This is a genomic window from Maribacter litopenaei (genome assembly GCF_025244665.1).
In the GTDB taxonomy this organism is placed as follows: Bacteria; Bacteroidota; Bacteroidia; order Flavobacteriales; family Flavobacteriaceae; genus Maribacter; species Maribacter litopenaei.
Genome location: NZ_CP104205.1, coordinates 1 through 57671 on the forward strand (window position 1 = coordinate 1; position 57671 = coordinate 57671).

Consider the following 57671-nt stretch of genomic DNA (forward strand, 5'->3'; position numbering starts at 1 on the left):
AAATTTTGCGCTCACAATCGCAAGAACTCAAGTCTTTAATTAAGGAGGAATATGATTTTTCAAAAATTGGTTCCATGCAAGTGGACTTGGAATTTGATTACGAAAAAAATAGGGCCAAGACCTTGGCAGTTGCCAAAGCAAATAATCTAAAATTAAAGGAGGTCCTACCGAACGGTAAAAAAGTCGAGTTACAGGAAATTGGTCAGGATGGTAGCCCTATTTATTATGAGACCTATGCAGACAATGCAAGTCAGACTTCTAGAGCCTCTGCCCTGCATAGCAATGGTCTATTAAATTTGGACTTGGACGGTCTCGGCATGCAAGTGGGTGTTTGGGATGCCGGGGTAGCACTTACCACACACCAAGAATATGATGTAAGGGCAATGATAGGTGATGGTAGTACAGAGGTAGACGCACATGCCACCTTGGTTACTGGGAGTTTAATTTCTTCCGGAATAAAAAGGGACGCCCAAGGGGTTGCCTACAGGGCCAACGTTCTTTCCCATGATTGGACACGGGATAAAATAGAAGTTGCCGATGCCGCAGCAAACGGTCTATTGCTTTCCAATCATTCTTATGGTATCATGCCCGACCGGGTGCCGGATTGGTATTTCGGCTCCTATATAAAGGTAGCTCAAGACTGGGACAATATCATGTACAATGCTCCCTATTATCTTATGGTAACTGCAGCGGGAAACGCTAGGCATAGTGGAGATAATGAATCCCCAATTTTTGGTGCCAATATGGATGGGTTCGATTTACTTTTGGGGTTCACCATTGCGAAAAATGGACTGACCGTTGCAGGTTCCAATTCTAAAATTGATAGATATGGCAACCTAAAAGAAGCTTCTGTATCTGCTTATAGTAGTTACGATCCGGTGGACGATGGTAGAATTAAACCCGACTTGGCTGGAGATGGATCCTCTATTTTATCCACGGACGCCAACAGTGATACCAGTTATGACGTTTCCGCTGGAACCTCTATGGCCACTCCCGGTGTAACAGGGGCCTTATTGCTATTGCAACAGTATAACGAACAACTATATGGGTCTTATTTAAAGGCAGCGACCTTAAAAGGCCTTGCCTTACATACAGCCGATGATGTGGATGCCCCTGGACCGGACTATAAGATGGGTTGGGGGGTCATGAACGCAAAAAGGGCTGCCGAGGTGTTGTATCAAAAGGATTTTAACAGTCATATTGGGGAGTCTTCCATTTCCTCAGGAGAGACCTTTGAATTTTCGGTGAAGGCAAAAGAGGGGGAAACCTTGGTAGCCTCCATATCTTGGACAGATCCTGCATCGGAATATATTAATAGAGGTGAGTTGAACAATAGTACTCCCGCACTCGTGAACGATTTGGACATTAGAATTACCCAAGATGGAAAAACATTCCTCCCATGGAAGTTAAATCCTAAAAATCCAAATGCTGCAGCGGAGAAAGGCGATAATCTAGTGGATCCTTTTGAAAAGATTGAAATTCCTAATGCCCAAGGCAATTATACAATTATTGTATCCCACAAAGGAAACTTGTTGCAGGATACACAAGACTATTCTTTGATAGTTTCGGGAGCTTCCTTTACGGAATGTAGACTGAATGCTCCTAGCGGTTTGGCATTTGCAAATGCATTTGTAAGCGGAATTTCGTTGGAATGGGATGAGATTACGGATGGGCTCTACGAGGTACAGTACAAAAATGAAAAGGAAGAAACATGGATTTCCAATTTTACCGCAAATGGTTCCGCAACCTTATCAGATTTAGTTCTAAGTGAGAACTACATCGTTCGTGTAAGAACATTTTGTTCCCAAAATATGGCTTCCGAGTTTAGTATGGAATACAAGTTCACCTTCGAGGGTATCAATACTGAAGTTGGGGTTTTGGATATATTTCAAACTTTAGGCGTGGATAACAGCATTAACTTTTCAGTATATCCTAATCCCGCCGCAAACCAAATAAGTCTGCTGACCGAAGTAGGAGAATCTGCCATGTACCGTATTATTTCTGCTTCCGGGATAGAGTTAAAAGTAGGTCAGGTAGGAACGGAACCTATCCAGGTAGCTGATTTGGCTACCGGAATGTACATTCTTCAAGTCAAGGATGGGGATTCCTATAGAAGCACCAAATTCTATAAAAATTAAAACGTAATTCGCCCTTATTCCCCCGGAACCTTTTTATTTCTCCTTTCATAGGATCTGACTTGTTTAAAGCGAGTCGGGTCTTTTTGATTTCCTTTTTGAAGATAGCTATTCATAGACAAAATCGATATAATAATAAGTCAAAACAAGACAAAAACTATTCATTTCAGCGTCTAATTTGGTACATTTACATTTACTGGAACTTAAAAACTTAGACACAATGGATACTAGCAAAAATCCCCATGGCGAAGCATGGGACGTAAACGATTCAGAAGCAGCGGGCTGCCCATTTTTAAACGGGCAAATGACCCAAACCGCGGGTGGAGGAACCACTAACCGCGATTGGTGGCCTAATATGTTGAACCTTAATATTTTAAGGTTGCATTCGTCTAAATCTGATCCGATGAATTGCGATTTCAATTATGCTGAGGAATTCAAAAAATTGGATTTGGCAGCCATCAAAAAAGATTTAACAGAACTAATGACCGATAGTCAAGATTGGTGGCCGGCGGATTATGGGCACTATGGGCCATTTTTCATTAGAATGGCGTGGCATGCGGCAGGTACCTACAGAATTTCAGATGGACGAGGTGGAGGAAGTACCGGAAACCAACGTTTTGCTCCATTGAACAGTTGGCCGAGATAACGCCAACTTGGACAAGGCTCGGTTATTGTTATGGCCTATCAAACAGAAATATGGGAAGCAAATATCTTGGGCAGACTTATTGATCTTGGCTGGTAATGTGGCCCATGAATCAATGGGATTGAAAATGTTCGGCTTTGGCGGTGGCCGTGAAGATATCCGGCAGCCGAAGAGGATGTGTACTGGGGTTCCGAAACGGAATGGCTTGGAAACAAAGAACGATATGATTCCGAAGGAAATAAACTGGAAAATCCATTAGGGGCCGCTCACATGGGATTGATTTATGTAAATCCTGAAGGGCATAATGCCAATCCGGATCCAGCGGAAGCGGCACATTATATTCGTGAAACCTTTGGTAGAATGGCGATGGACGATTATGAGACGGTAGCCTTGATTGCCGGAGGACACACATTTGGAAAAACGCACGGTGCGGCCAAGGATACTGAGTATTTGGAGCCTGAACCAGCCGGCGCGGACATCACCATGCAGAGTATGGGATGGAAAAACAATTTTAATAGCGGCGTAGGTGCCGATACCATTACGAGTGGTTTAGAAGGGGCATGGAGCCAAACCCCAACGAAGTGGAGCCATAATTACTTTAAAAACTTGTTTGGTTTCGAGTGGGAATTAACAAAAAGTCCCGCTGGAGCATGGCAGTATAAGCCTGTAGGTGATGCAGGTGCAGGAACTGTACCGAGATGCACACATTGAAGGGAAAGCACATCAACCTTTCATGCTGGTCACTGACATGTCTTTACGTGTAGATCCAGCGTACGAAAAGATATCCGGACATTTCTTGGAAAACCCTGATGAATTTGCCGATGCTTATGCAAGGGCCTGGTTTAAATTGACGCATAGGGATATGGGACCTGTAGATAGATACCTTGGACCTGAAGTTCCTGAGGAAGTATTGTTATGGCAAGATCCAGTTCCTGCAGTAGACCATGAGTTGATAAACGACTCCGATATCGCTGAATTGAAAAAGAACATTTTGGCTTCCGGACTTTCTTTACCAAGTATGGTATCTGCAGCATGGGGTGCAGCTTCCATCTACAGGGATTCTGATAAACGAGGTGGTGCCAACGGCGGACGTATTCGTTTGGCTCCACAAAAGAACTGGAAAGCGAACAATCCAAAACAATTGGCAGAAGTCATTGATACCCTCGAGCGTATCCAAAAAGAATTCAACGATGCCCAATCCGGAAACAAAAAGGTTTCCTTTGCGGATCTGGTAGTCTTGGCAGGAACCGTTGCAGTAGAAAAAGCGGCGCATAATGCAGGTCATGAAGTAACGGTGCCATTCTCGCCAGGAAGAACCGATGCCACACAAGAAAACACCGATGTAGAGGCATTTGAGGCCTTGGAGCCTTTGGCAGATGGCTTTAGAAACTTTACCAAGGACAAGTACTCCGTTAAAGGAGAAGAGTTGTTGGTGGACAGAGCCAATTTATTGACCTTGACGCCACCCGAAATGACGGTTTTGGTAGGGGGTATGCGTTCATTAGGAGCAAATGCCGATGGTTCCAATCACGGTATTTTTACCGATAAGAAGGATCAGTTGACCAATGATTTCTTTGTAAACCTTTTGAATATGGGAACTACTTGGAAGTCGATTTCGGATGATGACACCCTTTTTGAAGGAACAGACCGTAAGACCGGTGAAAAGAAATGGACCGGAACCCGTGTGGACTTGATTTTTGGTTCTAACTCTGAATTAAGGGCCCTGGCTGAGGTATATGCTACCTCCGATGCCAAGGAAAAGTTTGTAAAGGACTTTGTAAAGGCGTGGATCAAAGTAATGAACTTGGACAGGTTTGATTTGAAATAGTAACCAGACTAACTATATGCTTTTAGGCAAAAGGGCAGCTCATTGAGCTGCCCTTTTTACTTTATCAAGATAATATGTTACACCTTTTTTATTTGATGGTCCTCCAATAAAGGTTCATTACGTAATCGTAGAAAGGCCTGTGCGGTGGTGACCACATCCAATTCGCAATAATCAATAATACGATCTAGGTTCTGTTCTTCGTAATACACGTCCCGTACCATGCTGCCGTCAATGTCTTCCTTAGGGGAGGGAATTCCCAAAATATTAGCCATTAGTTTTAAAGATGTGTAATGTTTGTAATCCCCGAATTTCCATAGGTCCATCGTATCCAAATGGGGAACTTCCCATGGTTTTTTTCCGAAAAGGTCCAGTTTCCAAGGCAGGGAGATTCGATTAATGATCATCCGGCGGGCGATATAGGGAAAATCGAACTCCTTTCCATTGTGGGCACAAAGGAGGTGTTTGGCTTCACTGAAATGTCCGTTCAATAGGTTTTTAAAGTCCTTTAAAAGTTTGGGTTCATCCCCGTGAAAACTCGTAACCCTAAAATGGAGGGTTTCTCCCTGCATTTTAAAGTACCCTACAGAAATACAGATAATTTTACCAAACTCTGCCCAAATCCCGGCTCGATCATAAAATTCCTCGGCGGTAAAATCCTCTTTTCTTTGGTATTTGGATTTTTGTTCCCAAAGTTCCTGTTTCACATCGTCCAGTTCCTGAAACTGTTCTTTTTCCGGAACGGTTTCAATATCCAAAAATAGGATGTGTTCCAAATTTAGTTTGTGTAACATACCCAATTGTTATGGTTAGCCCTTTCAATTTAGGATAATATTTTAATTCCAATGGGATTAATCTCTCTGAATAGGTCAAATTCAGGGAACCGACCAAGCAGTCTTTTTTAGGTCTTGAAAAAATTCAATCGATATGATAATGATAGACCTGCATCCATTTCAATCGATATATTACGTAAAATAGCACCTATTAATTAAATGAAAGCAATTTTTAGACTGGTTGGTCTGTACCATTTAGAAAAGAGTCTGCTGTTTTACTGGATTTTCATGATCCGGAAGCCATTTTTTCCGGTGCAGCCCGCCGGCGTAGCCCGTAAGGGAACCATCACTACCGATTACCCTGTGGCAGGGCACCACAATCCACAAAGGATTTTTACCATTGGCGGAGGCCACGGCCCTAATGGCTTTTACGTCACCCAAAGTTTTGCTCAGATCAAGATAAGAAACTGTTTTTCCATAGGGAATGTCCTGCAGGGCTGCCCATACCGATTTTTGAAAATCGATTCCCGACGGATTTAGCAGTAAATCGAAATACGTTCCGGTACCTTCAAAGTATTCTTTCAATTGGTAGGCCGCCTCCTCTAGTTCAGAAGGCAGTATATCGGTAGGTGTTTCATCGGAATCCAAAACGGTTATGGAGGCTAGACCATTTTCGTCACCTTCCAACTTAGCCATTCCTAAGGGTGTTTGGACAAAGGCTGTTTCCATTGAAGTTACTCTTCTTCTTTTTCTTTTGTTTTCTCCTCCTCCACAGGATTCTTCTCAATGACACCGCTCTTTTTGGCCCTATTTTCCCAATTTCTACGGGCCAAAAGTTGCAAGTCCGCTACATTATCACTCTCGTCCATGATTTCGAGCCCTAGAAGCGTCTCTATGACATCCTCCATGGTTACAAGGCCACTTACAGACCCATATTCGTCCATCACCAAGGCAATATGCTCTCTTTTGTTGACAAACGTATCGAAAAGTTTCGGAATGGGGGTATCCCGTTTCGTCAATAAAATCTCGCGTCTAATTTCTTCCAAAGGTAAGTCCCCATTTTCATTGATGATTTCCTCATAAACGTTATCCTTTAGCACAAATCCGGTGATATTGTCCACTTTGTCATCGAAAATTGGTATTCTAGAAAATCGCAACTTTGGGTTGTCCTCGAAAAATGCTTGTATCGTTTTGTCGGAAGAGGCGATTTTCATGACCGCCCTGGGCGTCATGATGTCCTTTACCAAGACCTCATCAAACCGCAGAAGATTTTTAATAATGGTAGATTCCGATTTTTGAAATACCCCCTCTTCATGCGCCATATCTGTCATGGCTGTAAAATCTTCACGGCTTAATACGCTTCCATGATGTCCCTTACCTCCTACCAATTTGGTAAAGAGCTGTAACAACCACAACAATCCGGTATATTTCAAGGCTAATACCATTGCCTTTAGGGCTTTGGCTGTGAAATTAGCCAATTGCTTCCAATAGGTGGCCCCAATAGTTTTAGGTATTATTTCTGATGCGACTAAAATCAGGATGGTCATAATGGTGGAAACTAGGCCCACCATCAGGTCTTCGGTAAATTCCATTCCTAAGATGGAACGTTGCGTACTTCCATAAAGCTCCGCATAGGCTGCCTTTGCCTGTACCCCCACCAAAATGGCACCAACGGTGTGGGCGATGGTATTTAACGTGAGTATAGCAATGAGTGGTTTGTCCACATCCTGTTTTAACTCCTCAAGGGTTAATGCATAGGCCTTCCCTTCCCTCTTTTTTACGTTCACAAAGGTTGGGGTAATACTCAACAGTACCGCCTCTAAAATGGAACATAGGAAAGAAAAAAAAATGGAAATAAGGGCGTAAAAAATGAGTAATCCCATAAAAGTGTTTTGGGTGCCTAAGATACCAATTAAATCGTTTTACGCCATAAGCATCTAGTCTTAGGGGCACAGAATTTTTTATGGGGTCAAAAAAGAAATAATATAGATGTATATGGGGTGGACACTACTTTTACTCTGTAACCAAAGCCTTATAAAATACTTGTTGGACGGCGGAACGAATATGTAGGTCGTACAGTGCCCTATGTTCCCTGCTGGGATAGACCCTATTTGAAAGAAAAATATATACCAGTTGGTTTTTAGGGTCCGCCCAAACAAAAGTCCCTGTAAAACCGCTATGTCCAAAGCTTTCAGGACTCACCTCCGGGGCGGGATAGGCATCCTTTAACGCCAGTGAATCATTACCTAGTAAGGGTTTGTCAAACCCTAAACCTCTGCGGTTTTTGTTTTCAGGATACTGTACCTTGATAAATTCTTTGACTGCGGCTTCGGGCAAAATCGGGTTCCTTTAAATTCGCCCAAGTTCATATAAAGCTGCATTATTTTGGCCAAGTCCATGGCCGTTCCAAACAACCCGGCATTTCCGGAAATACCACCAAGGAGGGAGGCATTTTCATCATGTACCCATCCTTGGGTCAATGTATGTCTGTATAAAGTATCCATCTCGGTAGGAACAATACGATTTGGAAGATTTTTGGAGGAAGGCAAAAATCCCAATGTGTTAGCACCGATGGGACGATAGAAGTTTTGTGCTACGTATTTCTCATAGGGGTCCCTGTAATATCTGTAATTATTTTTGGAAATAATAGGAATGTGAGACCAGAATACCGATAGGTCTTATCTTCTGACACCTTGGAGCGGTTGATCATGCGATACATTTTTCGATTGAACCTACTTTTAACATAGATGTTCTCAAAGGCTTGTTTTTCAAAACGATTGCTTTTAGATTTTCGCAAAAATCTATTTTTAAACCGACCGTTCTTTTTCAAGGTTTCGTTTAAAAAAACGATGTAGGGTTGCAATCCCGCTTGATGGGCCAATATTTCCCTAAGGGTGATATCCTTCTTATCTTTTCGTCGCTTCCAGGGTTTCCAATACGTGCTAAAAGGTTCATCCAAATTCAATTTTCCTTCCCCTACCAATTTCATAATGGCCGGAAGTGGGCCGGTTATTTTGGTAACCGAGGCCAGATCGTACAAATCGTCCAAAGCCACAGGTTGAAGACTGTCATAAGTGTGAAATCCATAGGCTTCATGAAATAGGATGGAGTCATTTTTGGCGACCAACACCTGTGCACCCGGGAAAGCGTTATTTTTTATACCATTTGTTATTATCGAATCGACTTGGTCATATACTATTTGATAATCGGAAGTAACGGAATCTTCTTTGCTGGTGTCATCATGCTGTTTCTGTCCCAAAACCAGCTGTGAACAAAGTCCCATAAAAAGATAGAAGATGGTTTTAGACATCACAGTTTTTTGCTGTTTCAAATTCAAATATAAACTTTGGAGTCCATAGGATACATGTAGGTAGGAATTTATTTTAGGCCTTCCTGTGTTTGCAACAAAATCTCCGAGACTCTTTTTTTCAAGGATTCCGGTTCCAATATTTGTGCATAGTCTCCAAAGGACAGAAACCATCTAGAAAAATAGTTCTGAACATCGTCCACCATAAAAGTCATCTCCACTTGATTTCCTTTGATTGTTTCCGAGACAAAACCTTGATGTCTTTTACTACCACCCAAGTATTTACTTATTTTTCTATCGACCAATATCCGCACCTTGGTTTTGTCCCTGACCTCATTTTGTTTTCGCAACTCATCCAGCGTTTTATGGTCTTGTACAAAGGGATTTTGAGTTCCGGTGATTTTTAGAATCCTATCGGTTCTAAACTGCCTGTAGTCTTTTCGAAGATGACAATAGCCCATAACATACCAATAAGTATTTTCATTGAAGACACCTATTGGTTCTATGGTGCGCTCCGACGGCATGTCAGCTTCCAAGGCTGTATATTTTAAAAAGACTTGTTTCTTTTCGGCGATACTTTCAAAAAGAATTTCAAGGGCATCCGGTATGTTAGCATTGAACAAGGGTTGATTCGGAAATATGGACACTTGCGATTCCAAGGCTTCCACCCACTTTTTTTCTCGCCCCCGAAGGACTGATTTTACCTTGAACATGGCAGATTCGTAATAGGCGCCCAGGGATTTATCGGTAAACTGTTGCATCAACTTTTCCGCAGCCACAAAACTACCAGCCTCCTCTCGTGTAAACATAACAGGGGGCAAGCTATAGCCTTCCATGATGGAATAGCCTACACCTGCTTCGCTTGAAATAGGCACTCCTGAAGCTTCCAAGGTACGGATGTCCCTGTAGATGATCCGTTGGCTTACTTGAAATCGGTCTGCAAGATCCTGTGCCCTTACAATGCGTTTGGATTGCAGCTGAATAAATATCGCCACAATTCTATCAAATCGTTTTACGGTGTCCATTCCCATTAGTAAGGGGCCTTTCCTCCAAATATAGGACAAGATTTTATTGTCAAAAGCCATTTATTGTCCATTTTCAGCATTCTTTGGAATCGAAGTTAGGATCAAGGAGTGACAGCGGATTGTCAGCAGTAAAATAATTTTCCCTTTTCGAAATTACTACTGACAAAGGGTTGTCATACCCCCATTTACATTTGTTGTCAATATCAATAATTATTAAAAATCAACTAGTATGGAAAACATTATGGAAAAAACATCGCAAGTTATTACTCCAGATCAATTGTTGGAACATTGGCAAGGACACAGAAGACTTACTCGCAAGGTAATCGAAGCCTTTCCGGAAAATGAATTCTTTAATCATAGTATAGGTGGGATGCGCCCTTTTGCCGATATGGTCATGGAGCTTTTGGGTATTGCAGAACCAGGCTTACGAGAAATGGTCACGGGCGTACCTGCACAACTAAATGAGCATTTTGAGCATAATAACAGCAAGGAAAGATTATTGGAAGCGTGGGACAAGGCCACAGATGACATCAATACATTGTGGGCCAAAATGAAAGAAATGGACTTTCAAAAGGAAATTGTTTCTTTTGGACAATACCCGGGAACCGTGCAATCCTCTTTGTTCTATTTTATTGATAACGAAATGCACCACAGGGGTCAAGGGTACGTGTATTTGCGTTCCTTAGGTATTGAACCACCTATGTTTTATGATAGAAGTTAGGAATGAGAACAGTTTTAGTTTTTAAGACTTCGGTACGGAAGAGGGGCAAGGTTCGTTACCTTGCTCCTTACCTGAACAATTTGATTAATGGGCACGGACGATGGAACTTTGATTTGGAGGATTGCGATAATATCCTTCGGGTCGAGACCAAAAATACTAATGCCATGGATGTATCCGGTTTATTGCAAAAGCACGGATTCTTATGCGAGGAACTGCATTAGTGTATTTAGGTAGCTATATCTCATATTTGTGGACCTTTCGACTAGCATAGGGCAAAAGGTAATTATTTATTTAATAGCCTTACCGCATCTTTCGCGAAATAACTGGCAATGATGTTGGCACCGGCACGTTTAATGGCGGTCAATTGTTCCATCATCACGGCATCGTGGTCAAGCCACCCTTTTTCAGAGGCAGCCTTTACCATGGCATATTCGCCTGAGACCTGATATACGGCGACGGGTACCTCCACTTCGTTTTTTATTTCACGTACAATGTCCAAATAGCAAAGCCCAGGCTTTACCATAACGATATCTGCACCTTCATCAATATCCTGCTGTGTTTCCTTGATGGCTTCAAACCGATTGGCAAAGTCCATCTGATAGGTTTTTTTGTCCTTGGGCACATTTTTGATGTCCACAGGTGCCGAATCCAAGGCATCCCTAAAAGGACCGTAAAAAGCACTGGCGTATTTGGCGCTATAGCTCATGATGCCCGTGTTGATATACCCTTCGTCGTCCAAAGCTTCCCGGATGCTCAAAATCCTTCCATCCATCATATCGCTAGGAGCTACAAAATCGGCACCGGCCTTGGCGTGTGAAACGCTCATTTCTGCTAGCACTTCCACGGTTTCGTCGTTCAAAATCTTCCCTTCCGCAACAACACCATCGTGTCCAAAGACGGAGTATGGATCCAAGGCCACATCGGTCATGACCAACATATCCGGACAGGCATTTTTGACAGTTTTAATGGCCAATTGCATGAGGCCATTGTCATTTACCGCTTCAGACCCGGCATTATCCTTGAGATTATCAGGAACCTTTACAAACAATAACACGGAACAAAGTCCTAGATTCCAAAGTTCCTTCACCTCTTTTTCAAGGTTATCCAAACTCAACCGATAGTAATTGGGCATCGATGGAATTTCCTCTTTAATCCCGTTTCCTTCCACTACAAATAGCGGGATCAAAAAATCATCCGGACTAATAATGGTCTCCCTGACCAATCTTCGGATAGCTTCATTCGTGCGTAATCTTCTGTTTCTGATGAGTGGGTACATGCTCTATTTTTTGTTGTGATAAATATAAATTAAATGGTGATTTCACCGATTAGATAGCATACCGCCTGACCTGAAATTTTAACCCTGTCGCCCAAGAATTCACAGGTCAAATTCCCACCGCGGGCAGAAAGCTGTTTTGCCGTCATCGATGTTTTTCCTAATCGTGGCGACCAATAGGGTGTAAGAGTTGTATGCGCCGATCCTGTGACGGGATCTTCAGGTATACCGCATTGCGGAAAAAAGGCGCGTGACACAAAATCTACCGAATCACCTTTGGCCGACGCAATGACTCCCCGGCAATCCAATTGGTCCAATAAATGGAAGTTGGGTTTTAAGTCCTCGATGTCTTTCCGGGTTTCATAAATCAATAAATAGTCCGTCTTACCTTTAAAGGTTTCCAAGGGTACTCTTCCAATCGCTTCATTTATAGCGGGAATGTTAGATACTGAATCTAGGTCATCCGTTGGAAAGTCCATCGTCATCCAACCATCAACGCCTTTGACCACGGTTAGTTCGCCACTTCTAGGAGATACAAACCGAATGGTATTTTCATTATGATCATAAAAATTAAAAAGCACAAAAGCAGTTGCCAATGTGGCGTGCCCGCAAAGGTCTACTTCCAATTCGGGGGTAAACCAACGTAATTCATATCCTTTTTCTATGGGAACAGCAAAAGCGGTTTCGGCGAGATTGTTTTCTGCAGCAATATTTTGCATGGTTTCATCGGGCAACCATTTTTCCAAAATGCATACGGCCGCAGGATTTCCCCCAAACAGTTTATTGGTAAAGGCATCTATCTGATAGATTTTCTGTCTCATCTTTCTAAACCCAATCTTTTGGTTGTTGCAAAACTTTGATCAATTTTTCTTCTTCACTCTCCGCTTCGGGATGATGGTCGTACCGCCATTGCACATATGGCGGGAGGCTCATCAGAATACTTTCAATACGCCCATTGGTGCGTAATCCAAACAGGGTTCCTTTATCATGGATCAAATTGAATTCCACATATCGACCTCTTCTAATTTCCTGCCAATCCCTTTGTTCTTGGGTGTAGGGTAGGTCTTTACGTTTTGTAACAATCGGTATATAACCGTTCAGAAAACTATTTCCAACTTCAGTAACAAAATTGTACCAGTCTTCCATGAATCTATTTTCGGTCTTCTTACAATAGTCAAAAAACAACCCCCCTACACCACGTGCCTCATTTCTATGGGTGTTCCAAAAATATTCGTCGCATTTCTTTTTATAGGTTGGGTAGAAAGTGGCATCGTGCCTGTCACACGCCATTTTGCAGACCCTATGAAAATGTACCACATCCTCTTCGAACACATAATAGGGAGTTAAATCCTGACCGCCGCCAAACCATTGATCTACGATCTCCCCTTTTTTGTCGTACATCTCAAAGTAGCGCCAATTGGCATGAACTGTTGGTACCATGGGATTTTTAGGATGTAATACGAGACTAAGTCCGCAGGCGAAAAAATCGGCATCGTTGACACCAAAATACGTTTGCATGCTTTTAGGCAAATCGCCATGAACACCCGAAATATTGACTCCACCTTTTTCAAACACATGGCCATTTTCAATAACACGGGTCCTACCACCACCTCCTTCGCCTTTCCCAGTTATCCTCATGAAACCGTGCCTTCCCATCAATGGATTCCAAGGCATCGGTTATGGTATCTTGTAGTTGGTGTATATAGTCGAAAAATTTATCCTTCATAAGTTTTCACATATAATTCCATATCCATAGGCGGCATTTACGGCGGTTGATGCTCTTTGGGTAAGGTTTCCTTCCAGCTGTATCCACATTTCTCTGCGATACGTATACTCGCCGGATTTGTTTTGTGTACGATGATCCGTAAGCTTTTTAGGCCTTGTTCCCTAAATGACCAATCCGTTATCTCTTTAACTGCCATGGTGGTGATGCCAATACCTTCATGTTGATACCCGATGCAATAGGCAAGCTCCGCTTCCTTTTTGGAATAATCGAGGTTTTTGACAAAGACCAATCCTGCCACGGTTCTATCGATGGTGTTTTTTATGACAAACACAAATTCTGTCTTGCTATTAAAATCTTTAATTTTCCGATCAACAAAAAGTGTGGAAAGGTCCGGGGTCAAATTTTCGGTCAGGGTTTTGGGGAAATAGGTTTTAAGTCTTGAGGTATTAACGGTTACAAAATCACAAATTCTCCATGCGTATTTTTCATGGATGGGCGCAATTTCAAAAGTACCGTTAGCTATGGGAATCATTCCCTAAAAGTACGAAGTCTTTGGCCCTTTGAAAAGGTAAAGCGCAACGTTTGGAAAAATTATTTAGTTCAGTGTTACTATTTGTATTCCTTCACCGCATCAATGAATGCCTTTGCATTTTCCACCGGAACGTTTGGTAGAATTCCGTGTCCCAAATTCACCACATACCTATCCTTACCAAATTCATTGATCATTTGAGTGACCATTTTTTTGATTTCCGAAGGTGGGGATAACAACCTCGCAGGGTCGAAATTACCCTGAAGGGTAATTTTTCCACCAGTCAGATACCGGGCATTCTGCGCGGAACAGATCCAGTCCACCCCAAGTGCGGATGCACCCGATTGCGACATTTCCTTAAGTGCAAACCAACATCCCTTTCCAAATACGATTACCGGAGCCTCTTCTTTAAGCGCATCGACAATTTGTTGAATGTACTTCCATGAAAACTCCTGATAGTCCGTTGGGGAAAGCATACCTCCCCATGAATCGAATACCTGTACGGCATTTACACCGGCCTTCACTTTGGCCTTTAAATAGGCAATGGTGGTATCCGTTATCTTTTGAAGCAACTCATGGGCGGCTATTGGTTGGGTAAAACAGAACTCCTTTGCTTTATCAAAGGTTTTGCTGCCTTGGCCCTGAACACAATAACAGAGAATGATTCATGGAGAACCCGCAAAACCGATCAAAGGTACCTCATTGTTCAACTTCTCCTTTGTAGCCGTAATGGCTTGCATTACATAATCCAATGCCTCTTCCACATCGGGTACAATAACGTTATTAACATCCTTTTGACTTCTGATAGGATTAGGCAGATAAGGTCCAAAATTGGGCTTCATCTGAACTTCGATGTTCATTGCCTGCGGAATGACCAATATATCGCTGAAAAGAATAGCGGCATCCATCCCAAAACGTCTAATAGGTTGTACGGTAATTTCGGAAGCCAGTTCCGGGGTTTGGCATCGGGTGAAAAAATCGTATTTTTCCTTGATTTCCATAAATTCCGGTAAGTATCTTCCTGCTTGGCGCATCATCCAAACAGGCGGTCTTTCTACCGTTTCTCCCTTTAGGCCCCTAAGAAATAGGTCGTTTTTTAAGCTCATTCTTTATTTATAAGATTCATTCACCAAATCAATGACACTTTCCATATCCGGGATGTTAGCCACTTTAACTTCCTTAAAATGTTTTCTAGCCTCTTTTGCCGTGGTTTCCCCGATACAATATGCAACTTGATTTGGTTTGTTTTTTAATAAATAACTTTCTATGGTGGAGGGGCTATAAAATAGAATTCCTTCTACGGTCTCAGGCACAGATTTTCCGAGAGAGCTTGGTTCTATAGGCTTCCACCTTGGTCACCGTGATATTGTTTTCTTCTAAAATAGTAGGCAGGTCCTCCAAGCTAAGGTTCCCATGAAAATAGGTCACTTGGGTGCCTTCCATATATTCAACAAGGTAGTTGCCCAAGTCGGTTGCACTGTTCTCAAAATGGGTTACGGGTCCGATTTTTTTCTGAATCAACCTTTTGGTCTTTCTTCCTACGCAGTAAATGGAATCAAACTGAAGTTCAGCCGGACTGCAATTTGTGAGTAGGCTCTCAACAGCATTCTTACTGGTAAATACGATATTTCCAAGATTCTTTTTTAGAACAATCGGCGATATTCTGTTAGGACTTATTTTAATGAAATCTTCGGAATCCACTCGAATACCTATATTGAATTTCTGCAATTGTGCATCCGTCAATTTCTTGGTAGAGAACACGTTTGTTTTAAGGTCGGTACCCTGCAATTCGTTCATTAAACGCTTCCCTCCGCGGCTCAAAATACTTTTGGCGGCATCCAAACCCAAACTTTCATGCTTTCCTAGCGGTGCCGTTAAGGCAGCTTCCAGTTTTTGGGAGCCGTCAACGGTCAAAAGAACCCCTTTTAGGTTTACTTTTTCCTCTTTATCGATATAGGCCAAAGCGCCAATTGGTGCGGAACAGCCACCTTCCAATTCCCGAAGGAAATCCCGTTCCAATTTGGTACAGATTTCTGTCTCCCTATGATTGAGCTCGGCACATATTTCCCTTGTTTCGGTATCGTTTTCCGTGGCTACGACCATAATGGCCCCCTGTGCGGGGGCCGGTACCATCCATGTAAGGCCAATGGTGTTTTCAGGTTCCAATCCGATGCGTTCCGGACCGGCAGCTGCAAAAATCGCTCCGTTCCAATCGTTCTTCTTTAGCTTTTCCAAACGGCTGTTTACATTCCCCCTTAGGTCACTACGGTATGGGTTGGATAACGGTTCAACCATTGTGCTTTTCTTCTCAGACTTCCGGTTGCGATAATGCCCTCTCGGAGCGCCTAAAAATTCTTCATTGTTTTTAAAGGCCAAAATGTCCATAAAGTTGGCCCTTTTGAGAACGGCAGCCTGTACTATTCCTTTTGGAAGCTTGGTGGGTACATCCTTCATGGAATGTACCGCAATGTCAATATCGCCATTCAACATGGCAACATCCAAAGTCTTGGTAAAGATCCCTGTGATGCCCAATTCATATAGAGGCTTATCCAGTACGAGGTCACCTGTGGATTTTACGGGATCAATTTCACGGAATGTCCCAATTCCTCCAATTGTTTTTTGACGGTGTTGGCCTGCCATAGTGCCAATTCACTATCGCGTGTACCTATGCGAATCATTTTACTCATTTAGTCTCTAGCTCTAATTGAAACACTTTTTGGATAAGCTCTAGGCTAGAATCGGAATCAATAGTATCGTCTTTAAGGTGATTGGCGAACTGCTTGGTGATTTTCTGAATTATCCTATTGGAGATTATATCTGCCTGTTTGGCATCAAAATTAAGTGTCTTTTTGGATTGGTAGTCAAGCTCTTCATCCTTCATCGTCTTCAATTTCATTTTGAGCGCCTTTATGACCGGGGCAAATTTACGGGTCTCCAACCATTGGATGAAATCGTCCTTTACATCTTCGATGATGGCTTCGGCCTGTGGAATGAACTGTTTACGCTTCTCCAAGGTCTCGTCGGTCATTTGTGAAAGATGATCTAAATGCACCAAGGATACGTTTTCCAATTCCAACACATTGTCGTCCACGTTTTTGGGAACGGATAAATCAAGTATTAACAGAGAATTTTTGGTGTAGATAAGCTCCTTACAAACCGTGGGTTTTTGAGCGCCCGTGGCAACGACCAAGACATCGGTATTTCTAATTTCGGCCTGCAGATCTCCATAATCCTTGACGGTAAGGTTGAACTTGCCACCCACTTTGTCCGCTTTTTCCTTGGTCCTGTTGATTAAGGTGATATGTGGGTTTTTGGTGTGCTTAATAAGATTTTCACAAGTGTTACGTCCAATTTTACCCGTACCAAAAAGCAAGATGTTCTTTTCGGAAATGTTCTCTACATTATTAAGAATGTATTGTACCGATGCGAAAGCCACGGATGTGGCCCCTGTGGAAATTTCCGTTTCATTTTTGATGCGTTTGCTGGCTTGAATAACCGCATTCACCAAGCGCTCTATAAACGGATTGGCAATTTCCTCCTTTTTGGATCTAAAAAAACTTTGCTTTAATTGGCTTATAATCTCAAAATCCCCCAAAATCTGACTATCCAATCCAGTCCTACCCTGAACAAATGAGAGATAGCTTCCTTGTTTTTGTATACATAGGCCACTTCCTGGAACTCCTCCACGCTACCTTGGGAAAAGTCACATAATAATTTGATCAATTGGAAAGGGTGCTGGGCAAATCCATGAAGTTCCGTTCTGTTGCAGGTAGAAGTTGCTAACAGACCATCAATACCTTCCTGTTTGGCTTTATTCAATAACGCAGTCATGGACGCCTCGTCCAAACTGAATTTTCCCCTTACTTCGGCATCGGCCTTTTTATAGTTAAGACCGATAGTATAGAAGGAGCTATGTTTAGAAATATGATATGCCTTCATAGTTGCGGCGACAAAAATAGAACCATCGATGCAATAAAAATAACGCTAGAGGAACTATAAGCAACGGAAGAAGTGATTTTAGACAAAATATAGTATAAATCTGCTCAAAACCCTTATTTTTACAATGTTTAACGCAAATCTTCCAACGACATTGTTTAGATAGATTCTAAATAAAGAAATTTAAAAAAGGATAGTATGGAGAGTAAAAACATCGCCAAAGGTTCATTTGAGGAGCTATTGATAGAAAATGGCTTTTATGTGCTTAAGATTCAAAACAATACCTCTGATATCAAGAATGTTACACGGGAGATCAATCGCAGCTACATTCAATTCCATTTCTGTTTGAAAGGTGGCGGGAAGTTTATTTTTAATCAGGGGAACTATGCTTTGGAAGTTTCCGAAGAAAACTCGCTTTTGTTATATAATACACAATTGGATTTACCTTTAAATCTTATGTTATCACCAAATTCTTGGATGGTTTCCGTGGTGATGAGTATCCGTAAATTTCACTCCCTGTTTTCCAATGAGGCAAGCTATATCCCCTTCCTTAGCGAGGAAAACAAAGAAAAGAAGTATTATGCCCAAGAACCGGTATCCCCTGCCATAGCGGTAGTACTGAGCCAAATAATCAACTATAACCTACACCCCACCATAAAAGGTCTTTATTTAAAGGGGAAGATTTATGAATTGATTGCGCTTTATTTCAACAAAAATACGGATGCCGATGTGGAGCAGTGTCCATTTTTAGTGGATGAGGACAACGTAAAGCGCATTCGAAGGGCAAAGGAAATCATCATTTCAAACATGGCCGAACCTCCTACCTTGAATGAACTTTCCAAGGAAATAGGGTTGAGCCTAAAAAGGTTAAAGGAAGGATTTAAACAAATATATGGGGATTCCGTATACAGTTTTCTATTTGATTATAAAATGGAACATGCCCGAAAACTACTGGAATCCGGTCAGTACAATGTAAACGAAATAGGGTTAAAAATAGGGTACAGTACCTCCAGCCATTTTATCGCTGCATTTAAGAAAAAGTATGGAATCACACCAAAAAAATATGTGATGGCGTTGGCAACTAGTTAGCAGTTTTTAGACTACCTGGTTTGATTTTTAAAAGAAGGGACAGAAATGTATAGACTTTGGCGTTGTTTATCGATATTAATACTATCGACTTCGAAAAATAAAGGAGTTTAATTGTTTTCTTTCAAACTAAGACCAGCTCATTAGTTGGTTTTAGCTTCTAGTACTTAATTGGGTCTCGCCACCATAATGCCAGTATTCCCCTTAATTTTTTTTAGGTATTCCGCCAGCGGTTTTTCCGAAACTTCTACTTCCATAGAACCCGTTGAGGCATGCAGTAGATGAATCCTGCCATCGGCTTCCCGAGTGGCTATTCCAGTATGGGTCACATCGAGCCCATTGATTGACGTGGCTAAGGCAATGATATCTCCTGATTGAATCAAATGTTCGTTTTTTGCGATATTACCCTGAGCCAATACACAAATGGGTTGACTGTTCAAGTATTTTTCTGAGGCCTTTATCTTTTCAAAGTTGGTATCATCTGCCAAAAAGGGATACAGATCTCTGTGTTCGCTCATAAAATTGATGTCCTTGGTGATTTCGGCGCCTCCAACTTCCCCAGTGATATCCTGTAGCAAACCTTTTTCGGCATTGTTGGCAATCCACTCGGAAAAGTAGTGTAATCGTGAAGCGTAGCCATCTAAATCTCCATCTTTATACCGAATGGTTTCTAGATTTGAAGTAAAATCATCAAAGGAAGTTTTATCCTCCTTAAGCATCAAGGAAAATGCAAGCACATTTTCCACAAAAGTGGTGCAATCCAGCCCCTGTAAGTTGACTACCAAGGTTTCCGTTTCCCCAATTTCAAGGGTTTTGGCTACGTAGGGTGTTTTAAGAAATGTTTTGCCCACAGCTACCATAGTCTGTCCAAAATCGGGTTTTTCCAAATCTTGAACCTGTCCAATTTTGGAAACCACGGCTTCTTTGTCCAATGGCGAGCAGGTAATGGTTTGTGCCTCCATATAATGGCATAACAATAGAAGGCCCAACATCAAGTACTGTTTCATTGTTAATCTTTTTCAATTGAAGCGTCCCCATCACCATTGTCCATCAAAATTCTATGATGCACAATACTCTTGGGATAATTCTCCTGAAGGAAAGATATTAATTTTTCCCGTACATGTACTCTCAAATCCCATGCCGTAGGTGAATCCTTGGCACTCATCAACGCTCTTATTTCTACGTAGTTTGCCTTGCTATCGGTCACTTGTAGCACATTTACTTCCTTGTCCCACAAATCTGTATTTTCCAAAATCCGGGTAAGCTCAGCTCGTAATTCATCAAAAGGAACATTATAATCGGTGTATAAAAATACGGTTCCCAAAATATCTGATGAGGTTTTGGTCCAGTTTTGGAAGGGCTTTTCAATAAAATACGGAGTTGGAACGATCAATCTTCTTTTGTCCCGCATTTTTACTACTACGTAGGTTAAAGTAATCTCTTCAATACGTCCCCATTCTCCTTCTACAATGACCACATCGTCCAATTTTATTGGTTGCGCTATGGCTATCTGAATCCCTGCCAGGACGGTACCTATCAATTTTTGGGCGGAAAATCCAATGATGATACCGGCCACCCCAGCTGAGGCAAATATGCTAACGCCCAATTCCCTTATTTCCTGAAAACTCATTAGCGCCGCCCCAATGGCCGAATTACCACAATAAAGATGATGATTCGCTCGAGAATATTAAACTGGGTATAAATTTTTCGTGCCTTAAGGTTGTTGGTGGTATTTACATCACAATTGTGTATGATCAGTTGCTTGATCACCTTCAAAATCCCTATGATCAACCAGGTCATCGCAAAGATGAACAACAAGGTGCTAGCCTTCTTGAACCAATATTCCTGATCTGACAGGCCTAATAATTGGCGAAGGGATTGCATCCGTATCACGATAGAAATAAATATGAGGAAAATTGGAAGGGCCACACGTTTCATGACACCTTCAGGCAAAAGATACTTAGGGTCTTTTCCCAATCTTCTCAAAACAAAAAGGGTAATCCAGTAAAGGACTAAAAAGATGGCAACTGAAACGCCCAAGTAAATGACCGCCTCCCTAGGAATATCCTTAAAAAGTGTATCCATGTGTTCTTAGTTTGGGTACAACATACTAAAATTTAATGGCCCAAAGAATTTATAGGCTACAAATTGATTGGCTTTATGGTAGTATAGAAAACTAATGCCAAAAATTAAAATATCATCGGTTATCAAGTCTTATTTTTGCAATTCAAAAATCAACTTTACAGAATGAAAGGAGTTTTATTGGTCAACCTAGGTTCCCCTGATAGTCCAACCCCTAAAGACGTAAAACCGTATTTGGATGAGTTTCTTATGGATGAACGTGTTATAGACGTTCCCAAATGGTTGCGAAACATCATAGTGCGAGGTATCATTTTGCAAACAAGGCCTAAAAAATCAGCCGAGGCCTATTCCAAAATTTGGTGGGAAGAGGGTTCTCCCTTGATTATTCTTTCGGAAAGGTTCACGGAAAAGGTTCGTAAGCAAAGTGAAATTCCGGTAGCCCTGGGCATGCGATATGGAAGTATGACGATTAAAAAGGCCCTTGAAGAGCTTAAGGGAAAAGGAGTGGATGAGGTGCTCTTAGTACCCCTGTATCCACATTACGCCATGTCTTCCTATGAAACTGTGGTGGTTAAGACCTTGGAAGTTAAGGACGAATTCTTTCCTGAAATAAAAGTCACCACTTTGCCCGCTTTTTATAAGAACAACGATTACATAAGAGTGTTGTCAGATTCCATTAAGGCTGGCTTGAAGGATTTTGAGTACGATCATATTCTATTTTCTTATCATGGGATACCAGAGCGGCATATTCGAAAATCTGATCCGACCAAGTTTCATTGTAAAATTGACGGTTCCTGTTGTAGCACAAACTCGGTAGCCCATCATACATGCTACAGACATCAGTGTTATAAAATGACAGAGCTGGTTCGAACGCACATGAATCTTACGGAAGATACCGTAAGCGTATCTTTTCAATCGCGCTTGCCCAATGATCCCTGGTTAAAACCCTATACGGATTTTGAGTTTGAACGATTTCCCAAGGAAGGAAAGAAGAAATTGGCTGTGGTCACCCCTGCTTTTATAGCGGATTGCCTGGAAACCTTGGAAGAAATTGCAATGGAAGGCAAACATCAATTTATGGAAGCAGGTGGGGAAAGCTATAAGCACATCCCCTGTTTAAATGATGATGAGGCTTGGGTTTCCTTAATGGCTCAATGGATAGACACTTGGGAAAAGGAAGGGGCGCTGCCACATCATTAAAAAAAAGGTATGAGCAAAGAGAATATTGAAAATATTGAAAAGGCCTTAGCTCCCCTAAGGTCCCAATTAAAAAATCATCAGTTATATAACCAATTGTCTTCCATAGAGGATGTACGTCTATTTATGGAAGGACATGTATACGCGGTTTGGGATTTTATGTCACTTTTAAAAGCCCTGCAATTACAGCTTACGTGCGTCACCACCCCCTGGATACCTTCACAAAATACCAATACTGCACGTTTTATCAATGAAATTGTTTTGGAGGAGGAGACAGATCGGGACGAGGCAGGTAACTTTATGAGTCATTTTCAAATGTACCTCAATGCCATGGAAGAAGTGGGCGCGGATGTAGACACAGTGCAACACTTCATTGGTTCAGTGATAGCCAAGGCAAATGTTCAAGAAAGTATTGAGGAGTCGCTACTTCCGGATGCCATCAAGAAATTTATGCAATTTACCTTCGAGGTAATTGAGGGGGGCAAACCCCATGAAGTTGCGGCAGCTTTTACCTTTGGAAGGGAAGAGCTGATTCCGGATATGTTCCTGAGGATAATCGATAATGAGGGAAAGGCTCCATTATATCCCAAGTTGGATTATTATTTGCGAAGACATATAGAGTTGGATGGAGATGAGCATGGCCCACTATCCTTAAAAATGATAACGGAACTTTGTGGGGATGATGAGGATAGATGGAACGAGGTTCTGAATATTTCAAAAAGGGCACTTCAACATAGAATTCATTTATGGGATTATATAACGGAGGTAATAATAAGGCAAAAACAAACCACTCCCATCTTGGTATAATCCTAATTAAAGAAATTTCAAAGTAGGCCTATGGCCAAATTCACATCGGAGGAATTGGGTAAACAACCCATCGGAAAATTATTGGTAGGACAGGCGGTACCGGCCAGTATTGGAATTCTTGTGATGTCCTTGAATGTGCTGGTCGATTCCATATTTGTTGGAAATTGGATCGGATCCATTGCCATTGCGGCCATTAATGTTGTACTTCCGGTTTCATTTTTTATCGGTGCACTGGGAATGTCCATTGGAGTAGGTGGGTCCAGTATTATTTCCAGGGCACTTGGCGCCAACAATAAACAGAAGGCTTTTATCACCTTTGGGAACCAGATTACCCTAACACTGATTATAACGATATCCATGGTTATAGTCGGGCTCACTTTTATAGAATCGATCATACCGGCCTTTGGCGGGAAAGGGGCCATATATGATCCCGCAAGGATTTATTATACCATTGTACTTTATGGAGTTCCTTTTTTGGCACTCTGTATGATGGGGAACACGGTTATACGGGCAGAAGGGAAACCTAAATTTGCGATGATAGCCATGATTATTCCCTCTGTGGGTAACCTATTAATGGATTACCTATTTATTTATGTTTTTGATTGGGGAATGACAGGTGCCGCCTGGGCCACCACGATTGGCTATGTATTGTGTTTCTCCTACGTAAGCTACTTTTTCTTTTCCCAGCATTCCGAAATGAAGATCCAATGGAAGCATTTGGGACTTGATATTCCCGTGGTAAGGGAAATGGGATCTTTAGGTTTTGTGACACTGGCAAGACAGGCCGTTGTCAGTGTTATTTACTTAATTATGAATAATATCCTATTCACCTTGGGGGGAGAGGCCATGGTGGCGGTATATGCAATCATAGGTAGAATGTTAATGTTTGCCTTGTTTCCAGTTTTTGGTGTAACCCAAGCCTTTTTGCCCATTGCCGGATTTAATTATGGAGCCAAAAAATACCAAAGGGTACGAAAAACGATTAACACGGCAATATCCTATGCATCCCTTCGGCTACCTTGGTATTTATTGGATTGATGATATTTCCGGAGGCTATTACGGCTCTTTTCTTAAGTGACAAACCTGGTATGTCCGCACATGATTTGGAAACAAATGCCTTTGTATTGGAAAATGCACCGAATGCAATGCGTTGGGTTTTTGCAGCGACCCCAATTATTGCATTACAACTTATAGGCGCTGCCTATTTCCAGGCCATAGGGAAGGCTGTTCCGGCATTGTTGCTAACCCTTTCCGAGACAGGGTTTTTTCTTTATCCCTCTCATTTTGATTTTGCCAAATTTGTATGGGGAACTGGGTGTGTGGATTTCTTTTCCCATCGCCGATGTTTTGGCAACCGTAGTGACCGGGCTTTTCTTGAGAAAGGAAATTAAACGGACCTTGGTGTAAGTATTCAATACATTGTGAGAAAAAGAAGATCATAGAATATCTTCAGACAAGAAGTGACTTTTATCAAATTATGGTTTCTAAAGATAAAAGTCCCTCCATGATGTATTTTTTATTGGCTGTGGTTTCCTTTGTATTATTGATAGTTTTGATCATTACCATTATCGACTTGAAAAAAACATCTCGCGAATACCGTAACTACAAAGACCGGAAACAGGATTCCGAAATTGATTCTTAAAAAGAGCAGACTATCCTATTTCGAAAGAAGTGATTACATTTAGGGAAATTAAGCAAACTAGTGAAAAGTAGGATAGCCACTTCAGTATGCCTTGGCATATTATTATTAATGGGATGTAATTCGAATGTAGAACACGAAATGTACGATTTATATGTAGGAACCTATACAGATGGGGACAGTAATGGAATTTATCAACTTAAATTCAATGCGAATACTGGAGCCCTGACCGACAAGCAATTGGCGGCTACCATTGAAAACCCTTCCTACATAAAATTCTCTCCGGATAATTCTATGCTCTATTCGGTACTGGAGACAGATTCCTTTGAGGATACTTCGGGTGGCGTAATGGCCTATGAACTTTTGGATGGTAAGCTTATTGAAAAAGGGGCTATGGCTACGGTAGGGGCCCATCCTTGCCATATCGCTGTTTCTGATGATGGACAGTACTTGGCTGCTTCAAGCTATACAGGTGGCAATGCCACCATTTTCAGCTTAGACGATTCTCGGTGGGTTGACGAATGATCCCCAGGTCATAGATCTTCAAGGCTTGGATACCGTAAAGACTTCTCACGCGCACTCCGCGGCCTTTACCAAGGATGGTTTGTTTATCGCAGATTTAGGTTTGGACGCAGTAAAACGTTTTTCTTTAATGGATGGCAAAATTGAACCAAATGAACAACCTTCCCTTGATTTACCTGAAGGTGCAGGCCCAAGACATTTTACATTTGGCCAGGACGGTAAATTTCTGTATACCATAAACGAATTGAATTCAACCATTTCGGTGTTTGAAAGAAAGGGTTCAAACTACATCAATAAGGAAGCCCATTCTACATTGGAAGAGGGTTTTTCCGGTGAAAGCTATTGTGCCGACATCCATTTATCATCCGATGGACGATTCTTATACGGATCCAATAGAGGGGAGCAGACCATTGTAATTTTTGAAGTAGATACAACGTCAGGCTCCTTGAATTTGGTTGGCAGGGAATCCGTACGTGGGGATTGGCCCCGTAATTTTACTATAGACCCTAGCGGTAAGTACTTATTGGTGGCGAACCAAAAAAGCAGCAACATTGTGGTGTTTAAAAGGAACCAAGAACAAGGCACTCTTGAGTTTTTAGAGGAAATGGCCTTGCCTAACCCTGTTTGCTTGGAGTTTTTGGAGTAATTTTTTGGTACTGGTAAATCAAGTACTAAACTTTATGCTGATAAGTCTGTATAAAACTGAAATTCTTTGACTGCTTTTTCCTATTTTTAAAGGGACTAATTCAAAGAATACAAAATGAAATCCAATTACTCTTTTATGGGCCTTGTGGCCCTTTTCCTATTATTGTTGCCTAACGGACTAGAAGGACAACGAAGAAACAAATCAAATAGCACAACTGTCTCCTATCCGGAGGAATTGTACTCCAGCCTAGATTATCGTAGTATTGGTCCTTACAGAGGTGGCCGTTCTGCTGCCGTGACTGGGGTGCCTGGTGAACCCAATCTATTTTATTTTGGAGCTACAGGTGGTGGTGTGTGGAAGACCTTGGATGGAGGTCGTACCTGGGAAAATATCTCAGACGGATACTTCGGAGGAAGTATCGGTGCCGTAGAAGTAGCAAAAAGCGATCCTAATGTGATTTATGTTGGAGGAGGGGAAAAAACTTTAAGAGGCAACGTTTCTTCCGGCTATGGTATTTGGAAAACCGTGGATGCGGGAAAGACTTGGGAAAGGGCCGGTTTGGATAAGAGCAGACATGTGCCAAGAATCAGGGTGCATCCCACGGATTACAATACGGTGTATGCAGCGGTTTTGGGAGATATATATAAACCAACCAAAGAACGGGGTATCTATAAAAGTACCGATGGAGGAAAGTCTTGGAATCAGGTTCTTTTCGTAAACGAACAGGCGGGGGCCGTGGATTTGACCTTTGACCCAAACAATCCAAGGATTTTGTATGCTTCCACCTGGCGTGCTCAAAGAACTCCTTATAGTTTAAGTAGCGGTGGAGAAGGCTCTGCATTGTGGAAAAGTACAGATAGTGGAGAAACGTGGATGGAAATTTCCAAAAATGAAGGTTTTCCAAAGGATACCTTAGGAATCATCGGAGTGGCTGTCTCACCAAAAAACTCCGAAAGGGTTTGGGCCATTGTAGAAAACAAGGAAAAGGGAGGTCTATATCGTTCTGAAGATGGAGGTAAAAAATGGACGCTGGTAAATAGTGACAGGAGTTTAAGACAACGTGCCTGGTATTATACCCGAGTGTATGCCGACACCCAAGATGAGGATGTGGTATATGTGTTAAACGTTAGCTACCACAAATCTATGGATGGTGGAAAGACCTTTAAATCCTTTAACGCACCACATGGAGATCATCATGACCTTTGGATTTCTCCGAGAGAACGGTCAACGAATGATCATTGGGGATGATGGGGGTGCCCAAATATCCTATGATGGTGGAGAGACTTGGAGCACCTATTACAACCAGCCCACGGCACAATATTATCGGGTGACCACGGACAATCATTTCCCATATCGCATTTATGTAGCACAACAGGACAATTCTACACTGCGTGTCAATCATAGAAGTGATGGTTCAGCCATTACCGAGGATGATTGGGAAGAAACTGCCGGAGGCGAGTCTGCATGGATAGCCGTTGATCCAGAAAACGATGATATTGTTTATGGGGGTAGTTATGACGGGTTTCTAACTCGCGTAAACCATGAAAATGGCACGGTGAGGGGTATTAATGTTTGGCCTGACAATCCCATGGGAGCGGGTGCGGAAGCTATGAAATATCGCTTTCAGTGGAATTTCCCCATTTTGTTCAGCAGACATGATCCCAATAAATTATACACCTTTTCAAACCACGTACATATGACTACCAATGAAGGTCAAAGTTGGGAGTTATTGAGCGGGGATTTGACCAGGAACGACCCTACAAAATTAGGTTCTAGTGGAGGACCTATTACACAGGATAATACAAGTGTTGAATATTATTGTACCATTTTTACGGCCAACGAAAGTCCTTTGAAAGAGGGACTTCTCCGGGTAGGTAGTGATGACGGCTTGATACATGTTTCTAAAAATGGTGGTGAAACTTGGGAAAATGTAACGCCTCCAAGTATGCCGGAGTGGAACATGATCAACAGTATTGAGCCTTCTTATTTTGATGAAGGCACTTGTTATGTAGCCGCTACGCGATATAAATTGGGTGATTTTCAACCGTATTTATATAAAACCACGGATTATGGTCAAACCTGGATCAAGATTACCAATGGGATCAAAGACGAACATTTTACGCGTGTGGTAAGGGAAGATCCTAAAAGAAAAGGTTTGTTATATGCCGGTACGGAAACCGGAATGTATATCTCCTTTGATGATGGAGCCAACTGGAATTCCTTTCAGATGAACTTACCCATAGTGCCCATTACAGATTTGACTATCAAGGATGATAACCTTATTGTCGCTACCCAGGGAAGAAGTCTTTGGATTATAGATGATTTAACGGTGCTGCACCAATTGGATGATAGCAAAAAATCATCGGAACATATTCTTTATAAGCCGAAGGATTCCTATCGCACCAAAGGCAGGGCTTCAACTAGGTCTTCAAAAACGTCCGGACAAAACCACCCCAATGGTGTAGTAACCCATTTCTATTTAAAAAATCTAAGTGAAAAGGATAGCGTACATCTCACATACACTTCAATGGCCGGGGATACGTTGGCCACGTATAATACTTATACCAAGGAAAAAGATCAAAAGCTTGAGGTTAAAAAAGGTGGGAATACCTTTGTTTGGGATACTCGTGGTAAAGGAGCAAAATTGCTCGATGGTATGATTCTTTGGTGGGCCAATTTGGATGGATCAAAAGCAGTTCCAGGTAGTTATAAGGTGCATTTGAATGTCAATGGAGATTCGAGTTCCCAAGAGTTCAAAATAGTTCCGGACCCAAGAGCGGAGGCATCGATAGCAGATATGCAAAAGCAATATGATTTTATCACCGATATCAATACCACGGTAGACAAAGCCCACAAATCCATTGAAAAGATTAGGAACGTTACGGGGCAATTGGATGCATTCACTAAACAATACGCAGATAATGAGTCCACTAAAGAACTTATCGAAAAGGCCAAGAAGATGAAGGAAAGCTTGGGGGAGGTGGAGAAAGCCCTATACCAAACAAAAAATAGAAGTAGGCAAGACCCTCTCAATTTCCCGATAAAGTTGACCAATAAATTAGGGCATTTAAACAGTCTGGTGGCCATAGACGATTTTCCTCCCACAGATCAGGATATCGAGGTTAAAAATGAACTCACGGCACTCATTAATACGGAGCTTGATAAGTTTGATGCCGTAATGTCCAATGAGCTAAAGGAATTTAATTCCTCATTTAACGAGTTGAACTTGAACTATTTGTTCGTTGAATAATCAAAAAAGTATATTAATGAACAAAGCAAAGTTTTTTATTACTCTTGTCCTTTCACTGGTTGCTTCAGCAACTTTTTGCCAAACGGCCAATGAGTATTTTAAACCGATGAAATATCGGAATATTGGTCCTTTCAGGGGGGTAGGTCGGTAACGGCTTCCGGGGTTATAAATGATCCAATGACCTATTACATGGGTACCACGGGCGGCGGACTTTGGAAGACCGAAACCGCGGGTCAGAAATGGGAAAACATCTCTGATGGGTATTTCAAAACAGGTTCAGTGGGTGCCATAGCGGTTTCGGCTTCGAACCCTAACATTCTATATTGTGGCATGGGAGAGCATGCCCCAAGGGGGGTTATGACATCTTATGGTGATGGCGTGTATAAATCGACCGATGCCGGTAAAACATGGCAGCATTTAGGATTGGAAAAAACCCAGCACATTTCCCGTGTTATCATACACCCAACCAATCCTGATATTGTATACGTGGCAGCCCAAGGAGCCCTGTTTGAAGGGAATCCTGAAAGGGGAATATACAAATCAGTGGATGGGGGTAAGACTTGGAAAAACACCCTTTTTGTGAATAATTTGACAGGGGCGGCCGAACTATCCATGGATGCCAATTATCCTGAAATCATGTATGCGGCCATGTGGGAACATCAGAGAAAACCCAATATGGTGATCAGTGGTGGTGAAGGCAGTGGACTTTATAAATCTACCGATGCCGGAGAGACCTGGAAAAAAATCCATGAAGGCCTTCCCGAGGAAAAAGGGAAAAATGGCCATTGCCGTGAGTCCGGCAAACTCCAATAAGGTATACGCAGTGATCGAAAGTGATTCCAATGAAGACAAAGGAGGTCTTTTTGTTTCCAATGACGCCGGTGAATCCTAGTCCATGGTCAGTGGTGATAATAGATTGGTCCAAAGGGCTTGGTATTATATTGAGGTTTTTCCAGATCCGAACGATGCCGAAACAGTGTATGTATTAAGTGCCTCTATGTTTCGTTCTGAAGATGGTGGAAAAACATGGGAGACCATAGATGTGCCACATGGAGACACGCATAATTTATGGATAAACCCGGAGAATTCTAAAAATATGGTGTTGGCGGACGACGGGGGTGCTACCATTACCTTTGATTACGGAAAAACGTGGTCTTCCCAGGACAATATGCCTACGGCACAATTTTATAGAATTAGCGTAGACAATCTTTTTCCATACAATATCTATGGTGGACAGCAGGATAATACGTCGGTACGTATTGCCAGCCTTTCCCTTGGAAGGGGAGGCATATCCGAACAGGATTGGACTTATACTGCTGGGGGTGAAAGTGCTTTTTTGGCCTTTGACCCGGATAATCCAAGATATGTACTAGGGGGTAGTTACTTGGGAACCATTGAAGTATTGGATATGGATACCAAAAGCTCCACCAATATCATGGCGGCACCCATTCAATATTTAGGGCGCGAGGCGAGAAACATGAAATATCTTTACAATTGGAATGCCCCGATCATTGGTTCCATCCATGAACCGGGCACGTATTACCATGGCGCACAATTGGTATTAAGAACCCGTGATATGGGAGTTACTTGGGAAGAAATTTCTCCAGATTTGACGAGGGATATAGATGCCAAGCAAGGGAATGGTGGAGGGCCTTACACCAACGAAGCGGTGGGGGCTGAAAACTATGGCACTTTGGCCTATATGATAGAATCACCACATGAAAAGGGAGTATTCCGGACAGGGAGTGACGATGGATTGGTTCATATCACAAAAAATGGAGGCGAGACGTGGGAAAATGTGACACCCAATGTTATTAAAGAATCCCTGATTAATGCCATTGAAGTATCACCGCATGATCCGGCAACTGCCTATGTTGCTACTACTCGTTACAAATTCAACGACTATACCCCGGCCCTATACAAAACTACGGACTATGGAAAAACCTGGGCCAATATTAGTTCAGGCATTCCGTACGGAGCCTTTACAAGGGTGGTTAGGGAAGATGTGAATAAAAAGGATTTGCTGTATGCGGGTACGGAACTTGGTATGTATGTTTCTTGGAACGGTGGCAAAGCATGGGAGCCTTTTCAATTGAATTTACCGGTAACTCCAGTGTTGGATCTAAAGGTTCATAGGGGCGATTTGATAGTGGCGACCTCGGGTCGATCTTTTTGGATTTTGGACAATATCAATGCCCTTAGCCAGTATGAACCAACCAAAAAGGGCTTAAAATTATTGAAACCAAGTGGGGCCTATGCCGGTTCCTGGGGAAGCCCCTTGAGTAGAAATTCCAAGGAGCTTAATGCAACGGATGCCTTTGATGGGGTGAACCCTGCTAATGGAATGGTGTTGTATTATGAATTACCCAAATTGACAGATTCCACTAAGGTTTCTTTGGAAATTAAAGATGCCAACGGGAAAGTTGTAAGAAAATTTAGTTCAGAAAAAGATACCGACTATGTTCCACACAATGGTGGAGGGGCACCTCCGGCACCAGTTTTACCCAAAAAAGAGGGCTTGAATCGGTTTGTATGGGATATGGGCCATTCGATAGTTCCAGGAATTCCAGGGGTGTACATTGAGGCAAATTTTAGGGGACACCAGGCCATTCCCGGAATGTATACCATTACGCTCAAGGTTGATGGAGAATCTATAACTACTCAAGGAGAAATCAAAGGCATTCCAACCATAGACATGAAGCTTGGTCAATTTGAAGAGTATGATGAAATGATGACCGACATGGAGCAGAAGATTACCGAGATGCATACGATGGTCAATTCCCTTTTTAAAGTGCAAAAGGACTTAAAAGAGCTACTTTCGGATATAGCGGATGAAACTTTAAAAACCAAAGGGGAGGCCTTGTTGGATAAAATGAAGGCTTGGGATGGCGATATGGTACAGCGTAAATCACAGGCTTATGATGATGTGGAAAATTTCCCCAACAAGTTTACGGCGGAATACCTATTTCTGTTAAATCAGACTAGTGGAAGTATTCCCCGAGTGAACAAATCAAATAAGGAACGAAAGCAAGAATTGGACCAACAATGGATCCAATTAAGAGCTAGGGGAGAGGCATTGACAAAGACCGATATTCCTGCCTATAATAAAGCGCTTTGGGATGCAGGTATTGGGGCATTAAGATTATAATTATCATTTAATGAAATCCCTAAGACATTGAAAATGCTTATTATACTACCTTTGATATTTAAATCATAGAAGTATAGCTGCATGACAGAGTACTACAATTATATAAAGGCCTTGCATTTAATTTTCGTGATCACGTGGTTTGCAGGGCTTTTTTATATCCCTAGATTATTCATCTACCATATTGAGGCACAAGAGAAACCGGAAGCCGAACGCAACATTCTCAGCAACCAGTTTAAGCTCATGGAAAAGCGGTTGTGGTATATAATCACTTGGCCCTCGGCTATCTTGGCAACCGTTTTTGCTATTTGGTTATTGGTTTTGATGCCCCAATGGCTTCAACAACCTTGGATGCACGTGAAATTGGGTTTTGTGTTGTTGTTGTTTGCCTACCATCTAAAGAACCACTTTATTTTTAAAAGATTCCAGCAAGACGATATACGCTATACATCGAACTACATGCGTATCTCGGAACGAGGGGGCTACCCTTATATTATTTGCTGTGGTGTTTTTGGTTATTCTGAAAAGTGCCTTCAATTGGATATTTGGCGTCGTAGGAATAGTGGTGCTTGGAATACTTTTGATGCTTGGCATCAAGCTTTACAAACGCCTCCGAAACAAAAATCCCGAAGCTTAAACTGTAGATACTTCCTAATCAGTCCAAATTTTCACGAGAAATTTCCTGTTCTAAAATGACACTAAAAATCTTTCGTCATTTAACCTCTTTTTTGCACACCTTACATTTTTGTTTTAATAAACTACATTTTTAATAAGAAAAAACTTATAAAATAATACAATTACCTCCAAAATTATAAGGTTTTTCTAGTATGGATCATATCCATCCATTTTTTATATTGAAGTACTCCAAATAATAAGAACACCTGCTAGTTACTTCCCCCGACATTAAATACCCACAAATGGGTATGGCATATTTTGTTGTTGAAATAGATTTTTTACCAACCAATACTTGAATTATGAAAAGTAAAATTACACTAGTGCTTTTGATGATTTTTATTTCTTCTAGGCACACCTATGCATTTTTTCAAGAATCTTCTAAAGATTCACTTAACACAGAGAGTTCAAATTCAAGCAAGAATTCGATACCAACAGATGGCCCTAACCAATTCTATATCGATTTTGTTGGCACAGCCAATTTGCAAGCAAATTTAAGTCAAGCAAGTGACCAAGTACAAGGTGCTGCGGGCTTAGGTGTCATCTTTGAAAGATATTTTTTATCAAAAAGCAAAAAGCAAATGGAGCTATTTGACGAGGATAAAATTCTATTTTATGCTTTAAGGTCAGAAATGAAATTAGATAAGAAAATAAAAAGACTATCGAAAAAAATTGAGGATATAAACGAATTATTAAAAACTGAAAATGATTCTTCCATTTTAGTGGAGAAAAAAAGGGAATTAAAAAAGGAGAAGCTAGAATTTGAAAAGCAGAAGAATAAAATAAGTAGTCAAACAGAAAATAAATCTATAAAAAAGGAACATAAGAGATTTTTTGAAAGCTTGGATATGGAGGCTTACATTAATGTAGCTTCAAGTGTTGATTCGCTTGAGGCTGAACTAAGTGGATCCACAGTAACCAATACCGAGACTATTCGGTAATTATGTTTTAAATCCTGTTAGTTCCAAACAATCTGTTTTTATAAATTCTGACGTCTATTTTAACCCGGAGCTCCTATGGTTGCGTGGAGGATGGATAACAAAATGGGTGAGTGGTGCTAATTTTAGAATTAATGCTTCTAATGTTCTTTGGAACCTAGTGGAAGATGATGTGGACAAAAGTAGATATGCAGGAGCATTAAACTTAAGGTTTGGTCTCTTCCATGAATTTCTTCCAAATGATAAGATTCGAGATGGGAATAATCGCAGAAAGTATAGTGTAAGAATTGGTTTTAATTATACTTTTAGGGAACTAACAGGGGATATTTCATCACCAACCAATGACATAATCAGAAATCAATATTTAGGAACTACCGATACAAGCTTTAGTGGAATTGAACCTTCATTCGGTTTTAGGCTTAATAATATTATAGCAGAGTTTTCAATGCCGATGATTGGCGGAGAGGGAAGAAATGATATTCAAGGACTTACCGATACCCAATTTTTATTCTCAATACGATTTGTAGGAGGCTTTAGTATAAAACTGGATGACAAAACTTCTGACAATTAGAATGTTTTAGTGCATAAAAATCTGAGCTAAATGTATTGTATTTAAGATTCTAATACTTCTAGAAATTAAGGGCCTAATAAATTTCTTTATATTTAAGTTTATCTTAAAACTAAATCTTTTTATATGCTTAAAGGAATAGAGTTTGAAAACTACAAAGCATTCGAAAACGGAAAACTAAAGATAAAACCAATTACTATACTTTTAGGAGCCAATAGTATTGGAAAAAGCAGTTTGATGCAACTAATACTGCTATTGAAACAAACATTTAACTTCAAAGGTTTATATAATTCAGCATTAAAGCTTAATGGAAAATATTTAAATCTAGGTGAGCCTGAAAATATATTTAATAATTTCAATACCGATAAAGCTATAACATTTAAAATTTCAGTATCAGATGATTATGGATTTATAGATCAAAGTCTGTTTTTGGATGAAATTGCTTGGAAGCTTAAAGCCATTCAAAGAGAATTTGTATATAACGAAGCGTATATACAGACAAAGCTTGTAAAGGAAAAGGATTTAAAGTCAGTAAGTGTAAGAAAACTAAATAGAATTTATGCGGATTTCGAAACTAAAGATTTGACTTTAATTGAAAAAGCAAAAGAAATAATTAAGGGATATAAAAAGTACAAAAGGGATTTAGGAGATATTGAAAATGAAAATTCCAGGCATTTAAAATCCAATGTATTAAAGAACAAGAAAAATATCAATGAATTAATAGAAAACATAGATATTAAATCCTTAGAGCATACAATCAAATTCTTGGAGGCCTATAACAAAATCGAATTAAAGAATTTGACTTATGTTTATGAGATTGGCTTTAACAAGAGGAACAATAGTTTAATAGCGAATTCACTTAAAGTAATTAATGATGACAAAGTGATTATCGGTTATTCGACAGCCAAGAGTAAAAATGGAAAGGACGTCCATAAAATATATTCTGATTTAATAGAAGATAAGGTCTTAAACAAATATAGAATTGAAGTTGGTAAAAATTTGAAATTCAAACTTTTAACATTTAATACTGAGGTCGAAAATCGAGATAGGTCAATTAGATTAGATAGAAAAATTTTTGAAAGTACTTTTATTCAAATTTTATCGGGAATATTAGAACCTCTAATCATAAGTCTTGATGAGAGTTTTATTAATTATGTTAGCCCATTAAGAGCTTATCCTAAGAGATATTATTTTTTGGATGAAGCAAATATTGGTTCATCATTTAATACAATTATAGGTGAAAACCTAGCAGAAATATTAAAACAGAATAATTCTGTAAAAAAGAAGGTCAATAACTGGTTGAGTAATTTTGGTTTTGAAGTAAATGTTGACAAGCTTCAAGATGTCATACATCATCTTAAAGTTAACCAATCAGGATTAAAACTTGACATTACTGATGTTGGCTTTGGAATCTCTCAAATTCTTCCTGTTATAGTACAAGGGTTTCTCTCAAGGTCTAAATCATTAACTCTAATTGAGCAGCCGGAAATACATTTGCATCCGAAAATGCAGGCTGAACTAGCGGATTTATTTATTGACATGGTAAAAAATGATAGCCAACCCGATAGAGCACTTTTAATCGAAACTCATAGTGAATATTTATTGAGAAGACTTAGAAGAAGAATTTCCGAGGGTAAAATATCAAATAGGGATGTTGCAATTTATTTTATAAAAAAAGAAAAAAAGAAAAGCACTATAGATGAGGTGGATGTTTCAGAATCAGGAGCTTTTGATTGGCCTTCTGAATTTTATGATGACGAATTGGATGACACAATTGCCTTTATAAAGAATCAACCTGCAAAGATAGAATAGAATATGCCCATTTATACTTTATGTCCTAATTACGTCAATCATAGTTGTGAAGATAATGATGATTTTGTCGATATTTTATTAAGCTTTTGTCAAACCAACGGGCGAAAAATAGCTTTTGATGAAAAAGACTGCGTAATCGAAGCTTATAGGAAAAAAGTCAGAAATAAAGAAAATTTAAACACTTGGTTAAAATTTTTAACAATGAAGAGTAGCAATTATGAGGTAGTAAGTATGGAAGTGGAGATTAATAATGACGAATATACTAGATTAATGATTTCAGTTTCTTCAAGTACATTCGATAGAAATTTAACCTGTGAATCAAAAACAGACTATTTAGAATTCAGAGAGATAATCTCAAAAGAAGAAATAAAATTGATAGATAAAGATGAGCTTAGGGATAGTTTTAAAAACTCGGAACTAAAATAATTCAAAAAACCGTAGGCAGTAATTCTCCAATAATAAGTGGAGATAAAAATGAGTTAAAATGACAATAAAAAAGCAAAAAACAAAAGGCGACATATCACCTATAATATCAGGTAATAATAATACGGTTAATAATGAAAAGAGTTATAAGGATGGTTTTCTCCAAGGTGTATTAATTGGTGTCATTTACGGTGTTATTACAGGTATAATACTTTACTACTTATTTGGTTGATAATCTTATTTAGTGATTAGGACATTCTGTACTTAAAATGAAATGTAAATCTTCGGAAGTAACTCCAAAGTTTATTTAGGGGCTATAGCAATAGGCTTTATATTATTCATTGGTTGAGTTATAATGACTCCCTTCTAGAAACCTGCTTTGGTGCGATATTTGCTAACTTTGAACGAAACACGCAGCTTTTGATAAGTAGATTCTCCTTACGGTCGCGCATTTTTGTATCGATGATCTTGTTGGTACTTATAGCTTCGGTCCTTATACTGGGCGTTACCATCTATCAGTTTCGGGAAATCAATATTGATTACCACGAGAATAGAATGGAGCGAAAAGAGGAGCAGATTAGGCAAAGTATTGATCTTACCATTCAAAAGACCACATACCCCGTTACAACGGAAAATCTAGGGCTTATCTTCAAGGAGGAAATTTATGAGATTGCCGTGGTGCAAAACATGAATTTCAACATTTATAGCCTAGAGGGTGAATTGATCAAAAGCTCCCGGCCTAAATTTGAAAATGACCCGATATCCCTGTGTCTTGACCCTGAGGTGCTCAACCAGTTGGAAGCTAGTGTTGACAAAAGGTATGTGGAGCGGAACAAGGCCGCTGGGGATCAGTACCAAGCATCATATACCTATATTTCGGATCGACAATTTAAGCCTATCGGGATATTAAACCTCCCCTATTTTGAGGATAATTCGTTCAATGACAAAGAGTTAAACGAGTTTTTGACTCGATTGGGAGGAGTCTATTTTCTAATGTTCCTTTTAGCCATAGGGTTGGCATATTTCATTTCCAAGTATATCACAAGATCTTTGGAGACCATTAGTGATATGATGGAACGAACGGATCTTACCCGCAGGAACGAAAAAATCCATTTGGAAAAGCCGGGTGAGGAAATAGAAAAACTCATTTCCTCATACAATGCCATGATCGATGAGCTTAGCCTAAGTGCCGCGAAGTTGGCGAAGAGTGAAAGGGAGCAGGCCTGGAGAGAAATGGCCAAGCAAGTGGCCCATGAAATTAAAAACCCGTTGACCCCCATGCGCCTAAGCGTACAAAGTTTTGAGCGCAAGTTCGACCCTGATGATCCTAATATTACCGAAAAAGTAGCTGAATACTCAAAGACACTTATTCAGCAAATAGATACGATGAGCAGCATAGCCTCGGCGTTCTCAAGTTTCGCCGAAATGCCGGCCCAGCAGAATGAGACTCTTAATGTTGTGAAAATCGTGAAACTGGCCCTCGATATATTCAATGAGGAGTACATCCACTTCATTGCGGAGGAAGAGGAAATTATCGCGAAATTGGACCGAACCCAATTGATTCGTGTTGTTACCAACTTGGTAAAAAATGCCATTCAGGCCATACCTGATGACAATCCCTCACCAAGAATTTTAGTTTCGGTTGCAATAGATGGGGAAATGGTAAAAATCTCCGTGGCGGATAATGGGATAGGAATAGAAAAGGAAGTGGAGGATAAGATTTTTGAACCCAAATTTACCACAAAGACTAGTGGAATGGGACTAGGCCTGGGAATGGTGAAGAATATCGTAGAAACGTATAAAGGTACCATCAATTTTACATCACAACCGGGAAAGGGAACTGTTTTTTGTGTTAAATTCCCTAGGGTAGGAAATATGATATCCATAAAATAAACAACAACGACATGTCTTACGAAACCATACTTGTAGGGATTGAAGATGCGATTGGCATTATTACCATCAATCGCCCAAAAAAATTAAATGCCCTTAACAGGGAGACCATTCAAGAATTACATGAGGCTATTTCCGAACTAGAGGAGGATTCTGATATTAAGGTAATAATCATCACAGGCAGTGGCGAAAAAGGCCTTTGTGGCAGGTGCCGATATTTCAGAGTTTGCGGATTTTTCAGTAAAAAAGGGAAAAAAGCTGGCCGCTAAAGGACAGGAATTATTATTCGATTTTGTGGAAAACCTTTCCAAGCCTGTCATAGCTGCCGTCAATGGTTTCGCTTTGGGCGGTGGATTGGAACTGGCCATGGCCTGTCATTTTAGAGTGGCGAGTGATAATGCAAAAATGGGTCTTCCCGAGGTATCTCTTGGGGTCATTCCTGGTTATGGGGGTACTCAACGTCTTCCTCAACTCGTAGGTAAAGGAAGGGCCTTGGAAATGATCATGACCGCCGGTATGATATCGGCCGAACAAGCTAAAAACTATGGATTGGTAAACCATGTTGTGAACCAAGAGGAATTACTGCCATTATGCTTAAAAATAGCCGATAAAATATGTAATAATTCCTCCGTCGCCATATCCTATGCAATAAAAGCTGTAAATGCGGGTTTTATGAATACTGTTAATGGCTACGAGCAGGAAATCGAAGCTTTCGGGGCGTGTTTTGGAACCGATGATTTCGCTGAAGGGACCACGGCATTTTTAGAAAAAAGAAAAGCTGATTTTCCGGGTTCGTAGATAAACGAACCGACCATGTTAAGAAAAATATTGCTATTGTTCATTTTGGCAACCATACAATCTACAGTTGCCCAACAAACGGACGTTGCCTATAGTATTGGTGAAAAATACAATGATAAATACAAATATTCCAACCTATTGGCCATTGCGGAAGATGGTGAAGGGGGAACGGTCATTGTAAGGGCCTACTATACGGGAATTGTTTTAAAGCCGAAAGGATACTTCATTGAACACTATAATAAGGACCTTGAGCTATTGTCCGAATTTAACTATAAGTTGAAAAATGCCAATTTTGTGGATGCCTATATAAAGAATGGCCAAGCATATTTACTATTCTTGGAATACAACTATGATAATATGGCCTATGAATACCAGATTCACAGAAGTCCCTACACAGATTATCAATTCACTAGGGAGACTATTTTGACCATCCCATCGGATCCCGTGGCGGAGCCGCTGGACTGGAATTACTACAATAGGAATTTTTCATCAGGATTCACCACTTCGGTGCTATTTAACGATGAGAAATCGGCCTTTGCCATCACTACCCATTTTAAAAAGGGGAAGAACAACCAACATTTTATCCATGTTTTTGATGCCGGACTGAACAAATTGATGGAACATGATTTTTCGGCAGAAGTTGAGGAAAAAAATTATGCCTTTGAGACAATCACCTTCTCGGAAGACCTTAGAAATGTATACTTGGTAGGGAAGGCCTATTTCAAGAAAAAGCGTTTCAATGCCACGGAGCGCAAATTCCAGTATGAAATGGTACGCGTTTCCAGTATGGGTGGTACAACGCAGTCATTTTACACGCCGGGCAAGTTTCCGAGAGGCCCTAAAACCTATTTTTAAGGGCAAGGAATTATTGTGTCTAGGTTTCTATGCCGATAGAAAGGATAACCGATACAACGGCATCTCCTACTTTAAATTGAATCCGAATACCTTGGAAATCGAAAGTCAAAAGTTCAATCCGTTTTCTGAACAGTTCATGATGGACAAATTTGGTAGGGAAGATGACAAAACGTTGAAAAACTTGGTATTTAAGGGAATGAACATTACGTCCAAGGGAAATATACTTTTCAATGCCGAAGAGTATTTCACCAGTACCAGTACCCAGGCAAACAGCAGTGGTGGCAGGGTGTTGGTAACTAGATATCACCACAACGACATCGTTAGTGCCAAACTGAGCGGGGAGGGCGACTTGATCTGGGCCGAAATATCAACAAGACCGAAGTTACCCAAGGCGATGGGGCCTACGCCTCGTACAGTTCCCTCACCAAGGACGATACTACCTACTTTTTCATTAGTACCTCGGCCGAAAACCCACAGCAGTTAAGTGACGAACGCATCATGTTCAAACAAGGTTTGAGCAGGAACAGGAACGTGTTTTTGATCAAGTTGGATGAAAATGGCCGCATGAACTATGAAAAGGTTATTGACGATACCGACGCCCGCTTGCCCCTAATGGTTTCCAAGCCTTACATAGATAATCTTCATGATCAACTTAAGTTCTATGCAAAGCGCGGCTCAAAGAAACAATTGATCCAAGTAGCTGTTAAATAATCTTTATTAATGGATATATTCCATATTTTTGGAATAAATCCAATTAATGAATCAAGATGCTATAAAGGGAAGGGGAGCACAGCTAAATACACCCAATAAATTTCTTCAACATATTTACGAGACTCGGGATGATTTTACGGAGTTTTGCCGATTGGAAGGTGAAGCGGCCGATAAAAACAAAACCCAGTACATTCCTATTTTTCCAAAGACAATAGTCAATGAAGTAACGAGTCCCGATGTGGGGATGATGTATTCCATGAACCCCTATCAAGGCTGTGAACACGGTTGTGTGTATTGCTACGCAAGAAATACCCATGAATATTGGGGCTATAGTGCCGGATTGGATTTTGAGCGAAAAATATTGGTTAAGAAAGATGCCCCAAAATTGTTGGAGGCCAAACTTAAAAGTAAATCTTGGAAAGCCTGTACCATTGTACTTTCAGGCAATACGGATTGCTATCAACCCGCGGAACAGAAATTTAAGATCACAAGGGCCTGTCTTGAGGTTTTTTTGAAGTACAGACATCCGGTGGGGATTATCACCAAAAATGGATTGCTATTAAGGGATTTGGACCTTTTAAATGAATTGAACAACTACGGTTTGATAGGGGTAAACATTTCGGTGACATCTTTGCAGGAAGAAACTCGGCGGATTTTGGAACCTAGAACCGCCTCTATTTCAAAAAGGCTGAAGGCTATAAAAGTATTGTCCGATAACGGCATACCGGTGAATGCGATGTTGGCACCCATCATTCCGGGAATCAATAGCCATGAAATCATGGATTTGGCCAAAGCGGTCTCGGAAAATGGGGCGGTATCCTTTGCCTTTACGGTGGTGCGATTGAATGGTGCCATTGGTGGTATCTTTACCGATTGGATCCGTAAGACCCTACCTGATAGGGCGGACAAGGTGCTCAACCAAATCAAGGAATGCCATGGAGGCACCTTAAACGATAGCCGTTTTGGCATACGAAGTAAGGGCGAAGGGAAGATAGCCACCCAAATCCACGATATGGTCAGGCTCGCCAAGCAGAAATACTTTACGGACAAAACGTTCCCAACATTAAATAATGAATTGCATGCGCAATATAAGACAGGACAATTGAGCCTTTTCTAAGGATTATGGAGAATGAAGCAATGGGTATTCTATGTCTAAATTGAATGAAAAGAACTTGTTTTTAACTCAGTTCTTTGTTGTTAGCTGACCTTTTCATTCAATTTTGAATTGTAGTTTCTCATGTGTTTTTGTCGCTATGATTTTTCCATTTTCACCTAGAATATGAGAATATAGAATTTTTGAATCGTCAAGTGAATTCTTTATTACCATCCTGTATTCCTTTTGATACTTGTGAATGTCTTTTTTTACAAAAGGATTCAATTCAATTCTGCCTTCTCTATTTAAATCTTCATAAGTAACTGTTTTAGCGGATAATTGAATATTGTCTTTTTCAGCATACTCAAATACACTATCTATAAACATTTTGGGGTTTGATATTACTAGGGCGTGTCCTCCAAAATTTGACATTCTTTCGTCTACCTCAAAAATGTCTGAGCGTTCAAAATCCTTATTCGTGACAGCATAAAAACTACATGTCAAATAGTTATGATTAAACTGGGTTAGCTTAGTCAAGGTGCCAGGAACGCTTCTAAATTTAAATTCCCCGTGCTTTGGATGATTAAGGGTTGTTTGAATATTTTTTAGATTTTCAATCCATATAGCTCCTTCATTACTGTCTCCTTGTGCCTCGTTAAGCTTTTTAATTTGATTGAATGCTTTGGCTGCTTTGAAATAAAGCTCGCCTTTATTACGAAGAGATTCCAAATATTTCTTTTGTCCGAATTTAATTAAGAATAAAATACGCTCAGATTGACTCATATTACCGCTTTGGCTTAATCAGAACGCCGTGCTATGTACGCCACCTGCGTTAGAAGTGGGCGAGTTGATGCGCTAGTGGCGAATTTTATGGAAATATAGTGAAAACCTGTAACGATGGTTCAGTTATCTCGGCATCTTTTGTGTAAACCACTTGCCCATTGAAAATGGTCATTTCCACCTGGGTGTCCAATAATGTATCCTCCGGTACGGTCATTAGGTCTTGGTCAAAAATGGTAAAGTCGGCCAATTTTCCTTCGGTTATGGAACCTTTAATGCCTTCTTCAAAGGCGCCATAGGCGGCATCGAGGGTATAGGATCGTAATGCTTGTTCCCGGGTCATTTTCTGTCCAGGTTCATAACCCCCTTCAGGATTCCCTTCAAGGGTTTTCCGTGTAACGCTCGCATAATAGCTCGCAATGGGGTTCAAGGGTTCCACGGGAACATCGGTACCGTTAACCACCGGAATCCCACTTTGTAAAAGGGCCTGCCACATATAGGCACCTTCCTTGATACGCTTTTCTCCCAAACGGTCTATCGCCCAAGGTCGATCAGAGGACAAGTGAACGGCCTGCATAGCGGGTATGACCCCAAGCTCTGCAAACCTAGGAATATCGTCCGGGTGTAAATGTTGGGCATGCTCGATCCGAAACCTGTTGTCATTGACCATCTGTGGTTTTTCCTTGAAGGCCGCTTCATAGCGGTCCAAGATCTCACGATTGGCGCGATCACCAATGGCGTGGGAACACACCTGAAAGCCATGTTCCAATCCGTTCAAGGATGTTTCCTTTACAAATTCCATCGGTAAGGTCTCATGGCCATAATGATCGGGCCGATCGGAGTAGGGTTCCAACAACCAGGCACCTCTAGATCCCAAAGCCCCATCACAATTCAGTTTAATGGAACGTATCGTAAAAAGATGTTCCGGATCTACGCTGGGTCCCTTTTCATACCATTCGTTGAGGAGTTCTTTGTCCCATCCCGTCAGCATGGCGTACATGCGTATGCCCATTTTGCCTTCGGCCTTCATGGTATCATAGAGTGCGATGGTTTCCCTCCCAATACCGGCATCGTGGAAACCTGTGATACCGTTCCGGTGACAAGCAGCCACGGCCAATTCAAAGGCTTGGATGTCCTTCTCCGGGGTGTTCTCCGGGATGTGTTGGGTGATAAGGGTCATGGCACGTTCGTTGAAAACCCCTGTTGGGAGGCCTAAGTCATCCACGATTACTTCGCCTCCTTCCACGGAGAGGGCATCCATGTTTTCTGTACCCATCAATTGAAGTCCGGCCAATTCCATCGCCTTGGCATTGGCGAAACCAGCGTGTCCACTGGCATGTCTTAGGTACACCGGGTTGTGCGGGGAAACGGCACTGAGTGCTTCATGGGTGGGGAAACCTAAAACGCTGTTTTCAGGCAGTTGATCCCATTTGCTCGCGGTGCCAACCCCGTCCTGTAATCCACTCACCGGGCTTTGCCTTGTCGACAGCATCGGCAACGGCATCTATAATTTCCTGAAAGCTTTTGGTATTGATAAGGTCCAGGTTGAGTTCATTATAACCGAGACCCATAAAATGCCCATGCCCCTCAATCAGTCCGGGAGTCATGGTCTTACCTTCAAGATTTATTTCCTGGGTCTCCGGGCCTCGTAGTTTTTCGGCATTTTCCAAACTTCCGGAATATAGAATCCTGTTGTCTAAAGTTACCACAGCTTCAACCACAGGATTTAGGGAATCCATAGTATAAATGGGGCCACCGTGAATTAATAGGGTACCCACCTGCTTCTTTTCACTTGAACATGATAGTATAACGAGACCAAGGAATACATGGCAAGAAATCAGTAGCAGCTTTTGAAAGGCATTCATATGTAAGATTCTCATATAGTTTAGTTATTTGGTTGACTAGAATGATGTTAACATCCGAATTGTTTTATTCGAAATCAAGGTAATAATCAAAGAAAGGTAACATTTGTTGGGGAATACGACCATCTTTGGTGTATATATTATTGGTATGTGTACCAATATATTCTTCTGCAAAATGTTTTACTCCTACATTCTCCAATCGTTGACTAAACATTTTACATTGTATGGTAAAGCGTTCCCCTGCATTGCGCCCCCAATCGAGTTTAATGGCCCTAAGCTTTTTTAGATTTTCAAGATACTCATCGATCATGTGAACGGGCATGTGCGAATACCATTTTTCGAGCGCTTCAGGATTTGCCACTATTTCCTCATTTATATATTCAAAAGGCGGATCAAAATAAAAGGGAGGTTTGTTTGGGTTAGGAGACCAAGACCTGCCAAAGGCCAAAATGACCTTTCCGAAATAAGATTTTGAGAGATCTGGTATCGTTTTCATTTTTGAAAACTCCACATACGTATCGCTATTGGGACCATATTCTCGTACTATAGTTAGTGCTCCTGGACTTAATGCATAAACGGTTTCAAAAATATCCGGGTGTTTCATGGCAATTTTTAAAGCACCGTATCCTCCCATACTATGTCCTGTAATTCCGCGACTCCCCGGTTTGGCCAAGGTCCTGTAGTTCTTGTCCATATGGGACACCAAATCGAAAGCTGTAAAATCCTCCCAGTTGCCAAAAACACCCGTATTGGAATAAAAGCTACCATCGTAGGTAGTTTTCTCATCCGGGATTACCAAAATAAAAGGATCGATTTTATCGGCAACAATACTATAGTCCAAGAGGTCTTTCATGTAATCCATAAGCGTATGATCATTGAGGAATCCATGAAGAAAATATATGACGGGGTATTGGGTTTCAGAAGACTCATAATTTGGGGGCAAATAAATCGATACCGCCCTTGTAGGGTTTTCACCAAAATCATTTTCCAAGTTTTTGGAGTAGATAGAATCAATAACTACGGTGCCCTTTATTCCTTCCTGTGAAACAAGAATACCTGATATGGTTAGGAAGAGTAGAAAAAATACCTTTTTCATTTTTATGGTTTTAAAAAGTTACGTCCAATAAATAGGCCCCAAGTGTTTTTCCGTGTTTGTCCAGGGTAGTGGAGGAGGTAACCCCACCTCCAAGGGCATCATACATTACAAAATTTAATGCTCCAAGATGTGGAAGGTCATAGCGCTTTACCTCACCCAAAACCTGATTCCCAAACCACTGCTTTACAAATTCGGGAGTTAATTTTTCCGATACTTTTTCAAAATCCTTCGTATCATAGACTGTTACGGAAACATTGCTGATATTTCCTTTGTCCCCGATCCTAACATGTGCAATTTCCCATAACTTCATGGCTACGTATTTTTGTAAAGTATAGTAATAGTAAAATCATCTTTAGGAATTAAAATGGACGCAATGGAAATAATTTCATCTACTTTCTTGGTTGCACCACCTCCACCATAGGGTCCATTGGTATATAACGTCTCTACTTCATTTGCAATTAGTTGAGCGTGCTCTTTTGTATCTGTTTTTGCCGATATCCGTAGTCGAACCTCATTGATTTCATTTGGGATTTTTCCATCGTCGAACAAGGAATTTATGCCGATGAGATCACATCGTAATCCGGAAATGGGGTATGTCACTTTTTTCAGCCTTTTTTCCACTATTTCTTGTGCCAATAGAGCACGGGCTATGCAGTTGGATCCGCCATAACTGATTTGTCCTTCCCCAATAAACCCATTCAAATAGCCAACACTTGTTTTGTAAGTAGTCGTGGCAGTTTTTCCTGAGGCTCCGGAAAAAGCAATTTTATCTTTTTCAATTTCTTTAAAGTCCACCTTTGAAAAATCAGCGGTACAATCTGGAGTAATATAATTTGCAGGATCATGAATTTCATAGAGCAACTGTTCTGTACAGGTGGCCCTTGTGACCATACCGCCACTGTTTTCCAATTTGGTGATAAAACCTTCCCCGGATTCATTAATCTCTACTAAGGGAAAACCTAAATTCCGAGAGATTTGGCACCTCCTTGACCCCCGGATCTGCAAAATATCCCCCGGTAACTTGTCCAGCACATTCCAACAAATGGCCTATCATGGTTCCTACACCCATTTTTTTCCAATCGGATGTTCCCCATTCAAACTCATACATCATTGGCGCTAAAAATAGGGAAGGGTCGGCCACTCTTCCTGTAATGATGATATCGGCATCATTTTCTAGTGCTTCTACGATACCCTCATGGCCAAGATAAGCATTAGCGGAAAATAGGTCTTTTTCAATTTTCGATAGTGGCTCTCCGGTTTCGATAACACTATTTTTATCGTAATCTTGAATTCTATCGGATATATCATCCCCTAGGACAGCGGCTATTTTTAAGTTTTTAAGACCCAGTTGAGTGGCCAATTTCGCAACCTTCTCCATAGCCGTTTTTGGATTGGCAGCCCCCATATTCGTAATGACCTTAATAGAATGTTTATGGGCCAATGGGAGTACTTTTTCCATCCGATATAGTAGCAAGTCGTTATAGCCTTTTTCGGGATTGGCTTTTTTGGCCTTTTGCGCCAAGGCGATGGTTCTTTCAGCAAGACCTTCAAAACAGATGTAATCAAGATTCCCATATTTCATTAGGTCCAGGGCGGGTTCTAAACGATCTCCCGCATAACCAGCTCCACTACCGATTCTAATTCTCTTCATTTTTCACCAGCTTATTGCTCCGATTAGTAATGATAAAATTAATATTACAATAGTGACCAAAAAAGCCAATGGAATTGTCTTTTTTTGATGGTCCCCTAATTCAATACCGGTAAGTCCGATGAGAAGATAGGTGGAACCTGTTAAAGGACTCACAGGAAATCCCGTGGTCATTTGCCCAATAATTGAAGCTCTCCCCACTTCAATGGCCTCAACTCCAAAATGGGAGGCCGTAGTTGATAACAGGGGTAAAATACCAAAATAATAGGAATCAGGATCAAATAATAGGCTAGCGGGCATGGAAAGTACTCCCGTAATAACTGCTAAATGACTACCGATGACATCTCGGAATATAAGTTACGGCACTTTCTGCCATAGCATTTATCATTCCTGATCCTTTTAATATTCCCGTAAAACATCCAGCGGCAAATAAAATACTAGCCATCAAGAGGGCGGCCTTGGCATGTGCATTAATTCGCTCGCCTTGTTCCTTTGGATTTGGATAATTAATGATCAATGAAATGGCAAAAGCTACCATGAAGATGATATGTGGCGGAGCTATGCCACTGATCAAAATCGCCACGGCCAATAACACCAGTGCAATATTGAAATAGTATAACCGGGGCCGTTCCAACCCAGTATCGACTTCGGGTACGGATGTTGCTTCATCAGTCTGTATCGATTTCACAACACGTTCTTTTTTCCCGAGGAAATAAGATATAATCAGCACGGTTAAAAGTCCACCAATAACTGGGATCAATAAGGGGTTGAATAATTCGGTGACATTTACTTCCGAAGCAGTTGCCGCACGTATGGTGGATCCACCCCAAGGTAGTATATTCATGGTGCCCGCAGCCAAAGCCGCAATGGTAGCCAAGGTTGTTCTTTTCATCTGTAGGGTATCGTATAATGGAAGAAGTGCAGGAATCGTGACTAAAAAAGTAACTGCTCCCGAACCATCCAAATGCACCGCCATTGCCAAAAGCGCCGTTGCCACCGCAACTCGTGAAGGGTTATTTCCTGCGAATTTTAATAAAGCTTTTATTAATGGCTTAAACGTTCCTGCATCGGTTAAGATTCCAAAAAACAAAATGGCAAAAATGAACATGACCCCTGTAGGAGCAATTGATTTTAAACCTTCCGTAACAAAGGTGATAATTTCAGTAGTAAAGCCACCCAAAAGAGCCGTTATGATGGGAACGATAATTAAGGCAACCACGGCGGCCATCTTCTTGCTCATTACCAAAAATAATAATCCTATAATTGTGAGTAGCCCCAACCAAGCTAGCATGAATACAAGGTTTTTAAGATGATGTTTATTACTATTTGGAACATTCCAAATTATTCTAAATGTAACAAAAGCCATGACGCGTGTCACGGCTTTTGTTATTTATGAAAAAGAAATAGGTTAACTAAGCTCCCATCCTTTACGGTAACTACCTTTTACCCATTCATTTGCTTTATCCCAATTGGTAACCCGCATATTATCACCGTCCCAAAGGATTTTGCGTCTGCCCGGATATTCAAATGGGTCCCAGTCACCCAGTTGTTTTCCTTCTTTCAATTTTTTATACTGGAAAGCCTTAATGGCCAAATTACCCATCAATACGGCTTCGGTCAAGGGCCCGGAGCGTTCAAATCTCGATGAAGTTTCAACACCCTGTAGACAACCTTCTACAAAGTTCCTTTGATGACCTCCTGTATCACCCTCAATTCGTGTTAAATATGGTTTAGGTGGTGTCATCAATTCCATCGTAGTAGAGGGTAATAATCGTGCATTCCTGGAATAGGTATCACACACCGAATACCTCCGGTTCCATAGAAAATACTTCCTCCTCCACCATCTCCTATAGTTTCGCCGTCCTTCAATTCATCTCGGAAGGTCGGGCAGCAATCCGCCGTCATACCAATTTAATGCGATATCGCCATGTTCCGGTGTGTTGAATTTTAATCGTACAATGGACGAAGCTGGGCAAGATTGGCTGTAATCTGCCTCTACAAAATCACCCACCCAGTTCGTTGTGCAACTTGCCTCCGCTTCGGTAGGATATCCTAGTTCCAAAACACTAAATGGAGTTTCCATAATATGGCAACCCATATCGCCTAAAGCTCCTGTTCCAAAATCCCGTAAACCTCTCCACTTAAAGGGCAGGTAGGCATCATTGTAATCTCTCATTTCCGCAACCCCCAACCATAGGTCCCAATCCAGGCCTTTTGGAATACGGTCTTTGCCTTGAGGTACAGGTACACCTTGTGGCCAAACAGGTCTATTGATCCAACAATCTACTTTGTATACTTTTCCTATAATGCCCGAATCTATCCACTCTTTGGCTTCTCGGCTTCCATCACTGGATGCTCCTTGGTTACCCATTTGGGTAACGATACCATTTTCCTTGGCGACTTGGGTCATCATTCTCGCTTCATTAATATTATGCGTCAGCGGTTTTTCCACATAGGCATGTTTTTTTGCCCTCATGAACGGCAAAGCTATTGTAGCATGCATGTGATCTGGAGTGGCCACCATAATGGCGTCCATATCATTTAAATGTTTGTCATAGACTTTTCTGAAGTCCTTGTATTTTTTGACATCCGGGAAATTGGCATAGGTTTCTGCGGCCCTTCTGTCATCTACATCGCAAAAGGATACGAATTTCACTTTTTGGGTTTCGTTAAGGCCTTGGATTACACTGGCACCTCTACCCCCTACACCAAAAGCGCCAATGTACAATGTGTCGCTTGGTGGAACATGGTTTTTACCCATTACAAAACTGGGTACTATACTAAATGCCGTGGAGGCGGCAACCGTATTTTTTATAAATTTTCTTCTTTGCATGTTATACTAAAATTTAACTGAGCTTGGAAGGTACAAAAAATTGACTTTTTATGTAAGCCTTGTGGTTTTTATTAAACCCATAAAATGAACAGCTAAAATTTTGGATTTCCGCAATAGAACGGAGGAAATCTTCATATAGCACATAAGGGATTGACGGATCTTAATCTATCACAAATTCTTACCTAAAAGTTAAAGAATGCCTTTTTACATAAATAAATCTTAAAGGGTAATCCAGAATGCGATTTGTGACCGTATAACCCCTAGAACAAATCGAAAACACAAATGAAATCTGAAAATACTATTACACCTGAATTACATCGTACCAATCGTAGTGACGCTACCCCTAGTTTTAAGAATGGATTTTTAATCAAAACTAGAATACAATCTTTTATTCAAAACGCAAATGCATGGGGCGTTTTTGTAATGGGGAGTACTTTTGTTTTAATGATAGCTTCCATTTACGTGATGTATGTCTTGCAGACGGATTATGACCAATTCAATCAAGACCGAATGAGTACTACCTTCGGGATGATTTTTATGTTCATCGCCGCAGGTCTTTTTGCCTTTAAAGCTGGATTTTTTGTTTACACATTATATCGATATTTCCGTTACAAGGCGATTGATTCAGTATCCGATGAGGAATTACCAACCTGTACGGTAATCGTTCCTGCTTATAATGAAGGAAAACAAGTGTATGCCACTTTAAAAAGTTTGGCGGCAAGTGATTATCCAGAAGGAAAATTACAACTACTATCCATTGATGATGGTAGCAAAGATGATACTTGGTATTGGATGCAAGAGGCAAAAAAGGTCCTAGGAGACCGTGTGTCCATATGTCAGCAGCCAAAAAATATGGGCAAAAGACATGCTTTGTACCGCGGTTTTAATGAAGGTACAGGGGATGTGTTTGTTACGGTAGATAGTGATTCCATAGTTGATAGGGACACGCTAAGAAATTTGGTGAGCCCATTTGTGACCAACGAAAAATGCGGTGCCGTTGCTGGTAATATTAGGGTGCTTAACAATAAAAATGCCCTGATTCCAAAGATGTTGGACGTTAGTTTTACGTTGAGTTTTGAATTTGTAAGGTCTGCAGAAAGTAGTTTAAACTCTGTACTGTGTACACCAGGTGCACTTGCAGCCTACAGGAGAACGGCTGTGTTTGGTTGTTTGAACGATTGGATTAACCGGACGTTTATGGGACAACCTTCGGATATTGGTGAGGACAGAGCTATGACCAATATGATTTTAAAACAAGGCTATCACGTTTTGTTTCAAAGAAATGCCTATGCCTATACCAATGTTCCTGAAAAATATAAGGGGCTTTATAAGATGTTCATCCGTTGGGGAAGAAGCAACGTAAGAGAGAATATAGAAATGTCCAAATATGTCTTCAAAAACTTTCGTGAGGGTACTAAGGCAGGGACAAGATTGCTGTTCTTTAGTCAGGCGACCAAGATTGTGATGAGTTATCCATTCTTGTTATTCATGCTGTACTTTGTGGTAACCCATCCATTATTATTTGTTAGTTCTACTTTGTTCAGCATCTTGGTTTTATCCACATTTCCCGTAATATTCTATGCGAAGCGATATAATTTTATAGAATCTTTACGGGCATATTCTTACAGTATCATGTATACGTTTGGTTTGTTCCGGATTACTCCGTATGCTATTGCCACTGCCAATAGAAGAGGTTGGTTAACTAGGGGATAGACTGGAAAGAACCATTTTAAACGTAAATACATAAAAAAGGAGCCGGTTGTCAAAACCGGCTCCTTTTTTTATTGTTTGGACTTCACTGTTAAAGGATTCCATTCTTTGTAAAACTGCTCTAAATAATCCAACATGAACTGATGCCTTTCTTCGGCCAGTTTTTTGCCGGTTTGCGTATTCATTTTATCTTTAAGAAGTAACAATTTTTCATAGAAATGATTGATGGTGGGTGAGGTAGATTTTTTATAGGCCTCTTTGCTCAATTTCAAATTAGGGGCAATCTCCGGATTATACAGTTCCCTATTTTTAAACCCTCCATAATTAAATGCTCTTGCTATACCGATTGCACCTATGGCATCTAAACGGTCGGCATCCTGAACCACTTGAAGTTCCTTGGAGTTGAATGATTTCTTTTTGGATGTCCCTAAACTGTTTTTAAAGGAAATGTGCTTTATTATTTTAACAACATGGGTTATTACCTTTTTTTTGACCCTTAATGATTGAAGAAAGTCAGCGGCCATTTGTGGCCCAATACTTTCATCTCCATCATGAAATTTGGCATCGGCAATATCATGCAATAGTGCCCCTAAACTCACCACTAGAATATCTACTTCTTCGTCTTTGGCAATGAACATGGCATTTTGGAAGACTCTTTTTATGTGGAACCAATCATGTCCACCCTCGGCATTTTGCAAAGCTTCCTTCACGAAAATAATGGTTTCCTCTACTATTTCGGTGTTGCTCATTTAAAGGAATTTATTCCGAAACTACGGCAGCTTCCGCCCTGGCGAGCAATCCATCAAAGTCTCCATCATTTTCAAAAGGTTCATGGACATCAAAAGACACCTTTGCTCCCAGCCCCATAGGGAATTTACCAAACTGAACCAATTTCCATGAATTATTAATACTTATAGGGACAATCAATGCCGATGGTGCCTTTTTCATAAGCATCTTTAGTCCCATAGGCTTAAATGGTTTCGGGTGGCCGTCCCTGCTTCCGGTTCCTTCGGGAAAAATAACGGCGGTCCTTTTATATTTCTCTATGTACGCCCCAAGTTTGCCAATTTCCATTAAGGAAGCTTTTGCATCCTTTCTATCTATTAAAACGGAACCACCATGCCTTAAGTTGAAGGAGACGCTGGGAATGCCCTTGCCCAGCTCTTTTTTGCTCACAAACTTTGGGTGATGCTTTCTCATATACCATATAATAGGTGGAATATCGTACATACTTTGATGGTTGGTAACGATAATCAGCGGTCTGTCCGTAGGAATAGAATAGGGGTTCGTGAACCTATAGGTTGTTCCTAGGATATTAGTGGAACGCATAAGCGACCAATTGAGCAAACTGACGGTTTTTTTAATACCAGGATATCCAAAAAGCTTTAAACCCAACCGAGAGGATTGGATGAAAAACGACCAATGTCAACCCAAAGGCAATAAAGAAAAACGGGGTTACAATATAGGATAGCGTCTTTTGCATGCTACAAAAATAAAAAACCGCTCTGGTAAGAGCGGTGATTCACAATTAAAATAAGTAATCGTTAGTAATAATTATACTAACAGAATTCGTTATAGGCCTGAACCAGGTTTTCTGCAATCATTTCTGCAGGCCTCCCTTCTATATGATGACGTTCTATCATATGCACCAATTCACCATCTTTGAACAAAGCCATTGAAGGGGAGGAAGGTGGAAATGGGATCATCAAATTTCGGCAGCATTGACAGCTTCAGTGTCCACACCAGCAAAAACGGTTACTGTATGGTCAGGGGTTTTGTCATTCTGTAAACTCATTTTTGCCGCAGGTCTCGCATTAGCAGCAGCACATCCACATACTGAATTAACAACCACTAGCGTGGTTCCTTGCTGCTTGATGGCATTTTCGACCGCTTCGGCCGTATATAATTCTTCAAACCCGGCAGAAGCCAAGTCATCTCTCATAGGTTTTACTAATTCCGCAGGATACATAGTATTATTTTTTTATTAATCTGAACAACAAAGATAATTAATTTGACCTATTTTCTTGGAGACCTTAACTTTTCCTTAGTCTTCCATTTTCTACCTAATATCATATCTTTGGCAATTATCAAATCATAGCAATGATTAAATGGATCGGGGCCTTTGTAGGCTTTTTTATAAGAGGGTTTGCAGGCGCTATTTTGGGTTTTTTTGTAGGTAGTGCCCTTGACAGTCTTTTTGGCTCTAAAACCGGTCAAGCACAGACCATTTTCAGGGATTATACAAGACCAAATGTTTCACCGGCCGATTTTGAACTGAACCTATTATCCCTATGTTCCATTGTCATAAAGGCCGATGGACAAGTAAGCCAACAGGAAATGGATTATGTTAGGCAGTATTTTGTGGGAACCTATGGCAAGGAGAAGGCAAATGCCATTTTTAGGACCTTCAACGACATTACCAAAAAAAGGGAGATTTCAGCCCAGCGGATAAGTAGTTTTTTGGCACAAAGAACACGTTACGAAGTACGGCTTCAATTACTACATTTTCTGTTCGGTATAGCTCAGGCCGATGGAAACGTTAGTACACCTGAAATAAATAAAATCCGAGAAATTTCTCGGCTATTTACGAGTATCCCATCGAGATTTTGAAAGTATTATGGCCATGTTCATTAAATCGGCTGACAACTCCTATAAAATCCTTGAAATAGATAAATCGGCATCCAACGAGGAGGTAAAAAAGGCCTATAGGGCAATGGCAAAAAAATACCATCCGAGACCGAGTGAATACACAGGATGAGGCCATAAAAAGGGGTGCGGAGGAAAAGTTCAAACAAGTTCAGCTTGCTTATGAAACCATTCAAAAAGAAAGGGGAATCAACTAAATTATAAAAGGAAATGGAGAATTTTTGGTTCTATATAAATATGGGTCTCAATCATGTTCTAGATCTTAGTGCCTATGACCATATTTTATTTTTATCCGCCTTGGCCATTCCCTTTACATTCAAGAATTGGAAAAAGGTATTGCTGCTGGCTACGGTATTTACGATCACACATTGTCTATCCCTAATGCTTTCGGTATTTGAAATAGTTGTCATGGATGTTTCATTAATAGAATTTTTAATACCGGTGACTATTTTTTTAACTGCTATTTTTAATATAGTGTATCTAAAAAGCTTACAAGGATATAAGAGTATCTTATTACATGTAGTGTCCACGGCTTTCTTTGGTCTAATTCATGGTTTTGGCTTTTCAAACTATTTTAAAATGTTGATTTCTCGGTGAAGATGAAAAATGGACACCTTTATTAGGTTTTGCTACGGGTATCGAGATTTCACAAGTTATTATTGTTATGACGGTACTTTTACTGGCATATGTTTTCCAGACCTTCTTAAAAATAAAACAATCCATATTTGTTCGGTGGCCAGTATTATTGTATTGTTGATTACAATACCTATGTTATACAATACGTTTCCCTGGTAAGGATTGCTAATGTGGTTGTTGGAAGCTTATTCTATATCCTGCCAAATTGTGGGCATATACTTAATAAAATCCAGATGATCTAGTAAAAGTTAAAATTGTCCTTATACTTTTGTAAAGGTTTTTAAAGCGGGTATCTTAGACAATCCAAGCATTTTTGCTTCCGATTACATGAACAAATCGAAACAGGAAAAATATGATAAGGCCTATTTAAGAATGGCCAAGGAGTGGGGTAAATTGTCATACTGCAAAAGAAAACAGGTTGGCGCCATCATCGTAAAAGATCGCATGATCATTTCCGATGGGTATAATGGAACTCCTACCGGTTTTGAGAATTTTTGTGAGGACGAAGGGGGGTATACTAAATGGTATGTACTCCATGCCGAGGCAAACGCTATTTTAAAGGTAGCTTCCTCTACTCAAAGTTGTCAGGGAGCAACCTTATATATAACACTTTCACCTTGCAGGGAATGCAGTAAATTGATACATCAATCTGGCATAAAACGTGTGGTATATCAAATTGCCTATAAGGATGACTCAGGGCTCAGTTTTTTAAAAAGAGCCGGTGTGGAGCTGGAATTTATGCCGCAAATAGAGGATTGACCATAATGAAGAACAAGTATACATATCTTTTGCCTACCATAATTGCCTTAGCATTGGCCATAGGGATTTTTGTTGGCGGTAAACTCAACTTCAATGATACTCCGGAAAAATTATTTACAACGAATTCAAAAAAGGACAAGCTTAATAGACTTATAGATTATATTGACTATGAGTATGTGGACGATGTGAATACAGATAGCATCGTAGATGTTACGGTAAATAGTATTCTTGAAAAACTGGATCCCCACTCCGTTTATATCCCGTAAAAGGAAATGACCAGGGTTTCGGAGAATATGAAGGGCGATTTTGTGGGTATAGGCATCAATTTTTATCCGTATAAGGACACGATATCCGTTATTCGCGCAGTCAAGGATGGACCTAGCTTTGCCAAAGGAATAAAGCCTGGTGATCGTATACTAATGGCAGACAATGACACACTATATGGAAAGAATATGCCAAGTGATGTCATCGTGCAAAAACTGAAAGGCCAAGAAGGATCTCCAGTCCAACTAAAGGTTTATAGAAAGTCCGAAGATAAAATGTTTACCGTAACGGTGACCAGGGGCGTCGTGCCCATTAAAAGCGTTGAATCCTTCTACATGCTTTCGGATGACATAGGATATATAAAGGTCACCAGGTTTGCAGAGTCTACCTATAATGAATTTAAATCTGCCCTTAGACAGCTTCAAAAGGAGGGTGCAAAAAAGTTGGTCTTAGACTTACGGGATAATCCGGGGGGGTACCTTAATATTGCGGAGCAAATGGCGGATGAGTTCCTCGAAGACAATAAACTTATATTATTCACCAAGAACAAAAAGGGAAAAATAGAAAAGACCTATGCCACAGGCAGGGGAAGTTTTGAAGATAAACCTGTATATGTGCTTATCAATGAACGTTCAGCTTCCGCCAGTGAAATTGTTGCAGGAGCCCTCCAAGATAATGACATAGGTACTATTGTTGGTAGAAGATCATTTGGAAAAGGCTTGGTGCAAAGGGAAATGGCTTTGGGCGATGGGTCCGCCGTTCGATTGACAGTATCGAGATATTACACCCCGACGGGAAGAAGCATCCAAAAAAGCTATGCCAATGGTAACAAGGATTACTATGAAAGGTTTACGGAAAGATACCATAGTGGAGAGATGGTTTCCGTAGATAGTATAAAGGTTGCAGACTCCTTAAAATTCACTACTCCCAAGGGGAAAGTTGTTTATGGAGGAGGAGGAATTATCCCGGATGAATTTGTTCCTATTGGTTCAAACGAGGAGGAAGCAGTAGAAAGTATGGATAGTTTGGGATTTTTGTCCTTCTTTGTGTTTGAGCATCTTGACGAAAATAGGGAACTATACTCAGAATATACTGCGGAAGAATTCTTTAGATATTTTAGGGTGGATGATATCCTATTTGAAAAATTTGTGGATTATTCTTTGGACAGGAACCTGAAAATGAATTTTTATGATTTTGAGGACAGCATCAAGCTTTATCTAAAAGCTTCCTTAGCTGAGCAATTGTTCGATGCCAACATGCATGCCAAAATAAAAAGTGTAGAAGACCCTATGCTATTAAAAGTCTTGGAATTAGACAATCCTATCATAAAACAAGGCGAGGCAGCAACGATAGAATCACAAAACTAATCTTCTTCAAGGTTTTTCTGTATTTTCTTACTGGTATAAAAAA

Annotated in this window: 52 protein-coding genes and 13 pseudogenes (1 of these 65 running past the window's edge); 33 read left to right on the forward strand and 32 right to left on the reverse strand. The window is 40.7% G+C overall.

The annotated features are described in order from the left end of the window. Window positions 1–5: 5 nt before the first annotated feature. Both NYZ99_RS00005 and katG read left to right on the forward strand, forming a co-directional pair. Window positions 6–2138, forward strand: coding sequence for a S8 family serine peptidase (locus NYZ99_RS00005; protein WP_260572937.1), 2133 nt, complete (start codon window positions 6–8; stop codon window positions 2136–2138). Between the two features lie 217 nt (window positions 2139–2355). Then, a pseudogene (gene katG / locus NYZ99_RS00010) lies at window positions 2356–4606 on the forward strand (catalase/peroxidase HPI). Window positions 4607–4683: 77 nt separating this feature from the next. On the opposite strand, the gene NYZ99_RS00015 reads toward katG, so the two are convergent. From NYZ99_RS00015 to NYZ99_RS00030, 4 genes are all read right to left on the reverse strand, one after another. Then, the gene (locus tag NYZ99_RS00015) at window positions 4684–5397 is read right to left on the reverse strand and encodes a 3'-5' exonuclease (protein ID WP_260572938.1); all 714 of its coding nucleotides are present in this window, start codon (window positions 5395–5397) and stop codon (window positions 4684–4686) included. A gap of 234 nt (window positions 5398–5631) precedes the next feature. Continuing rightward, window positions 5632–6105 (reverse strand): methylated-DNA--[protein]-cysteine S-methyltransferase, encoded by a 474-nt coding sequence (locus tag NYZ99_RS00020; protein WP_260572939.1) that lies wholly within the window; start codon window positions 6103–6105, stop codon window positions 5632–5634. 5 nt (window positions 6106–6110) lie between these two features. Continuing rightward, window positions 6111–7259 carry a CNNM domain-containing protein gene (locus NYZ99_RS00025; RefSeq protein ID WP_260572940.1) on the reverse strand — a complete coding sequence of 383 codons (1149 nt, stop codon included), beginning with the start codon at window positions 7257–7259 and terminating at the stop codon, window positions 6111–6113. A 130-nt stretch (window positions 7260–7389) separates the two neighbouring features. Next, window positions 7390–7713, reverse strand: coding sequence for a beta-lactamase family protein (locus NYZ99_RS00030; protein WP_260572941.1), 324 nt, complete (start codon window positions 7711–7713; stop codon window positions 7390–7392). A gap of 48 nt (window positions 7714–7761) precedes the next feature. Here NYZ99_RS00030 and NYZ99_RS00035 point away from each other — a divergent pair, with 48 nt between their 5' ends. Then, entirely contained in the window at window positions 7762–7959 is a 198-nt protein-coding gene (locus NYZ99_RS00035; RefSeq protein ID WP_260572942.1) for a hypothetical protein, read from the forward strand. Between the two features lie 10 nt (window positions 7960–7969). Here the strand turns inward: NYZ99_RS00035 and NYZ99_RS00040 are convergent, their stop codons facing one another. After that, window positions 7970–8686 (reverse strand): serine hydrolase domain-containing protein, encoded by a 717-nt coding sequence (locus NYZ99_RS00040; RefSeq protein WP_260572943.1) that lies wholly within the window; start codon window positions 8684–8686, stop codon window positions 7970–7972. A 68-nt stretch (window positions 8687–8754) separates the two neighbouring features. Next, window positions 8755–9714, reverse strand: coding sequence for a helix-turn-helix transcriptional regulator (locus NYZ99_RS00045; RefSeq protein WP_260575300.1), 960 nt, complete (start codon window positions 9712–9714; stop codon window positions 8755–8757). A gap of 223 nt (window positions 9715–9937) precedes the next feature. Here NYZ99_RS00045 and NYZ99_RS00050 point away from each other — a divergent pair, with 223 nt between their 5' ends. After that, window positions 9938–10429, forward strand: a complete 492-nt coding sequence (locus NYZ99_RS00050; RefSeq protein ID WP_260572944.1) for a DinB family protein — start codon at window positions 9938–9940, stop codon at window positions 10427–10429. Between the two features lie 2 nt (window positions 10430–10431). Next, entirely contained in the window at window positions 10432–10650 is a 219-nt protein-coding gene (locus NYZ99_RS00055) for a hypothetical protein (protein WP_260572945.1), read from the forward strand. Between the two features lie 62 nt (window positions 10651–10712). On the opposite strand, the gene hemB is transcribed toward NYZ99_RS00055, so the two are convergent. The 9 genes and pseudogenes from hemB to hemA form a co-directional block, all read right to left on the reverse strand. Then, window positions 10713–11705, reverse strand: a complete 993-nt coding sequence (hemB, locus tag NYZ99_RS00060; protein ID WP_260572946.1) for a porphobilinogen synthase — start codon at window positions 11703–11705, stop codon at window positions 10713–10715. A gap of 29 nt (window positions 11706–11734) precedes the next feature. After that, window positions 11735–12523: a PhzF family phenazine biosynthesis protein gene (locus NYZ99_RS00065; protein ID WP_260572947.1), complete on the reverse strand. Its 789-nt coding sequence runs from the start codon at window positions 12521–12523 to the stop codon at window positions 11735–11737. 4 nt (window positions 12524–12527) lie between these two features. Next, window positions 12528–13428, reverse strand: a pseudogene (gene hemF / locus NYZ99_RS00070) (oxygen-dependent coproporphyrinogen oxidase). Window positions 13429–13465: 37 nt separating this feature from the next. After that, complete coding sequence (locus tag NYZ99_RS00075) at window positions 13466–13960, reverse strand: GNAT family N-acetyltransferase (protein ID WP_260572948.1); 495 nt, start codon at window positions 13958–13960, stop codon at window positions 13466–13468. A 77-nt stretch (window positions 13961–14037) separates the two neighbouring features. Beyond that, a pseudogene (hemE, locus tag NYZ99_RS00080) lies at window positions 14038–15063 on the reverse strand (uroporphyrinogen decarboxylase). A gap of 3 nt (window positions 15064–15066) precedes the next feature. After that, complete coding sequence (locus NYZ99_RS00085) at window positions 15067–15270, reverse strand: uroporphyrinogen-III synthase (protein ID WP_260572949.1); 204 nt, start codon at window positions 15268–15270, stop codon at window positions 15067–15069. Then, a complete protein-coding gene (locus NYZ99_RS22610) occupies window positions 15263–15754 on the reverse strand; it encodes a uroporphyrinogen-III synthase (protein WP_420845241.1) in 492 nt (163 codons plus the stop codon). Before NYZ99_RS22610 ends, NYZ99_RS00085 begins: the two co-directional genes overlap by 8 nt. A 75-nt stretch (window positions 15755–15829) precedes the next feature. After that, a pseudogene (gene hemC / locus NYZ99_RS22615) lies at window positions 15830–16644 on the reverse strand (hydroxymethylbilane synthase); the annotation flags it as partial. Next, window positions 16641–17896: pseudogene (hemA, locus tag NYZ99_RS00095) on the reverse strand (glutamyl-tRNA reductase). The pseudogenes hemA and hemC, both read right to left, overlap by 4 nt. Window positions 17897–18091: 195 nt before the next feature. On the opposite strand from hemA, the gene NYZ99_RS00100 reads away from it, so the two are divergent. Next, window positions 18092–18982, forward strand: a complete 891-nt coding sequence (locus NYZ99_RS00100; protein WP_260572951.1) for a helix-turn-helix transcriptional regulator — start codon at window positions 18092–18094, stop codon at window positions 18980–18982. Between the two features lie 164 nt (window positions 18983–19146). Here NYZ99_RS00100 and NYZ99_RS00105 read toward each other — a convergent pair whose 3' ends face one another. The 3 genes from NYZ99_RS00105 to NYZ99_RS20835 are packed head-to-tail and all read right to left on the reverse strand — an operon-like array spanning window position 19147 to window position 21064. After that, entirely contained in the window at window positions 19147–19986 is an 840-nt protein-coding gene (locus NYZ99_RS00105) for a DUF1460 domain-containing protein (protein ID WP_260572952.1), read from the reverse strand. 2 nt (window positions 19987–19988) lie between these two features. Then, window positions 19989–20609, reverse strand: coding sequence for a mechanosensitive ion channel family protein (locus tag NYZ99_RS20830; protein WP_338039192.1), 621 nt, complete (start codon window positions 20607–20609; stop codon window positions 19989–19991). Beyond that, window positions 20609–21064: a hypothetical protein gene (locus NYZ99_RS20835; protein WP_338039193.1), complete on the reverse strand. Its 456-nt coding sequence runs from the start codon at window positions 21062–21064 to the stop codon at window positions 20609–20611. The genes NYZ99_RS20830 and NYZ99_RS20835 overlap by 1 nt, the downstream gene beginning before the upstream one ends. Before the next feature lie 162 nt (window positions 21065–21226). Here NYZ99_RS20835 and hemH point away from each other — a divergent pair, with 162 nt between their 5' ends. The 21 genes and pseudogenes from hemH (at window position 21227) to NYZ99_RS00210 (ending at window position 42051) form a co-directional block, all read left to right on the forward strand. Then, window positions 21227–22261, forward strand: coding sequence for a ferrochelatase (gene hemH / locus NYZ99_RS00115; RefSeq protein ID WP_260572953.1), 1035 nt, complete (start codon window positions 21227–21229; stop codon window positions 22259–22261). A 9-nt stretch (window positions 22262–22270) separates the two neighbouring features. Continuing rightward, a complete protein-coding gene (locus NYZ99_RS00120; protein ID WP_260572954.1) occupies window positions 22271–23065 on the forward strand; it encodes a DUF3050 domain-containing protein in 795 nt (264 codons plus the stop codon). 30 nt (window positions 23066–23095) lie between these two features. Continuing rightward, a pseudogene (locus tag NYZ99_RS00125) lies at window positions 23096–24472 on the forward strand (MATE family efflux transporter). Window positions 24473–24542: 70 nt separating this feature from the next. Continuing rightward, window positions 24543–24707 (forward strand): hypothetical protein, encoded by a 165-nt coding sequence (locus NYZ99_RS00130; protein WP_260572955.1) that lies wholly within the window; start codon window positions 24543–24545, stop codon window positions 24705–24707. Window positions 24708–24767: 60 nt separating this feature from the next. Beyond that, the gene (locus NYZ99_RS00135; RefSeq protein ID WP_260572956.1) at window positions 24768–25229 is read left to right on the forward strand and encodes a lactonase family protein; all 462 of its coding nucleotides are present in this window, start codon (window positions 24768–24770) and stop codon (window positions 25227–25229) included. Next, window positions 25219–25872, forward strand: coding sequence for a lactonase family protein (locus tag NYZ99_RS00140; RefSeq protein WP_260572957.1), 654 nt, complete (start codon window positions 25219–25221; stop codon window positions 25870–25872). The genes NYZ99_RS00135 and NYZ99_RS00140 overlap by 11 nt, the downstream gene beginning before the upstream one ends. A 135-nt stretch (window positions 25873–26007) precedes the next feature. Beyond that, window positions 26008–29122 (forward strand): annotated as a pseudogene (locus tag NYZ99_RS00145) (WD40/YVTN/BNR-like repeat-containing protein). A gap of 177 nt (window positions 29123–29299) precedes the next feature. Further along, window positions 29300–29935 carry a WD40/YVTN/BNR-like repeat-containing protein gene (locus tag NYZ99_RS20840; protein ID WP_338039194.1) on the forward strand — a complete coding sequence of 212 codons (636 nt, stop codon included), beginning with the start codon at window positions 29300–29302 and terminating at the stop codon, window positions 29933–29935. An 82-nt stretch (window positions 29936–30017) separates the two neighbouring features. Continuing rightward, window positions 30018–32270, forward strand: a complete 2253-nt coding sequence (locus NYZ99_RS00150) for a glycosyl hydrolase (RefSeq protein ID WP_338039195.1) — start codon at window positions 30018–30020, stop codon at window positions 32268–32270. 81 nt (window positions 32271–32351) lie between these two features. After that, window positions 32352–32904, forward strand: a pseudogene (locus NYZ99_RS00155) (CopD family protein). A gap of 337 nt (window positions 32905–33241) precedes the next feature. Further along, window positions 33242–33880: a hypothetical protein gene (locus NYZ99_RS00160; RefSeq protein ID WP_260572958.1), complete on the forward strand. Its 639-nt coding sequence runs from the start codon at window positions 33242–33244 to the stop codon at window positions 33878–33880. Window positions 33881–33986: 106 nt separating this feature from the next. After that, complete coding sequence (locus tag NYZ99_RS00165) at window positions 33987–34448, forward strand: hypothetical protein (RefSeq protein ID WP_260572959.1); 462 nt, start codon at window positions 33987–33989, stop codon at window positions 34446–34448. 123 nt (window positions 34449–34571) lie between these two features. After that, a complete protein-coding gene (locus NYZ99_RS00170; protein WP_260572960.1) occupies window positions 34572–36257 on the forward strand; it encodes an AAA family ATPase in 1686 nt (561 codons plus the stop codon). A 3-nt stretch (window positions 36258–36260) separates the two neighbouring features. Then, complete coding sequence (locus tag NYZ99_RS00175; RefSeq protein ID WP_260572961.1) at window positions 36261–36683, forward strand: hypothetical protein; 423 nt, start codon at window positions 36261–36263, stop codon at window positions 36681–36683. Window positions 36684–36741: 58 nt separating this feature from the next. Continuing rightward, a complete protein-coding gene (locus tag NYZ99_RS00180; protein ID WP_260572962.1) occupies window positions 36742–36912 on the forward strand; it encodes a hypothetical protein in 171 nt (56 codons plus the stop codon). A gap of 230 nt (window positions 36913–37142) precedes the next feature. Continuing rightward, entirely contained in the window at window positions 37143–38573 is a 1431-nt protein-coding gene (locus NYZ99_RS00185) for a sensor histidine kinase (protein WP_260575301.1), read from the forward strand. A gap of 11 nt (window positions 38574–38584) precedes the next feature. Continuing rightward, window positions 38585–39368 (forward strand): annotated as a pseudogene (locus NYZ99_RS00190) (enoyl-CoA hydratase/isomerase family protein). Between the two features lie 15 nt (window positions 39369–39383). After that, window positions 39384–40223: a hypothetical protein gene (locus tag NYZ99_RS00195; protein ID WP_260572963.1), complete on the forward strand. Its 840-nt coding sequence runs from the start codon at window positions 39384–39386 to the stop codon at window positions 40221–40223. A 13-nt stretch (window positions 40224–40236) separates the two neighbouring features. After that, window positions 40237–40707 carry a hypothetical protein gene (locus tag NYZ99_RS00200; RefSeq protein ID WP_260572964.1) on the forward strand — a complete coding sequence of 157 codons (471 nt, stop codon included), beginning with the start codon at window positions 40237–40239 and terminating at the stop codon, window positions 40705–40707. A 14-nt stretch (window positions 40708–40721) separates the two neighbouring features. Continuing rightward, window positions 40722–40934 (forward strand): hypothetical protein, encoded by a 213-nt coding sequence (locus tag NYZ99_RS00205; RefSeq protein ID WP_260572965.1) that lies wholly within the window; start codon window positions 40722–40724, stop codon window positions 40932–40934. A 46-nt stretch (window positions 40935–40980) separates the two neighbouring features. Next, a complete protein-coding gene (locus tag NYZ99_RS00210) occupies window positions 40981–42051 on the forward strand; it encodes a PA0069 family radical SAM protein (RefSeq protein WP_260572966.1) in 1071 nt (356 codons plus the stop codon). Window positions 42052–42144: 93 nt separating this feature from the next. On the opposite strand, the gene NYZ99_RS00215 is transcribed toward NYZ99_RS00210, so the two are convergent. The 10 genes and pseudogenes from NYZ99_RS00215 to NYZ99_RS00260 all read right to left on the reverse strand — a co-directional run bounded on the left by NYZ99_RS00215 (window position 42145) and on the right by NYZ99_RS00260 (window position 50246). Then, a complete protein-coding gene (locus tag NYZ99_RS00215) occupies window positions 42145–42810 on the reverse strand; it encodes a hypothetical protein (protein WP_260572967.1) in 666 nt (221 codons plus the stop codon). Between the two features lie 85 nt (window positions 42811–42895). After that, window positions 42896–44275 carry an amidohydrolase gene (locus NYZ99_RS00220; protein WP_260572968.1) on the reverse strand — a complete coding sequence of 460 codons (1380 nt, stop codon included), beginning with the start codon at window positions 44273–44275 and terminating at the stop codon, window positions 42896–42898. Further along, on the reverse strand, window positions 44220–44687 hold the full coding sequence (locus NYZ99_RS00225) for an amidohydrolase family protein (RefSeq protein ID WP_260572969.1): 468 nt from the start codon (window positions 44685–44687) through the stop codon (window positions 44220–44222). The genes NYZ99_RS00220 and NYZ99_RS00225 overlap by 56 nt, the downstream gene beginning before the upstream one ends. Window positions 44688–44736: 49 nt before the next feature. Beyond that, window positions 44737–45765 (reverse strand): alpha/beta hydrolase, encoded by a 1029-nt coding sequence (locus tag NYZ99_RS00230; RefSeq protein ID WP_260572970.1) that lies wholly within the window; start codon window positions 45763–45765, stop codon window positions 44737–44739. 10 nt (window positions 45766–45775) lie between these two features. Beyond that, window positions 45776–46075: an AtuA-related protein gene (locus NYZ99_RS00235; protein ID WP_260572971.1), complete on the reverse strand. Its 300-nt coding sequence runs from the start codon at window positions 46073–46075 to the stop codon at window positions 45776–45778. Window positions 46076–46077: 2 nt separating this feature from the next. Next, window positions 46078–46656, reverse strand: coding sequence for an acyclic terpene utilization AtuA family protein (locus tag NYZ99_RS00240; protein WP_420845154.1), 579 nt, complete (start codon window positions 46654–46656; stop codon window positions 46078–46080). 46 nt (window positions 46657–46702) lie between these two features. Next, entirely contained in the window at window positions 46703–47416 is a 714-nt protein-coding gene (locus tag NYZ99_RS00245; RefSeq protein WP_260572973.1) for an acyclic terpene utilization AtuA family protein, read from the reverse strand. A gap of 3 nt (window positions 47417–47419) precedes the next feature. Next, window positions 47420–47713 (reverse strand): transporter permease, encoded by a 294-nt coding sequence (locus NYZ99_RS00250; protein WP_260572974.1) that lies wholly within the window; start codon window positions 47711–47713, stop codon window positions 47420–47422. A 31-nt stretch (window positions 47714–47744) separates the two neighbouring features. Next, window positions 47745–48704 (reverse strand): citrate:proton symporter, encoded by a 960-nt coding sequence (locus NYZ99_RS00255; protein ID WP_260572975.1) that lies wholly within the window; start codon window positions 48702–48704, stop codon window positions 47745–47747. Between the two features lie 117 nt (window positions 48705–48821). Beyond that, a pseudogene (locus NYZ99_RS00260) lies at window positions 48822–50246 on the reverse strand (Gfo/Idh/MocA family protein). Window positions 50247–50528: 282 nt separating this feature from the next. On the opposite strand from NYZ99_RS00260, the gene NYZ99_RS00265 reads away from it, so the two are divergent. Further along, a complete protein-coding gene (locus NYZ99_RS00265) occupies window positions 50529–51959 on the forward strand; it encodes a glycosyltransferase family 2 protein (RefSeq protein WP_260572976.1) in 1431 nt (476 codons plus the stop codon). A gap of 68 nt (window positions 51960–52027) precedes the next feature. On the opposite strand, the gene NYZ99_RS00270 is transcribed toward NYZ99_RS00265, so the two are convergent. The 3 genes and pseudogenes from NYZ99_RS00270 to NYZ99_RS00280 all read right to left on the reverse strand — a co-directional run bounded on the left by NYZ99_RS00270 (window position 52028) and on the right by NYZ99_RS00280 (window position 53925). Then, window positions 52028–52705 (reverse strand): HD domain-containing protein, encoded by a 678-nt coding sequence (locus NYZ99_RS00270; RefSeq protein WP_260572977.1) that lies wholly within the window; start codon window positions 52703–52705, stop codon window positions 52028–52030. A 10-nt stretch (window positions 52706–52715) separates the two neighbouring features. Further along, window positions 52716–53351 carry a lysophospholipid acyltransferase family protein gene (locus tag NYZ99_RS00275; protein WP_338039196.1) on the reverse strand — a complete coding sequence of 212 codons (636 nt, stop codon included), beginning with the start codon at window positions 53349–53351 and terminating at the stop codon, window positions 52716–52718. A 164-nt stretch (window positions 53352–53515) separates the two neighbouring features. Beyond that, a pseudogene (locus tag NYZ99_RS00280) lies at window positions 53516–53925 on the reverse strand (BrxA/BrxB family bacilliredoxin). Window positions 53926–54056: 131 nt separating this feature from the next. Between NYZ99_RS00280 and NYZ99_RS00285 the strand changes: the two are divergent. The 5 genes and pseudogenes from NYZ99_RS00285 (at window position 54057) to NYZ99_RS00300 (ending at window position 57628) form a co-directional block, all read left to right on the forward strand. Next, a pseudogene (locus NYZ99_RS00285) lies at window positions 54057–54799 on the forward strand (TerB family tellurite resistance protein). Window positions 54800–54812: 13 nt separating this feature from the next. Further along, window positions 54813–55199, forward strand: a complete 387-nt coding sequence (locus NYZ99_RS00290) for a HupE/UreJ family protein (RefSeq protein ID WP_338039197.1) — start codon at window positions 54813–54815, stop codon at window positions 55197–55199. A gap of 40 nt (window positions 55200–55239) precedes the next feature. Continuing rightward, window positions 55240–55359, forward strand: coding sequence for a hypothetical protein (locus tag NYZ99_RS20845; RefSeq protein ID WP_338039474.1), 120 nt, complete (start codon window positions 55240–55242; stop codon window positions 55357–55359). Window positions 55360–55565: 206 nt separating this feature from the next. Next, entirely contained in the window at window positions 55566–55997 is a 432-nt protein-coding gene (locus NYZ99_RS00295) for a deoxycytidylate deaminase (RefSeq protein WP_260572978.1), read from the forward strand. 5 nt (window positions 55998–56002) lie between these two features. Further along, window positions 56003–57628 (forward strand): annotated as a pseudogene (locus tag NYZ99_RS00300) (S41 family peptidase). On the opposite strand, the gene NYZ99_RS00305 reads toward NYZ99_RS00300, so the two are convergent. After that, window positions 57625–57671 carry the end of a hypothetical protein gene (locus NYZ99_RS00305; RefSeq protein ID WP_260572979.1) on the reverse strand. 157 nt of this gene lie beyond the right edge of the window, so the window shows 47 of its 204 coding nt (coding positions 158–204); its start codon lies beyond the right edge, outside the window — the gene reads right to left on this strand; its stop codon occupies window positions 57625–57627. The pseudogene NYZ99_RS00300 and the gene NYZ99_RS00305 sit on opposite strands and share 4 nt — an antisense overlap.

What these genes read in the sequence shown, in the direction of transcription:
- NYZ99_RS00015 (WP_260572938.1), bottom strand. Translation starts at nt 5,397, where the DNA reads ATGTTACACAAACTAAATTTGGAACACATCCTATTTTTGGATATTGAA.
- NYZ99_RS00020 (WP_260572939.1), bottom strand. Translation starts at nt 6,105, where the DNA reads ATGGAAACAGCCTTTGTCCAAACACCCTTAGGAATGGCTAAGTTGGAA.
- NYZ99_RS00025 (WP_260572940.1), bottom strand. Translation starts at nt 7,259, where the DNA reads ATGGGATTACTCATTTTTTACGCCCTTATTTCCATTTTTTTTTCTTTC.
- NYZ99_RS00040 (WP_260572943.1), bottom strand. Translation starts at nt 8,686, where the DNA reads ATGTCTAAAACCATCTTCTATCTTTTTATGGGACTTTGTTCACAGCTG.
- NYZ99_RS00045 (WP_260575300.1), bottom strand. Translation starts at nt 9,714, where the DNA reads ATGGGAATGGACACCGTAAAACGATTTGATAGAATTGTGGCGATATTT.
- NYZ99_RS00050 (WP_260572944.1), top strand. Translation starts at nt 9,938, where the DNA reads ATGGAAAACATTATGGAAAAAACATCGCAAGTTATTACTCCAGATCAA.
- NYZ99_RS00055 (WP_260572945.1), top strand. Translation starts at nt 10,432, where the DNA reads ATGAGAACAGTTTTAGTTTTTAAGACTTCGGTACGGAAGAGGGGCAAG.
- hemB (WP_260572946.1), bottom strand. Translation starts at nt 11,705, where the DNA reads ATGTACCCACTCATCAGAAACAGAAGATTACGCACGAATGAAGCTATC.
- NYZ99_RS00065 (WP_260572947.1), bottom strand. Translation starts at nt 12,523, where the DNA reads ATGAGACAGAAAATCTATCAGATAGATGCCTTTACCAATAAACTGTTT.
- NYZ99_RS00075 (WP_260572948.1), bottom strand. Translation starts at nt 13,960, where the DNA reads ATGATTCCCATAGCTAACGGTACTTTTGAAATTGCGCCCATCCATGAA.
- NYZ99_RS22610 (WP_420845241.1), bottom strand. Translation starts at nt 15,754, where the DNA reads ATGAACGAATTGCAGGGTACCGACCTTAAAACAAACGTGTTCTCTACC.
- NYZ99_RS00100 (WP_260572951.1), top strand. Translation starts at nt 18,092, where the DNA reads ATGGAGAGTAAAAACATCGCCAAAGGTTCATTTGAGGAGCTATTGATA.
- NYZ99_RS00105 (WP_260572952.1), bottom strand. Translation starts at nt 19,986, where the DNA reads ATGAAACAGTACTTGATGTTGGGCCTTCTATTGTTATGCCATTATATG.
- NYZ99_RS20830 (WP_338039192.1), bottom strand. Translation starts at nt 20,609, where the DNA reads ATGAGTTTTCAGGAAATAAGGGAATTGGGCGTTAGCATATTTGCCTCA.
- NYZ99_RS20835 (WP_338039193.1), bottom strand. Translation starts at nt 21,064, where the DNA reads ATGGATACACTTTTTAAGGATATTCCTAGGGAGGCGGTCATTTACTTG.
- hemH (WP_260572953.1), top strand. Translation starts at nt 21,227, where the DNA reads ATGAAAGGAGTTTTATTGGTCAACCTAGGTTCCCCTGATAGTCCAACC.
- NYZ99_RS00120 (WP_260572954.1), top strand. Translation starts at nt 22,271, where the DNA reads ATGAGCAAAGAGAATATTGAAAATATTGAAAAGGCCTTAGCTCCCCTA.
- NYZ99_RS00130 (WP_260572955.1), top strand. Translation starts at nt 24,543, where the DNA reads ATGGTTTCTAAAGATAAAAGTCCCTCCATGATGTATTTTTTATTGGCT.
- NYZ99_RS20840 (WP_338039194.1), top strand. Translation starts at nt 29,300, where the DNA reads ATGACCTATTACATGGGTACCACGGGCGGCGGACTTTGGAAGACCGAA.
- NYZ99_RS00150 (WP_338039195.1), top strand. Translation starts at nt 30,018, where the DNA reads ATGGTCAGTGGTGATAATAGATTGGTCCAAAGGGCTTGGTATTATATT.
- NYZ99_RS00160 (WP_260572958.1), top strand. Translation starts at nt 33,242, where the DNA reads ATGAAAAGTAAAATTACACTAGTGCTTTTGATGATTTTTATTTCTTCT.
- NYZ99_RS00170 (WP_260572960.1), top strand. Translation starts at nt 34,572, where the DNA reads ATGCTTAAAGGAATAGAGTTTGAAAACTACAAAGCATTCGAAAACGGA.
- NYZ99_RS00175 (WP_260572961.1), top strand. Translation starts at nt 36,261, where the DNA reads ATGCCCATTTATACTTTATGTCCTAATTACGTCAATCATAGTTGTGAA.
- NYZ99_RS00180 (WP_260572962.1), top strand. Translation starts at nt 36,742, where the DNA reads ATGACAATAAAAAAGCAAAAAACAAAAGGCGACATATCACCTATAATA.
- NYZ99_RS00185 (WP_260575301.1), top strand. Translation starts at nt 37,143, where the DNA reads ATGATCTTGTTGGTACTTATAGCTTCGGTCCTTATACTGGGCGTTACC.
- NYZ99_RS00195 (WP_260572963.1), top strand. Translation starts at nt 39,384, where the DNA reads ATGTTAAGAAAAATATTGCTATTGTTCATTTTGGCAACCATACAATCT.
- NYZ99_RS00205 (WP_260572965.1), top strand. Translation starts at nt 40,722, where the DNA reads ATGTTCAAACAAGGTTTGAGCAGGAACAGGAACGTGTTTTTGATCAAG.
- NYZ99_RS00210 (WP_260572966.1), top strand. Translation starts at nt 40,981, where the DNA reads ATGAATCAAGATGCTATAAAGGGAAGGGGAGCACAGCTAAATACACCC.
- NYZ99_RS00215 (WP_260572967.1), bottom strand. Translation starts at nt 42,810, where the DNA reads ATGAGTCAATCTGAGCGTATTTTATTCTTAATTAAATTCGGACAAAAG.
- NYZ99_RS00225 (WP_260572969.1), bottom strand. Translation starts at nt 44,687, where the DNA reads ATGAGAATCTTACATATGAATGCCTTTCAAAAGCTGCTACTGATTTCT.
- NYZ99_RS00230 (WP_260572970.1), bottom strand. Translation starts at nt 45,765, where the DNA reads ATGAAAAAGGTATTTTTTCTACTCTTCCTAACCATATCAGGTATTCTT.
- NYZ99_RS00235 (WP_260572971.1), bottom strand. Translation starts at nt 46,075, where the DNA reads ATGAAGTTATGGGAAATTGCACATGTTAGGATCGGGGACAAAGGAAAT.
- NYZ99_RS00240 (WP_420845154.1), bottom strand. Translation starts at nt 46,656, where the DNA reads ATGGTCACAAGGGCCACCTGTACAGAACAGTTGCTCTATGAAATTCAT.
- NYZ99_RS00245 (WP_260572973.1), bottom strand. Translation starts at nt 47,416, where the DNA reads ATGAAGAGAATTAGAATCGGTAGTGGAGCTGGTTATGCGGGAGATCGT.
- NYZ99_RS00250 (WP_260572974.1), bottom strand. Translation starts at nt 47,713, where the DNA reads ATGCCCGCTAGCCTATTATTTGATCCTGATTCCTATTATTTTGGTATT.
- NYZ99_RS00255 (WP_260572975.1), bottom strand. Translation starts at nt 48,704, where the DNA reads ATGCTAGCTTGGTTGGGGCTACTCACAATTATAGGATTATTATTTTTG.
- NYZ99_RS00265 (WP_260572976.1), top strand. Translation starts at nt 50,529, where the DNA reads ATGAAATCTGAAAATACTATTACACCTGAATTACATCGTACCAATCGT.
- NYZ99_RS00270 (WP_260572977.1), bottom strand. Translation starts at nt 52,705, where the DNA reads ATGAGCAACACCGAAATAGTAGAGGAAACCATTATTTTCGTGAAGGAA.
- NYZ99_RS00290 (WP_338039197.1), top strand. Translation starts at nt 54,813, where the DNA reads ATGGAGAATTTTTGGTTCTATATAAATATGGGTCTCAATCATGTTCTA.
- NYZ99_RS00295 (WP_260572978.1), top strand. Translation starts at nt 55,566, where the DNA reads ATGAACAAATCGAAACAGGAAAAATATGATAAGGCCTATTTAAGAATG.